Annotated in this window: 46 protein-coding genes (1 of these 46 running past the window's edge); 27 read left to right on the forward strand and 19 right to left on the reverse strand. The window is 72.8% G+C overall.

Annotated elements, in window-relative coordinates; translation table 11 throughout:
- The first annotated feature begins 198 nt into the window (after positions 1 to 198).
- From ACZ4QV_RS37565 to ACZ4QV_RS37575, 3 genes are all read left to right on the forward strand, one after another.
- Entirely contained in the window at positions 199 to 1,044 is an 846-nt protein-coding gene (locus tag ACZ4QV_RS37565) for a class II aldolase/adducin family protein (protein WP_361582673.1), read from the forward strand.
- A 327-nt stretch (positions 1,045 to 1,371) separates the two neighbouring features.
- Entirely contained in the window at positions 1,372 to 2,628 is a 1,257-nt protein-coding gene (locus ACZ4QV_RS37570; RefSeq protein WP_361156819.1) for a hypothetical protein, read from the forward strand.
- Positions 2,629 to 2,874: 246 nt separating this feature from the next.
- Positions 2,875 to 3,420 (forward strand): DoxX family protein, encoded by a 546-nt coding sequence (locus ACZ4QV_RS37575; protein ID WP_467764067.1) that lies wholly within the window; start codon positions 2,875 to 2,877, stop codon positions 3,418 to 3,420.
- 74 nt (positions 3,421 to 3,494) lie between these two features.
- Here ACZ4QV_RS37575 and ACZ4QV_RS37580 read toward each other — a convergent pair whose 3' ends face one another.
- From ACZ4QV_RS37580 to ACZ4QV_RS37590, 3 genes are all read right to left on the reverse strand, one after another.
- Positions 3,495 to 3,716, reverse strand: coding sequence for a hypothetical protein (locus ACZ4QV_RS37580; RefSeq protein ID WP_361156786.1), 222 nt, complete (start codon positions 3,714 to 3,716; stop codon positions 3,495 to 3,497).
- On the reverse strand, positions 3,713 to 5,233 hold the full coding sequence (locus ACZ4QV_RS37585) for a PspC domain-containing protein (RefSeq protein WP_361582676.1): 1,521 nt from the start codon (positions 5,231 to 5,233) through the stop codon (positions 3,713 to 3,715). Before ACZ4QV_RS37585 ends, ACZ4QV_RS37580 begins: the two co-directional genes overlap by 4 nt.
- A 100-nt stretch (positions 5,234 to 5,333) precedes the next feature.
- A complete protein-coding gene (locus tag ACZ4QV_RS37590; protein ID WP_361582679.1) occupies positions 5,334 to 6,359 on the reverse strand; it encodes a helix-turn-helix transcriptional regulator in 1,026 nt (341 codons plus the stop codon).
- A gap of 199 nt (positions 6,360 to 6,558) precedes the next feature.
- On the opposite strand from ACZ4QV_RS37590, the gene ACZ4QV_RS37595 reads away from it, so the two are divergent.
- From ACZ4QV_RS37595 to ACZ4QV_RS37610, 4 genes are all read left to right on the forward strand, one after another.
- Positions 6,559 to 7,698, forward strand: coding sequence for a winged helix DNA-binding domain-containing protein (locus ACZ4QV_RS37595; protein ID WP_361582682.1), 1,140 nt, complete (start codon positions 6,559 to 6,561; stop codon positions 7,696 to 7,698).
- 248 nt (positions 7,699 to 7,946) lie between these two features.
- Positions 7,947 to 9,908 carry a serine/threonine-protein kinase gene (locus ACZ4QV_RS37600; RefSeq protein ID WP_467764068.1) on the forward strand — a complete coding sequence of 654 codons (1,962 nt, stop codon included), beginning with the start codon at positions 7,947 to 7,949 and terminating at the stop codon, positions 9,906 to 9,908.
- 269 nt (positions 9,909 to 10,177) lie between these two features.
- Positions 10,178 to 11,500 carry a PspC domain-containing protein gene (locus ACZ4QV_RS37605; protein WP_361582688.1) on the forward strand — a complete coding sequence of 441 codons (1,323 nt, stop codon included), beginning with the start codon at positions 10,178 to 10,180 and terminating at the stop codon, positions 11,498 to 11,500.
- A gap of 55 nt (positions 11,501 to 11,555) precedes the next feature.
- Positions 11,556 to 12,260, forward strand: coding sequence for a response regulator transcription factor (locus ACZ4QV_RS37610; RefSeq protein WP_361156771.1), 705 nt, complete (start codon positions 11,556 to 11,558; stop codon positions 12,258 to 12,260).
- A gap of 32 nt (positions 12,261 to 12,292) precedes the next feature.
- Here the strand turns inward: ACZ4QV_RS37610 and ACZ4QV_RS37615 are convergent, their stop codons facing one another.
- The 3 genes from ACZ4QV_RS37615 to ACZ4QV_RS37625 all read right to left on the reverse strand — a co-directional run bounded on the left by ACZ4QV_RS37615 (position 12,293) and on the right by ACZ4QV_RS37625 (position 15,749).
- Positions 12,293 to 13,813: a tryptophan 7-halogenase gene (locus ACZ4QV_RS37615; protein WP_361582691.1), complete on the reverse strand. Its 1,521-nt coding sequence runs from the start codon at positions 13,811 to 13,813 to the stop codon at positions 12,293 to 12,295.
- Between the two features lie 50 nt (positions 13,814 to 13,863).
- Complete coding sequence (locus tag ACZ4QV_RS37620; protein ID WP_361582694.1) at positions 13,864 to 15,090, reverse strand: cytochrome P450; 1,227 nt, start codon at positions 15,088 to 15,090, stop codon at positions 13,864 to 13,866.
- Positions 15,091 to 15,293: 203 nt separating this feature from the next.
- On the reverse strand, positions 15,294 to 15,749 hold the full coding sequence (locus ACZ4QV_RS37625; protein WP_361156764.1) for an ATP-binding protein: 456 nt from the start codon (positions 15,747 to 15,749) through the stop codon (positions 15,294 to 15,296).
- A 93-nt stretch (positions 15,750 to 15,842) separates the two neighbouring features.
- Between ACZ4QV_RS37625 and ACZ4QV_RS37630 the strand changes: the two genes are divergently transcribed.
- The 3 genes from ACZ4QV_RS37630 (at position 15,843) to ACZ4QV_RS37640 (ending at position 18,108) form a co-directional block, all read left to right on the forward strand.
- Positions 15,843 to 16,658, forward strand: a complete 816-nt coding sequence (locus tag ACZ4QV_RS37630; RefSeq protein WP_467764069.1) for a helix-turn-helix domain-containing protein — start codon at positions 15,843 to 15,845, stop codon at positions 16,656 to 16,658.
- A gap of 5 nt (positions 16,659 to 16,663) precedes the next feature.
- Complete coding sequence (locus ACZ4QV_RS37635) at positions 16,664 to 16,843, forward strand: DUF397 domain-containing protein (protein ID WP_361583141.1); 180 nt, start codon at positions 16,664 to 16,666, stop codon at positions 16,841 to 16,843.
- A gap of 254 nt (positions 16,844 to 17,097) precedes the next feature.
- Positions 17,098 to 18,108: a MarR family transcriptional regulator gene (locus ACZ4QV_RS37640; RefSeq protein WP_361582697.1), complete on the forward strand. Its 1,011-nt coding sequence runs from the start codon at positions 17,098 to 17,100 to the stop codon at positions 18,106 to 18,108.
- A gap of 48 nt (positions 18,109 to 18,156) precedes the next feature.
- Here ACZ4QV_RS37640 and ACZ4QV_RS37645 read toward each other — a convergent pair whose 3' ends face one another.
- Positions 18,157 to 19,668 carry an AAA family ATPase gene (locus tag ACZ4QV_RS37645; RefSeq protein WP_361156756.1) on the reverse strand — a complete coding sequence of 504 codons (1,512 nt, stop codon included), beginning with the start codon at positions 19,666 to 19,668 and terminating at the stop codon, positions 18,157 to 18,159.
- Positions 19,669 to 19,853: 185 nt separating this feature from the next.
- Between ACZ4QV_RS37645 and ACZ4QV_RS37650 the strand changes: the two genes are divergently transcribed.
- Positions 19,854 to 20,021: a hypothetical protein gene (locus tag ACZ4QV_RS37650; protein WP_361156754.1), complete on the forward strand. Its 168-nt coding sequence runs from the start codon at positions 19,854 to 19,856 to the stop codon at positions 20,019 to 20,021.
- Between the two features lie 83 nt (positions 20,022 to 20,104).
- Here the strand turns inward: ACZ4QV_RS37650 and ACZ4QV_RS37655 are convergent, their stop codons facing one another.
- Entirely contained in the window at positions 20,105 to 21,049 is a 945-nt protein-coding gene (locus ACZ4QV_RS37655) for an amidohydrolase family protein (RefSeq protein WP_361156751.1), read from the reverse strand.
- 59 nt (positions 21,050 to 21,108) lie between these two features.
- On the opposite strand from ACZ4QV_RS37655, the gene ACZ4QV_RS37660 reads away from it, so the two are divergent.
- A complete protein-coding gene (locus tag ACZ4QV_RS37660; RefSeq protein ID WP_467764070.1) occupies positions 21,109 to 21,696 on the forward strand; it encodes a MarR family winged helix-turn-helix transcriptional regulator in 588 nt (195 codons plus the stop codon).
- Positions 21,697 to 21,779: 83 nt separating this feature from the next.
- On the opposite strand, the gene ACZ4QV_RS37665 is transcribed toward ACZ4QV_RS37660, so the two are convergent.
- Positions 21,780 to 22,922, reverse strand: a complete 1,143-nt coding sequence (locus ACZ4QV_RS37665; RefSeq protein ID WP_361617567.1) for a serine hydrolase domain-containing protein — start codon at positions 22,920 to 22,922, stop codon at positions 21,780 to 21,782.
- Positions 22,923 to 23,420: 498 nt separating this feature from the next.
- Between ACZ4QV_RS37665 and ACZ4QV_RS37670 the strand changes: the two genes are divergently transcribed.
- The gene (locus tag ACZ4QV_RS37670; RefSeq protein WP_361156743.1) at positions 23,421 to 24,545 is read left to right on the forward strand and encodes an alpha/beta hydrolase; all 1,125 of its coding nucleotides are present in this window, start codon (positions 23,421 to 23,423) and stop codon (positions 24,543 to 24,545) included.
- A 12-nt stretch (positions 24,546 to 24,557) separates the two neighbouring features.
- On the opposite strand, the gene ACZ4QV_RS37675 is transcribed toward ACZ4QV_RS37670, so the two are convergent.
- Positions 24,558 to 25,343: a GNAT family N-acetyltransferase gene (locus ACZ4QV_RS37675; RefSeq protein WP_467764071.1), complete on the reverse strand. Its 786-nt coding sequence runs from the start codon at positions 25,341 to 25,343 to the stop codon at positions 24,558 to 24,560.
- Positions 25,344 to 25,764: 421 nt separating this feature from the next.
- On the opposite strand from ACZ4QV_RS37675, the gene ACZ4QV_RS37680 reads away from it, so the two are divergent.
- Positions 25,765 to 26,118: a hypothetical protein gene (locus ACZ4QV_RS37680; protein ID WP_361156738.1), complete on the forward strand. Its 354-nt coding sequence runs from the start codon at positions 25,765 to 25,767 to the stop codon at positions 26,116 to 26,118.
- 58 nt (positions 26,119 to 26,176) lie between these two features.
- Here the strand turns inward: ACZ4QV_RS37680 and ACZ4QV_RS37685 are convergent, their stop codons facing one another.
- Positions 26,177 to 27,361: a C40 family peptidase gene (locus ACZ4QV_RS37685; protein ID WP_467764072.1), complete on the reverse strand. Its 1,185-nt coding sequence runs from the start codon at positions 27,359 to 27,361 to the stop codon at positions 26,177 to 26,179.
- Between the two features lie 594 nt (positions 27,362 to 27,955).
- Here ACZ4QV_RS37685 and pcrA point away from each other — a divergent pair.
- Positions 27,956 to 30,433: a DNA helicase PcrA gene (gene pcrA, locus ACZ4QV_RS37690; protein ID WP_361582714.1), complete on the forward strand. Its 2,478-nt coding sequence runs from the start codon at positions 27,956 to 27,958 to the stop codon at positions 30,431 to 30,433.
- 86 nt (positions 30,434 to 30,519) lie between these two features.
- Here the strand turns inward: pcrA and ACZ4QV_RS37695 are convergent, their stop codons facing one another.
- Both ACZ4QV_RS37695 and ACZ4QV_RS37700 read right to left on the reverse strand, forming a co-directional pair.
- On the reverse strand, positions 30,520 to 32,322 hold the full coding sequence (locus ACZ4QV_RS37695) for a M23 family metallopeptidase (RefSeq protein WP_467764073.1): 1,803 nt from the start codon (positions 32,320 to 32,322) through the stop codon (positions 30,520 to 30,522).
- A gap of 324 nt (positions 32,323 to 32,646) precedes the next feature.
- Positions 32,647 to 33,579 (reverse strand): esterase/lipase family protein, encoded by a 933-nt coding sequence (locus tag ACZ4QV_RS37700; protein WP_361617560.1) that lies wholly within the window; start codon positions 33,577 to 33,579, stop codon positions 32,647 to 32,649.
- A 426-nt stretch (positions 33,580 to 34,005) separates the two neighbouring features.
- Here ACZ4QV_RS37700 and ACZ4QV_RS37705 point away from each other — a divergent pair, with 426 nt between their 5' ends.
- Positions 34,006 to 34,416 (forward strand): cobalamin B12-binding domain-containing protein, encoded by a 411-nt coding sequence (locus ACZ4QV_RS37705; protein ID WP_030024580.1) that lies wholly within the window; start codon positions 34,006 to 34,008, stop codon positions 34,414 to 34,416.
- 134 nt (positions 34,417 to 34,550) lie between these two features.
- Here the strand turns inward: ACZ4QV_RS37705 and ACZ4QV_RS37710 are convergent, their stop codons facing one another.
- Positions 34,551 to 36,356: a DUF5691 domain-containing protein gene (locus ACZ4QV_RS37710; protein ID WP_361617557.1), complete on the reverse strand. Its 1,806-nt coding sequence runs from the start codon at positions 36,354 to 36,356 to the stop codon at positions 34,551 to 34,553.
- Between the two features lie 181 nt (positions 36,357 to 36,537).
- A complete protein-coding gene (locus tag ACZ4QV_RS37715; RefSeq protein WP_361617556.1) occupies positions 36,538 to 37,911 on the reverse strand; it encodes an SWIM zinc finger family protein in 1,374 nt (457 codons plus the stop codon).
- A 247-nt stretch (positions 37,912 to 38,158) separates the two neighbouring features.
- Here ACZ4QV_RS37715 and ACZ4QV_RS37720 point away from each other — a divergent pair, with 247 nt between their 5' ends.
- From ACZ4QV_RS37720 to sucD, 7 genes are all read left to right on the forward strand, one after another.
- Positions 38,159 to 39,292, forward strand: a complete 1,134-nt coding sequence (locus ACZ4QV_RS37720; RefSeq protein ID WP_361636214.1) for an ATP-binding protein — start codon at positions 38,159 to 38,161, stop codon at positions 39,290 to 39,292.
- Positions 39,289 to 41,985, forward strand: a complete 2,697-nt coding sequence (locus tag ACZ4QV_RS37725) for a DUF5682 family protein (protein ID WP_467764074.1) — start codon at positions 39,289 to 39,291, stop codon at positions 41,983 to 41,985. Before ACZ4QV_RS37720 ends, ACZ4QV_RS37725 begins: the two co-directional genes overlap by 4 nt.
- Entirely contained in the window at positions 41,982 to 43,154 is a 1,173-nt protein-coding gene (locus tag ACZ4QV_RS37730; RefSeq protein ID WP_361582733.1) for a VWA domain-containing protein, read from the forward strand. Before ACZ4QV_RS37725 ends, ACZ4QV_RS37730 begins: the two co-directional genes overlap by 4 nt.
- 171 nt (positions 43,155 to 43,325) lie before the next feature.
- A complete protein-coding gene (locus ACZ4QV_RS37735) occupies positions 43,326 to 44,300 on the forward strand; it encodes a hypothetical protein (RefSeq protein ID WP_361582736.1) in 975 nt (324 codons plus the stop codon).
- A gap of 127 nt (positions 44,301 to 44,427) precedes the next feature.
- Positions 44,428 to 45,399, forward strand: coding sequence for a hypothetical protein (locus ACZ4QV_RS37740; protein ID WP_361582739.1), 972 nt, complete (start codon positions 44,428 to 44,430; stop codon positions 45,397 to 45,399).
- 460 nt (positions 45,400 to 45,859) lie between these two features.
- A complete protein-coding gene (gene sucC / locus ACZ4QV_RS37745) occupies positions 45,860 to 47,041 on the forward strand; it encodes an ADP-forming succinate--CoA ligase subunit beta (RefSeq protein ID WP_361156709.1) in 1,182 nt (393 codons plus the stop codon).
- Positions 47,042 to 47,064: 23 nt separating this feature from the next.
- Complete coding sequence (sucD, locus tag ACZ4QV_RS37750) at positions 47,065 to 47,949, forward strand: succinate--CoA ligase subunit alpha (RefSeq protein WP_003986215.1); 885 nt, start codon at positions 47,065 to 47,067, stop codon at positions 47,947 to 47,949.
- A gap of 143 nt (positions 47,950 to 48,092) precedes the next feature.
- Here the strand turns inward: sucD and ACZ4QV_RS37755 are convergent, their stop codons facing one another.
- Positions 48,093 to 49,106 carry a sigma factor-like helix-turn-helix DNA-binding protein gene (locus ACZ4QV_RS37755; protein WP_467764075.1) on the reverse strand — a complete coding sequence of 338 codons (1,014 nt, stop codon included), beginning with the start codon at positions 49,104 to 49,106 and terminating at the stop codon, positions 48,093 to 48,095.
- Positions 49,107 to 49,319: 213 nt separating this feature from the next.
- Between ACZ4QV_RS37755 and ACZ4QV_RS37760 the strand changes: the two genes are divergently transcribed.
- Positions 49,320 to 51,386 (forward strand): cell division protein PerM, encoded by a 2,067-nt coding sequence (locus ACZ4QV_RS37760; RefSeq protein WP_361617549.1) that lies wholly within the window; start codon positions 49,320 to 49,322, stop codon positions 51,384 to 51,386.
- A 29-nt stretch (positions 51,387 to 51,415) separates the two neighbouring features.
- On the opposite strand, the gene ACZ4QV_RS37765 is transcribed toward ACZ4QV_RS37760, so the two are convergent.
- Complete coding sequence (locus ACZ4QV_RS37765) at positions 51,416 to 52,459, reverse strand: hypothetical protein (protein WP_361156704.1); 1,044 nt, start codon at positions 52,457 to 52,459, stop codon at positions 51,416 to 51,418.
- A 277-nt stretch (positions 52,460 to 52,736) separates the two neighbouring features.
- On the opposite strand from ACZ4QV_RS37765, the gene purN reads away from it, so the two are divergent.
- Positions 52,737 to 53,399: a phosphoribosylglycinamide formyltransferase gene (purN, locus tag ACZ4QV_RS37770; RefSeq protein WP_361156701.1), complete on the forward strand. Its 663-nt coding sequence runs from the start codon at positions 52,737 to 52,739 to the stop codon at positions 53,397 to 53,399.
- On the forward strand, positions 53,396 to 54,955 hold the full coding sequence (gene purH / locus ACZ4QV_RS37775) for a bifunctional phosphoribosylaminoimidazolecarboxamide formyltransferase/IMP cyclohydrolase (protein ID WP_361156698.1): 1,560 nt from the start codon (positions 53,396 to 53,398) through the stop codon (positions 54,953 to 54,955). The genes purN and purH overlap by 4 nt, the downstream gene beginning before the upstream one ends.
- Positions 54,956 to 55,022: 67 nt before the next feature.
- Here the strand turns inward: purH and ACZ4QV_RS37780 are convergent, their stop codons facing one another.
- Together ACZ4QV_RS37780 and ACZ4QV_RS37785 are read right to left on the reverse strand one after the other, a co-directional pair.
- Positions 55,023 to 55,619 (reverse strand): hypothetical protein, encoded by a 597-nt coding sequence (locus ACZ4QV_RS37780; RefSeq protein ID WP_361619308.1) that lies wholly within the window; start codon positions 55,617 to 55,619, stop codon positions 55,023 to 55,025.
- 164 nt (positions 55,620 to 55,783) lie between these two features.
- Positions 55,784 to 56,596, reverse strand: coding sequence for an RDD family protein (locus tag ACZ4QV_RS37785; RefSeq protein ID WP_467764076.1), 813 nt, complete (start codon positions 56,594 to 56,596; stop codon positions 55,784 to 55,786).
- Between the two features lie 290 nt (positions 56,597 to 56,886).
- On the opposite strand from ACZ4QV_RS37785, the gene ACZ4QV_RS37790 reads away from it, so the two are divergent.
- Positions 56,887 to 57,671, forward strand: partial view of a bifunctional methylenetetrahydrofolate dehydrogenase/methenyltetrahydrofolate cyclohydrolase gene (locus ACZ4QV_RS37790; RefSeq protein WP_361156691.1) — the 5' portion only. Its footprint extends 70 nt past the window's final position; the window shows 785 of its 855 coding nt (coding positions 1-785); it begins with the start codon at positions 56,887 to 56,889; the stop codon falls past the right edge of the window.

The raw sequence follows: 57,671 nt of genomic DNA on the forward strand, positions 1-57,671 counted from the left end.
GGTTTTCCGTGGTCTCCTCGGTACGTCACCCACTCTGTCCACCGGCCTTGGCGCCGGGCTGCCGCACCGCTAACACCCCGCTAACGCCCACGCGGCCGTGGCGAGCCGGGACGGAAAAGCGGTGCCACCCCCTGTTCACCTCTACTACCGGCAGGTAGCTTCCGCTGCGAGCTGTACGCGCGTCAGGAGGAAGCCGCCATGTCCGAGCCCACGCCGTCCACCCCGACCTCCACGAACACCCCGTCCGCCACCACCCCTGCCTCCGCCCCCACCCCGGTCCCCACCGACCAACTGCACTTCGCCCTGCCGCCGCAGCACGCGACCGTCGAGGAGGAGCGCCGCCACCGCAAGGAACGCCTCGCGGCGGCGCTGCGGCTCTTCGGGCGGTTCGGGTTCGAGGAGGGGGTGGCGGGCCACATCACCGCCCGGGACCCGGAGTTCACCGACTGCTTCTGGGTGAATCCGTTCGGGATGTCGTTCAAGCACATCACGGTCGGCGACCTGATCCTGGTCAACCACGAGGGCAAGGTCGTCGAGGGCCGCCACCACGTCAACCAGGCGGCGTTCGCGATCCACGCGCAGGTCCACCGGGCCCGCCCGGACGTGGTCGCCGCCGCGCACAGCCACTCGGTGTACGGCCGGGCCCTGTCCACCCTCGGCGAGCTGCTGGACCCGATCACCCAGGACGTGTGCGCGTTCTACGAGGACCATGCGCTGTTCGACGACTACACGGGCGTCGTGGTGGACGAGGAGGAGGGCCGGCGGATCGCGGTCGCGCTCGGCCGGCACAAGGCCGTGATCCTGCGCAATCACGGCCTGTTGACGGTGGGCGACTCGGTGGACGCGGCGGCCTGGTGGTTCATCACGATGGAGCGTTCCTGCCAGGTGCAGTTGACCGCGCGGGCCGCCGGCAAGCCCGTACTGATCGACCACGCGAACGCCGTGCACACGCGGGAGCAGTTGGGCAACGACCTGGTGGCGTGGATCAACTACCAGCCGCTGTACCAGCAGATGACGCGCAGCGAACCGGACCTGCTCGGCTGAGCCCGTACGGCCTCCGCGCGGCCTCTGTTCGGCTCCGGCGTGGCGTCCGTACGGCCCCCGCGCGACCCCCGTACGGCCCCACGTCAACCTGCCGGACCGCCCGTCACCGCTCCGCCGGGCCCGTCACCGCCCGTAAAGCCGCCCGCCCGGCTTTTCGCCCTCGTCACGTGCGGCACAATTTCCTCTCAGTACGGTGGAGTTGGCGGCGACTGGTGGCTGGGCGGAGCGGACGTGTCGGTGGAGACGGCGGGTGGGACGACGGGGGCGTCCGGATCGCCCGGAGGGACCGAGGGCTTTTCGGGGCCCGGGACGGCGGCGGGCCCGCCCGTGGCGGCCGGGGCGGACGGTTACGGCGGTGACTGCACCTGCGGGAAGTGCCCGCGCGGCGCACGCGAGGGGCATCGCAGGGCGGTCGCCGCGTTCGTGGCGCTGCGCGAGGAGTACGCCGCGGGCCGCGGTGTGCCGGCCGCGCTGGCCCATTCGGCGGGCGCGGCGCGGCAGTGGGTGTCCGACGAACTGGCGCTGTCGGCCCGCGCGGTCGCCGAGCGCGCCGCCGCCGAGGGCGCGTCCTGGCTGGACGCGGTGTGGCGGCGCACGCTGCTGGTGCTGTGGGCCGGGATCGCCGTGCTGGTGATCATGCAGGCGGTCACCGCGATCGGTACGGGCTGGACGGCGCCGCGTACGGCGGGACTGGCCGCGGCGGTGGTCCTGACGCTGGCCCTGACGGGCGCGGGATGGCGCCACCGGGCGCGCGGCGGTCTGCTGGCGCCGCTGATCGGTGAGGACAACCGGCTCTCGACCTCGCGCACGGTGGCGGCGGGCTGGCTGCTGCTGGTGGCGTACGCCGTCCTCGTGCAGGCCGTCCACCTGACGCTGGTGACGGACGCGGACGCGCGCCAGGCGCTGGTGGACGGCCTCGAACTGCCGCGCGGCGCCGGGCTGCTCACGGTCCTGGCGGTGACCTGCGCGGTGGCGGTGCTGGTGCGCCGGGTCGTCGCCGTACGCATCCAGGGGCGGCGCCTCCAGAAGGTGCGCGCGGAACGGCCGCGCGCCGCCGACCTGCTCACGGACGACGCGGGGCGCGGCAGCCTCACCGACACCCAGTTCCTGCTGCTGAACGTGGCCGCCGTGTCCTTCGCCGTGGTCCGGCTGGCCCGCGACCCGTCCCGGCTGCCGGACCTGCCGTGGGCGTTCGCCGTCGTCGTGGTGGTGGGCGCGGTGACGTACGTGGCGGGCAAGTACGCGGAGGGCGGCCGTCCGGTCGTGCTGTCGGTCGTCCGGGCCCGGGAGCCGGGCGACCTGGCCGCGCCCATCCGTATCGGCGACGACATCGAGATCCGCGGTACCGGCTTCGTGCCGCCGGGTGCGCAGGGCGCGGACCTGCTGGCGCGCACCGTCGTACGGATCGGCGCGGTCCATGTGCACGTACCGCTGGTGCCGGTCGCCGGCGGGTTCGGCAATCCGACGGACGGCGTGCTCACCGTGCCCGTACCGGCGGACGTCGAACCGGGCCGGGTGGAGATCAGGGTCGTCACGGCGGCGGGCGCGGAGACGAACGCCTACACGATCGACGTACAGGACTGAGGACCGCTCGACGGGCGTACGAGGCCGAAGCCGCTCGACCGGCGTACGGGACCGCAGCCCGCTCGACCGGTGTACGAGGCCGAAGCCCGCCGCACCGGTGTACGGCATCGACCCCCGCCCGGCCGGCGTACCGCACCGGCGCGCCGCGCTGAACGCCGGATGAGCCGCCGTCCGTACCCTTCGTGGAACACCTGGCCGCGGGCACCCCATCGTCCGCGTCCGGCGACGACGGAGAGGCGGGACGCCATGTCTCATGCGGATCGTGCGGTCGGCGGCAGCGGCCTGGGCGGGGCCGGGGCGGGCAGGGGAGGCGGCCCGCGGCAGGCGATGGCGCGGTACGCGCTGCTGCCGCTGCGCGTCTTCCTCGGCGTGACCTTCGTCTACGCGGGCCTGGACAAGCTGACCGACCCGGCCTTCTTCGCCTCCACCGGTGCCGGTTCGGTCGGCGAGCTGATGCGGCAGGTACGGGACACCTCGGCCGCTCCCGCCCTGGTGGACCTGGCCCTGAAGAACCCGGCGGGCTTCGGTTACGCCATCGCCGCCGGGGAGTTGGCCGTCGGCATCGGCACCCTCGCCGGGCTGTTCACCCGGGTCGCCGCGCTCGGCGGCGCACTGATCTCGCTGAGCCTGTGGCTCACCGTGAGCTGGTCGGCCGAGCCGTACTACTACGGCAACGACCTGGCGTACTTGATGGCGTGGCTGCCGCTGGTGCTGGCCGGGGCACCGATGCTGTCCCTGGACGCGGCCCTGGCGGCGCGGCGCGGCAGGCAGGGGCGGCAGTTGTTCGGGTGAGTGGCTGCCGTAGCCCGCCTCCTCGGTTCACCGGCCTTCGGGGCAACGGGCCCTGAACACGCTGATCCCGGCCGCTACTCCCGGCCGTCTCCCGCCGGAGCCGCCCGGTGACGGCGTACGGCCGCCCAGACGGCCGCCGTGATGCCCGACAGGCACAGGCCCGCCGGTACGGCCAGCACCGGCAACGCGCCGGGCAGGTCCCAGGCTCCGGCCGCCTCGCCCACGTAGGCGCCGCCCACGCCCAGCGCGGTCAGGCCGGTGAGGAGCCGGGCGGGCTCGAAGCGGTGGCGTTTCACGACTGCTCTCCCGTCTGCTGTTCTCCCGTGTCCTGCTCTTCCGCCTGCTGCTCCGCTGCTCGGCGCTCTCCCGCCGACTGTTTCTCCGACTGCTCCCCCGACTGCGGAGCGGCCCGCTCCACGTTGACCTGTCCAGCGCCCACCTCAAGGTCGAGGTCGAGCGTGCCGTGCGGCTTCTCGCCCTTCTTCAGGCCCGTCGCGGGCAGCGTGACGGTCTGGTCCTGGTCGGCCTGGAGGTTGAAGTCCTCCGGCGTCTCGCCCGGCAGCCGGACGTCGCCGAGCTTCACGTCGATGTGCAGCCGCGCGGTGACGCCGTCGGGCACGGTCACGCTGAGCTGCCCGGCGCCGACGGTGGCCTTGGTCCGTACGGTCTGTCCGTTCTTGAACGGTACGTGGCTCAGGTCCAGCTCTCCGCGCCCTGCGCCGAGTTCGTAGCTCGGCCTCACGGAGGCGGTGTCCATCGGGAGCCAGACGCGGTTGCGCCAGTCGGCGGTGATGTTGTCCGGCATGACCGAGGCGCCCGCCAGCAGCAGGGACGTCAGGACGACCATGAAGACCGTGCCGCCGCCGGTCCGTCCGCACCAGGCGCTGAGCACCAGGCCGAGGCCGAAGACGACGAGTGCGGCGGAGAGCCCGGCGACGAGGGCGGTGTTCAGCGGGTGGGCGTCCGCGGCGGCCCCGCCCGTCGCCAGGCCCGCGACGAGTGCCAGCAGGAACGTCCAGCCGCCGATCGGCCGGCCCGCCCGGCGGCGCCGGACCGGTGGGCCGGCCGACGGCCCTTCGCGCCCGGCCCACGCGGTCGCGCCGGAGGGCCGGCCCACCGCCCCGGCCGTCCCGTGTGCGGCGTGCGCCTGCTCGTGTCCGTACGGAGTGTCGCTAGGTCCCCAGAGGTAGCCCACGCCGGCCGTCCCTTCCTTGGAGAGCGGGTCCCGCCACCAGGACGGGGTGTTCCGGGTGGGCGGCGCCGTCGTCTCGGGCGGCGCGTCCACGACGGCCTGCGCGGTGGCCGGGGCGGTGGTTCCCGGGCCGTCCGTGCCTTCCGCGCGGCGCTGCCGCGACCAGTAGGCCGAACCGCCCACGGCCAGCGCGAGCATGACGGTGAAGGTCAGCACGCCGCGGTTGGCGAGAGAGGTCAGGAAGTAGCCGCAGCCGACCAGCGCGAAGAGCAGCGCGGTCAGTGCCGTGCCCTCGACGCGGCCGGAGAGCAGCTTGCGGCCCTCGTTCTCGTCGTCGCCGTCCTGCGGGACGAGCAGCCAGGCGAAGCCGTACGCGATCAGGCCGATGCCCCCGGAGGCCGCCAGTACGGCCAGGACGATCCGGAAGATCACCGGGTCCAGGCCCCAGTGCCGGCCGAGCCCGGCGCACACACCGGCGACCACCTTGTGCCGTCGGCTGCGGCGCAGGGGGACCTGCGGAGCCTGGCGGCCCGGTGCGTCGGCGGGCGGCGGGATGCCTGCGGAGTCGGACGTGGCCCCGGCGGGGCCCGTCGTCTCCTCGGCGGGCGCGGCATCGTTCATGGGCCCATGGTGGCAAGCGGGTCGGGCGGACGGCATCCGTGGGAACCCTGGTTGGTCCCTGAGATCGCCCTGGTGGGGCGGGCGGCGGACGGCCTTCAGGTCAGGGGACCGGACGCGTACGCGGACGGCCACCGGGTGTACCGCCCGCGGCGGCGGTGTAACGGCGGGCCAGGCGTGCGCAGGCTTCCCGGAGCCGCTCCGGCCCGACGATCTCCATGTCGGCGTCGAACCTGCCGAGAGCGGCGGCCAGCGCGGTCCACGACCAGGACCCCAGTACGAGCCGGCAGCGGTCCGGGCCCAGCTCCTCGACGATGCCGTCCCGGGTGTACCGGGACACGGCGTCCGCGGGCAGGGCGAGGATCACCTCGCCACGGCAGGGCCAGCCGCCCGAACCGCCGTCGGCGCCCTGGAACCTGTTCAGGACGAAGGCGCCGACGTCGCCTCCGGGCAGCTCACGCGGGGTGAAGCGGGGGCCGGTCGGGGTGCGCGGGGCGATCCGGTCGGCGCGGAACGTGCGCCAGTCCGCGCGGTTGAGGTCCCAGGCGACGAGGTACCAGCGGCCCGCCCAGGTGACGAGGTGGTGCGGCTCCACCCGGCGCGGCGGGCCCTCGTCGCCCCGGCCGTTCTCCGGTGGCGACACCGGTACGTAGTCGAAGCGCAGCACTTCGCGGGCGTGCACCGCCGCGCCGAGCGCCATGAGGACGCCGCTGTCGACCTGCGGGTTCGGCCGCGCGTTCGGCGGTTCGACGGCGGTGACCTGGAGGGAGTCGATCCGGCGGCGCAGCCGTGCGGGCATCACCTGCCGGACGGTGTGCAGGGCGCGCGCCGCGGCGTCCTCGACACCGGCGCCGTTGGTGGTGGCGATCCGGAGCGCGACGGCGAGGGCGACGGCCTGCTCGTCGTCGAAGAGGAGCGGGGGGAGGTCCGATCCGGCGTCGAGCCGGTATCCGCCGTCGGGGCCCTTGGCCGACGCGATGGGGTAGCCGAGTTCGCGCAGGCGGTCGACGTCGCGGCGTACGGTGCGCGGGCTGACGCCCAGCCGCTCGGCGAGCAGCGCTCCCGGCCAGTCCCGGCGTGCCTGGAGGAGCGAGAGCAAGGACAGCAGGCGCGCCGATGTCTTCTGCATGGCGCCCATCCTGCCTCGGGTGGAGGACACAACCTGTCCTCCACCTACGCCAGGGTGGGGGCCGCTGGGCCAAGAATCCGCGCAGACCTGGCAGCTCCCGAAGCCGCTCCGAGACCGCTCCCGAAGCCGCTCCCGAGGGCACCTCCGAAGCCGCTCCGAGACCACTCCCAGAGCCCGCACGCACAAGGCGAGGAAGCAGATGACCGTTCTCGACACCCGCGCGCTCAACCGGGCCACGCTCGCCCGGCAGTTGCTCCTCGACCGCGCGGACCTGCCCGCCCTCGACGCGGTGGCGCACCTGTGCGGCCTCCAGGCGCAGGAGCCGCAGGAACCGTTCGTCGGCCTCTGGTCGCGGCTGTCCGCGTTCGCCCCGGCGCAGCTCGGCGACCTGCTGACCGGACGCCACGTCGTCCGCACCCACCTCATGCGCCGCACCGTCCACCTCCTCACCGCCGACGACGTCCTGGCCTGGCGCGGCCGCCATGACGCGATGCTGCGGCAGCGGGTCCTCGGGACCTACCGCCGCGAGCTGGAAGGGGTGGACCTCGAAGAACTCGCCGCGGCGGGCCGCGCGGTCATGGCCGACGGCGAGCCCCGCTCGATGCCCGAGCTGGCCCGGGCCGTCGCCGGCCGCTGGCCCGGTCCGGGGCCGCGGCCGCTGGGGGAGATGCTGGTCGCGGCGCTCATCCCGATGGTGCAACTGCCGCCGCGCGGCCTGTGGCGTACGAAGGCAGGCGTACGGAATGTGCCGCTCGCCTCGTGGCTGGGCCGCGAACCCGCCCCGCCGGCACCGGACGGCGCGGGTACGGGAAGGCCGGTCCCCGGTGCGCCCGCCGCCTCCGACCCCGTGGGCGAAGCCCTCGTACGCCGCTACCTGGCCGCTTTCGGCCCCGCCGCCTCCGCCGACCTGCGCGCGTGGTGCGGTCTGGCCGGGCTGCCGCACGCGGTCGCCGCCGTACGCGAGGAACTGGTCGGTTTCCGCGACGAGCGCGGCCGGGAACTGCTGGACCTCCCCGACGCGCCGCGCCCGGACCCCGGAACGCCCGCTCCGGTGCGGTTCCTGCCCGCCTTCGACAACGCGATCCTCGGCTACCAGGACCGCGGCCGGATCATCGACGACGCCCACCGCGGCCTGTCCGTCGCCGGTGAGCGGGTCGTCCTGGTGGACGGCCGGGTCGCCGCGACCTGGACGGCCCGGGAGGGCACCGTGACGGTTTCCCCGCTGCGCCGCTTCTCCCGGGCCGAGCGCGCGGCCGTGGGGGAGGAGGGGGAGGCGCTGGCGGCGTTCCTCTCCGACGGCGGGAGCCGGAGCGTGCGGATCGGCTCGGAGCGCGACTGACCCCTCCCCGAAGCCGAGATCACCGCTGGAATCCCCGCCGGAATCCCCGCTGGGTTCACGGCCGGGTTCCGGCTCGGCCTCCGCTCGACACCGGCCGGGTTCCGGCCCGGTTCCGGTGGGGTTCCGGTTGGGGGACGGATGTCCCGGTACGTGTCCGATGATCGCGCCCCGCCCCTCTGCGGACGGCCGGCGGACGACTATCGTTGCGCCGGACACGTGTACGGGGGGAACCGAAGGGGCGCGGCGCGGTGACGGAGGCGGCGGTGGACGACGGGCGACTGGTCGCCGGGCGGTACCGCCTGGTGGAGGAGATAGGCCGAGGCGGTATGGGCACCGTCTGGCGGGCCCACGACGAACTGCTCGTCCGCCAGGTGGCGGTCAAGCGGCTGCACGTCTCCCCGGAACTGGACGCCGACGAGCTGGCCCGCCGCAACGAGCGCACCCGCCGCGAGGCGCAGGCCGCCGCCCGTATCAACCACCCCAATGTGGTCAGCGTCCACGATGTCGTCGACGACGCCGGTCTGCCCTGCATCGTCATGGAGTACGTGCCGTCGGTGACGCTCGGCGACGTCATCAAGGAGGCCACGCTCGCGAACAGCTCGGTACCGCCGGGTGAGGCGGCCCGGATCGGCCGCGGCATGATCACCGCGCTGCGGGCCGCGCACTCCGCCGGTGTCCTGCACCGTGACGTGAAGCCCGGCAACGTCCTGCTCGGTGAGGACGGCCGGGTCGTCCTCACGGACTTCGGCATCGCGGTCGCCACCGGTACCTCCACCCTCACCAAGACCGGCGAACTGGTCGGCTCCATCGACTACCTCGCCCCCGAGCGGGTCCGCGGCCATACGCCGGGTCCGGCGGCCGACCTGTGGGCGCTGGGCGCCACGCTCTACCAGGCGATGGAGGGGCGGCCCCCGTTCCGCAAGCTCACCGCGGTCGAGACGGCGTACTCGATCGCCGTCGACCCGCTGGACCCGCCGCGCAACGCCGGTCCGCTGACCGCGCTGATCGAGGCGCTGCTGGCGAAGGAGCCCGCGGACCGCCCGTCGGCCGAGGCCGTGGAACAGGCGCTGCGCACACCGACCGCGTACACGGACACCGCGTGGCTGGGCATGTCGGGAGCGTCCGGCACGCCCGGTGCCACCGGCGCCCCTGGCATATCGGGTACATCGGGCAGCAATCCGGGTGTGCCGGGCGTGGCGGGCGAAGGGGACACCGCCGGGGGCAGCGGCACCGCGGCGACGGGCGGCATGACGTCACCGGTCCAGGACCCCCGTACGGCCACGGGCCCCTCGGCCGCGCACCCGAACCCGGACACGACCCCGCGCCCGGCCCCCGGCAACCCGTACGCGGCACCGGCACCGGTCCCGGCCCAGTCGCCGCCCTCGCTTCCCGGCGCGTACCACCCGGCGGCCCCGGCCGCGGACGGTACGGCCGTCACCGGCAGCATGGCCACCACGGGCGGCGCGGCCGCCGCGTTCCCCGTGGAGGGCCCGACCTCCCCGGTCCACCGCACGACGACCGACCCGGCCGTCCCCGACTCCGGCAAGAAGCGCAAGCGCGGCCGCACGCTGCTGCTGAGCGCGGTCGCCGTCGTCGCCGTACTGGCGGTCACGGGCGGCACCCTGTACGCCCTCGGCTTCAGACCGGGCGGCGGGGACGCGCAGGCGTCCGACGGCGGCACCCCGCAGACCGAGGTGCCGACGCCCGCCCCCTCCAAGCCCAGCGCCAAGCCCACCCCGCGGCCCTTGCCGGACGGGTACCACTGGGTCAAGGACCCGGCGGCCGACGTCACCGTCCCGGTGCCCGACGGCTGGACCCGCCAGCGGCAGGCGAACGGCAACGGCTCCACCTACCTCAACCCGAACCAACTGGTCGGCCTGCGCATCGAGGTCCTCGACTTCGCGAGCGCGAACCCGCTCCAGCACTGGAAGGACAACGAGCGCAACGCCCTCAGCGAGGGCAAGTTCCCCGGATACCAGCAGTTGCGGATGCAGGACACGGTCTTCCGCGGGCGGCCCGCCGCGCTGTGGGAGTGGCGGTGGGCGGGCAGCAAGCGCGACTTCCGGGCCATCGACCTGGGGTTCGGCCGGCCCGGCGAGAAGGAGTACGCGGTCTACCTCTCCGCGCCGGACGCCGAATGGGGCCGGTACAAGAAGGTCTTCGACAACGTCCTGGCCGGGCTGGAGCTGCCCGAGGACCGCAAGCAGTAGCGGGACGGCGAGGGACCGCCCGGGGACGCCCCGGGTACGGGGCGCCCTGTCACCGGCTCCGGCCGTGGCCCACCCCGTATCCGAACCCGGCACCCGCCCCGGTGTCCGAGCCCGGCCCCCGCCCCGGTACCTGAACCCGGCACCCGTCCCACCTCCGCCCCCGTATCGAAAGCCCCACCCCACCCACACCCACAGTCACCGACGCTTAGGGGTGCCGTCAGGGTCGACCCTGATGCCCCGCAGCCGCCCCACGTGTGACGATCGGTGTCATGACCACCGCGCCGACCCGGCCCGAGGCGAGCTACGCCCCGGTGCCCGACCCCGACGACCCGCCCCTGCGCAAGCTGTACCGCAGCGCCGACGGGCGGATGCTCGGCGGTGTCGCGCGCGGGCTGGCCGGGCATCTGGGGCTGCCGGTGTCCTGGGTCAGGGTCGTGTTCGTCGCGCTGTTCATGGCCGAGGGCATGGGCGCGCTGCTGTACGCGGCCTTCTGGTTCATCGTGCCGCTGGGTGTCGGCGGCGTGGACGCGGCGCGCGCGAAGGCGTCCGTCTCCGCTCCCGGGTGCCTGGCGTGGGGCCGTAAGGGCCGGGTGGCGGGCGGCCGGAAGGCCGACAAGGGGCAGATATTCGCGCTGCTCACCCTGCTCGCCGGTGCGGCCCTCGTCGCGTCCCGCTTCCAGTTGGGCCGGGCGAATGCCTACGTGTGGCCGATCCTGCTGATCGGCGCGGGCGTCGCGCTGGTCTGGCGGCAGGCGGACAACGCGCGGCGCGCGCAGTGGCTGGAGATGGGCCGCCGCAAGGGGGTGCTGCCGGTCGTGCGTGGTGCGGCCGGTGTGGTCCTGGTCGGTGTCGGGGTGACCGGCATCGTCGTCCTTCAGGGCTCGGTCCGGCACCTCGGTTCGGTGCTCCAGGCCGCCCTCGCCGTCCTGGTCGGTATCGCGCTGCTCGCGGGCCCGTATCTGGTGCGCATGACGCAGGACCTGTCCGAGGAACGCCTGATGCGCATCCGCGCGCAGGAACGGGCCGAAGTCGCCGCGCACGTCCACGACTCGGTCCTGCACACCCTCACCCTGATCCAGCGCAACGCGGAGGAACCGCGCGAGGTGGCCCGCCTCGCCCGCGCCCAGGAACGCGAACTGCGCGCCTGGCTCTACAAGCCGGAGGGCCGCGGGAAGGACGAGGAGCAGGAGCCGGACACCCTCGCCGAGGCGGTGCGCAAGACCGCGGCCGAGGTCGAGGACCACCACGGGGTGCCGATCGAGGTCGTGGTGGTCGGTGACTGCCCGCTGGACGAGCGGCTGGGCGCCCAGATGCAGGCCGCGCGCGAGGCGATGGTCAATGCGGCCAAGTACGGCGGCGAGGGCGGCGCCGTGCAGGTGTACGCCGAGGTGGAGGGCCGCGCGGTCTTCGTCTCCGTACGGGACCGGGGCCCCGGCTTCGACCTGGACGCGGTGCCCGGCGACCGCATGGGCGTACGGGAGTCCATCATCGGCCGGATGCAGCGCAACGGTGGCACGGCCCGGCTGCGCTCCGCGCCGGACGGCGGCACCGTGGTCGAGCTGGAGGCGGAGCGCCTGCCGGAGGAAGGATGACGGATGATGAGGTGGCACCGCCGCAGCCAACGCCGACAAGGGACGGACGGACGAGATGAACAGTGACGCCGCACAGGACGACCAGACCGGCGGCCCCGCCCGCACGGTGCGCGTCGTCCTCGTCGACGACCACCGGATGTTCCGTACGGGCGTCCAGGCCGAGATCGGCCGTACCGAAGAGACCGGTGTGGAGGTCGTCGGCGAGGCCGCCGACGTCGACCAGGCCGTCACGGTCATCACCGCCACCCGCCCCGAGGTCGTCCTGCTGGACGTGCACCTGCCGGGCGGCGGCGGCGTCGAGGTGCTGCGCCGCTCCGCCTCGATGATGGCCGACCCCGAGCGCCCGGTGCGCTTCCTCGCGCTGTCCGTGTCCGACGCCGCCGAGGACGTCATCGGCGTCATCCGCGGCGGCGCCCGTGGCTACGTCACCAAGACCATCACCGGTACGGACCTGGTCGACGCGGTCTTCCGGGTCTCCGACGGCGACGCGGTCTTCTCCCCGCGGCTGGCCGGCTTCGTGCTGGACGCGTTCGCCTCCACGGACGCCCCGCCGGTGGACGAGGACCTGGACCGGCTCACCCAGCGTGAGCGCGAGGTGCTGCGCCTGATCGCCCGGGGTTACGCGTACAAGGAGATCGCCAAGCAACTGTTCATCTCGGTCAAGACGGTCGAGTCGCACGTCTCGGCGGTGCTGCGCAAGCTCCAGCTCTCCAACCGGCACGAGCTGACCCGGTGGGCCACGGCCCGGCGGCTGGTCTGACGGAGGCGGCTTCGCGGTAGACGGCCGCTCGTTCACGTACCGGCGGGGCGGGGACCGGCGAGCGGGCCGGGCTCCGTCCAGTGGAGGCCGTCCGCGGTGGCGACCAGGCCGCCCGGGAGCTGCGGGGCCGTCTCCGCGAAGCTGCCGCCGGTGGCTCCCTGCTCGGCGAGCAGGTCGCTCTGTGCGAAGGTCTCGCCGAGCATGGGGCTCTCGTCCCACGGGTCGCCGTCCGTGGACGCCTGGTAGCAGTGGGCGGATGCGTCCAGCACCCGTGCGGCGGTCCCGAGACGGTCGGTGACCTGCTCGGCGTCGGTGAGTGCCCGGTCGCCGGAGGCCAGTCCGCCCACCAGGTTGATGAAGGAGGCCATCGCGCCCGCCTGCCCGCCGGTCAGCTCGCGGGCCTGCCGGAAGTAGGCGTCTCGCGGGGCCTGCATGGTGTAGAAGGCGGCGAGGAAGTCGTGAAAGACGGTGTATTCGCGGCGGTAGCGGGCTTCGAACTCGTCGAAGGCCCGGCGTTCGTCCATCCCGGTGCCCAGGACGGTGTTGATCGAGCGGGCGGTCAGCATGGCGGCGTACGTCGCCAGGTGCACGCCGGAGGAGAAGACGGGATCGATGAAGCACGCGGCGTCGCCGACCAGCGCGACGCCCGGCGCCCAGAACCGCGTGTCGCAGTAGGAGTAGTCCTTGCGGACCCGCACGGTGCCGTACGTCCCCTCGGTGACGCGCCGGGCGTCGGCCAGGTGGTCCCGTACGAGAGGACACCGGCCCACCAGCTTGGACAGCGCCTGCTCGGGGTCCCCCTGTACCTGGTCGGCGTGTTCGCGGTGGACGACGGCGCCGACACTGGTGAGGCGGTCGCTGAGCGGGATGTACCAGAACCAGCCGCTGTCGAAGGCGGCGCACAGGATGTTGCCCTGGTTCGGCGGGGGCAGCCGGCGTCCGTTCTCGAAGTAGCCGAAGACCGCGATGTTGCGGAAGAACGGGGAGTACACCCGCTCGCCCCCGGCCGCGTGGTGGAGGCGGCCGGTGTTGCCGGAGGCGTCCACCACGTAGCGGGCGCGGACCTCGGCCGCCGAGCCGTCCGGTGTGCGGTAGGCCAGGCCGTGGACGCGGCCGTCCGCGCGGAGGATGTGCCGCACGGTGCAGCCTTCGCGTACGTCGGCCCCGACCTGCCGGGCGTGATTCAGCAGCAGCGCGTCGAACCGTGTCCGCTCCACCTGGTACGCGTAGCCCATGGACGGGCCGAGGCCGGGGGAGTCGGCGAAGGAGAACGTCCATGGGTCGGGGGACGTGCCCCAGCGGAAGGTGCCGCCGCCCTTGCGCATGAATCCGGCCTCGCGCAGGACGCCGTCCACGCCCAGGAGGCGCCCGATGCCGTGGACGGTCGAGGGCAGGAGGGATTCCCCGATCTGATAGCGCGGGAAGTGTTCTCGTTCCAGCAGCAGGACGCGGTGTCCGGCCATGACGACCAGGGCGGCGGTGGTGGAACCGCCGGGCCCGCCACCGACCACGACGACATCGAACTCTTCGGGGCGCGCGGTATCCGACGACATGAGGTGTCTTCCTTCCTGTGCTTGCGTTGGCGTCCGGGGCCCGCGGTACGTCACCAGGTCACCGGCAGGGTGAGCGGTGACCGTACGGGCGAGTGGTCCTCCCAGGTGGGGGGCTGACCTGTGAGGCGGAGCCGGGGGAAGTGGTCGAGCAGGGCTTCCAGGCCGACGCTCAACTGGGCACGTGCCAGGTGGGCGCCGATGCAGTTGTGCGGGCCCCGCCCGAAGGCCAGGTGGGGGTTGGCCTGCCGGTCCAGCACCAGCCGGTCCGCCTCCGGGAACGTCCCCTCGTCGCGGTTGGCGGCGGCCAGTACGGGCAGTACCGCCTCGCCGGCGCGGATGGTGTGCCCGTGCACCGCGACGTCCTCCCGGGCCTGGAGGACGATGACGCCGTTCTGTACGGGGAGGAAGCGCAGGAGTTCGTCGACCGCGGTGGGCAGCAACGCGCGGTCGTCCAGCAGCCGTTCGTACTGGTCCGGCTCGGCCAGCAGGGCCAGTACGGCGTTGGCCAGGAACATGGTGGTGGTGCGGTAACCGGCCACGAGCATCGACAGTCCGAAGGACAGCACGCTCTCCTCGTCCACCGCGCCGCGCTCACCGGCCTCGACGAGGGAGCTGAGAATGTCCCCGCCGGGCGCGCGACGGTGACGTTCCAGCAGCGAGGACATGTAGGAACGTAGCTGGTGGGTGGCCTCACGGCCTTCCGCCAGGGTGACCAGCGCGCCGAGCGCGGCGTCCGCCGCGGCGAGGAAGGTCGCGCGTTCGGCATAGGGAATGCCCACCAGTTCGCACACCACCAGCAGCGGGAAGGGCTCACAGAAGCCGCTCACGAGGTCGCCGGGCGGCCCGTCGGCGGTGATCGGCCCCAACAGGCGGTCGGCGGTGGCGCGGAGGGACGGCCGCCGTTGCCGGGTCGCGCGGACACTGAACGGTTCCGCCAGCGCCTGGCGCAGGGCCGCGTGCCGTGGCCCGTCGAGTTCCATCATGGTGACCAGGCCGGGCCCACGCGCGGTGACGTCCGCGTCGAGCGGCCAGTCGTCGATGGTCGGCCGGACGAACCGGTCGTCGGCGAGCAGCTTCCGCACGTCGTCGTAGCGGGTGACGCACCACGCCGGAGCACCGAACGGAGTGGCGACGCGCGCGAGCGGGCAACTGCGGCGCAGCACCGCGTACTCCGGCGGCGGGCCCACACTGCCCGGTGCGGGCATCGGGAACGGGGACGGGCACGGTTGGTTTCCCGGTCCGGGCTCGGGGGCGGCCATGTCAGGTGGACGCGACATGAGTTCACCACCTTGAGCAGGGACCCGTCGCTTCGTCGGCTCTGGAACCATGCCCGGGCACTGACGGCGGAAGCGGCGGCACACGGGAAACCACCGGCGACAGTGATCGTGGCGTGCGCGGGCGGAAAGCATCCCCCGGCCCCCGCCCCGGCACACGCCACGGCGCAGAAGTCCCAGCGATGGGCGAGGCGTTCCGCACCCCGCTACTGGACTTCATCCGCCGTCTCCCGGAGCAGTGGCGCCGAGCCGAGGCAGTCTCCCAGCTCGAACCACACGACCTTTCCGATCCCGTACGGACGCGGATACGCCCCCCACTCGTCCGCCAGCGCTGCCACCAGCGCCAGCCCGCGTCCGTCCTCGTCGTAGAAGCCCGCCGCCCGGGGCTCGGGCATCGCGGAACCGGCGTCGGACACCTCGATACGGAGCCGTCCCGCGTGGAGCAGGCACCGCACCCGTACGTAACGGCCGCGCGGGGCACGTGAATGCACACAGGCGTTGGCCGTCAGCTCGCTGAGCATGAGCACGGCGGTATCGGTCGCCTCGGCCCGCAACTGCCACACCTCCGCGAGTTCACGCAGGTACTTACGCGCCCGCCGCGCGCTCCGGGGGTGGCGCGGCAGCCACCATTCATTCTGGAGGGGGGAATTTCCGTCGTTCACAACCCCGAGCCTGTCGACGCGGGCGTACCGTCAGCAGCCGCGACAAGGGTACGCACCAGGCTGTACCGGTCGTGCCGGAGAAAGGCGGGCAAGGTGCCCAACGAACTTTCGCAGCCGCCCATGGCATGGCGCTACTGCGGGAACCAAATCAAACTGTGGCGCACTCAGTCGGGACTTTCCCGCGAGGAGCTCGGCGACGAGGCGAATTACGACGCCGAGTACGTCAAGTCCATGGAACAGGGCCGCCGGAGGCCGACGCTGCGCCTGCTCCAGGTTGCGGATCAGATGTGCGGGGCACATGGCCTGTTGGAGGCGGCGCAGGAGTACTTGAAGCCGGAGAAGCATCCGGAGCGCAGCCACGAGTTCATGGCCCTTGAAAAAGACGCCATCGCGCTGCACTCGTACGAAAGCCTCCTCATCCCGGGCTTGCTTCAGACCGAGGAGTACGCACGGGCGTTGATCAGCGGTCGTTGCCCGCCACTGGATGACGAGACGGTCGATACCCGAGTCACGAGCAGGCTGGGACGCGCTGAAATGCTCACGAGCAACCCTACGGTGCTGTTCAACTTCATCGTCTACGAAGCCGTGTTGCGGACCATGGTGGGGGGTGCAACAGTGATGCAGCGCCAGATGTACCACATGCTGGAGGTGGCCGAATTGCGGAATGTTTCCGTGCAGGTGCTGCCTGAGGGGCGCCCGGCGTACCCCGCACTCAGCGGCCCGTTGGTGCTGCTGGAGACTGCTGAGCACAATCTCTACTCGTACACTGAGGCGCAAGGCACAAGCGTCCTGTGCGGCACTGCTGACAAGGTCAGCGACCACACTCAGCGATATGGCGTGATCCGCATGCAAGCCCTGAGTGCGGAGGAATCGATGCAATTCATCAGAGAGGCGGCGGAGAAGCTGTGAGCGCTGTGTGTCTGTGGGTCAAGTCGAGCTACAGCGACGATGAAGGCGCAAATTGCGTCGAGGTAGCCGTCCACCCCCACGGCGTCCGCGTCCGTGACTCCAAGGACGCGACCGGCTCACAGCTCGCCATCCCCGCCCACGCCTGGGAGGCGTTCATAGGGTTCGCCGCTACCTCCGTCGCTTGAAACCCGAGCTCCGGGCGTCGGGCGTCGAGCTCCTTCTCTGAGGAACGGGTGGGTTGGGACAACCCGCCCGCCCTCCCAACCCCCGCGCATACCAGCGCGAATGACTTCTCGTGACCGGCTTGCCACCGAGCGTCGCGAGGCTCTACCGTCGCGACAGCGAGCAGCGGTTGCGCGTTGCGAGCAATAAGCAACCCCGGCTGGTGCTACCAACACCGAACCGGGGTCTGACCTCCAAGATCGGAAAGAGCGATCTCGTGGCTGACGCCAAACCTACTACGGCACTCTGCGCGCCCGTACCCCCACACCCCGAAGCCGCCGCCGGCTACGGCAAGCGAAGCGCTCCTGACCAGGCACGTTCCCGTCGGGGCGACTTCGCCCACCTCCCCGAACGCGAGGCGTATCTCGGGGCCTTCATCGACCGGCTCCCGGACGGCGCCGCGATGGACGTCAAAACCCTCGCCGCCGCACAGCCCCGCTACGGCCAGCAAGCCGTCCGCTCCGCCCTCACCCGCCTCTCGACGGCAGGCCACCTGCGCCGCGTCCAGGAGACCGTCGGCAACGGCCGTTCCCAGTGGGTCTACCGCACGTACTTCACCCGCACCGCCCGCGACGACACCTGGTGGCACCACTTCCTGACCGTCGGCACGCCCGCACAGTCACCCGCCCCGCCACCTTCGCCCCCGGGCCCGTCCCCGGCCCTGACCCCGGCCGCGGAGCCGTCGTCCCCGCCCCTCCCGCAGGTTCAACCGGACGAGCGACCGCCGTCCTCCCGCCGCACGGTGCCCGCCGACCCCCTCCCGGCCCCACCGGCCCCCTCCCCGGCGTACGCGGCCCTCGCCGCCCTCGGCACCGCCGACCCCCGCATGATCCTCTCCGCCGCCGAATGCGCCGCACTCGAAGGCCACGCGGCCGAGTGGCTGGCCCGGGGCGTGTCCAGCGCCCACCTCGTCACCGCGCTCACCGCCGGCCTGCCGCCCGAGGTGTACTCCGCAGGCGCCATCGCCCGCACCCGCCTCACCGCCAAACTTCCCCCGGCCCCGCCCCTCCCCCCACCGGGCGGAACCGCCCCCTCCCAGGCCCCCGCCCGCATCCTGGAATGCACCGAGTGCGGCGTACCGGGCCGCCCCGAAACCCTCCCCGGTGGCCTCTGCCGCCCCTGCCGAGGCGACTCACCGCCACCCGACCCGGCCGCCGAACACCTCCGCGCCGAACGCACCCACCAACTCGCCGCCCTCTGCCGCTCCCGCTCTCACTCCCGCCCCTGACCGAAGGCCCCGCTTCGCGTCACGAAAGCGAATGCCACGCCCGGTGCATCAGAACAGGAGCGGTTTCGGCTGTGCGCGTCCGTAAAGCTCGTCGAGGCCGATCAACAGGACGTCCCCTCGTTCGGCCTCGGCGCGCAGGGCGTCGCTGAACCCGGCGGCGCTGAAACACGCGAGCCCGCATCGGGTCGTATCCATGCCTCGTCCGGCGAGTATCTCCCGGGCCCGGCCGAGCCGTTCCAGGTGGTTCAGCCCCATGACCGTGCCCCACTTGGCCTCCCCGAGCAGAGAGACCGACGGCCTCGTGCCTCCCGACCCGGGCTCGACCACCGCCACGTCGACCTGGATCTGCCGACGCGCCTTCGGGTCGGTCACCACGCCGCTGCCGATCTGTCCCAGCGCCGTACCGAGCAGGGACCGCCCGGACCCGAGGACGTACTCCCGGCACACGGTCTCGAAGTGTGGTCCGGCCACCTGTGCCGCGAACCGCTCGGCCGACTGGGCCCAGACCTCCGCGGCCTGGCCGCTCTCCAACTGCGCCCACGCCGGCCGCATGACCGCCTCGTAGAAATTGATCAATGGTTCGGTGCTGCGGTACTGCGACTTGCCGGGCCGGAAGGCGTCCGCCTCGCGCCTGAGGAGATGGCTGTCCTCCAGGACGTTGAGCGGGTGGGAGATGTCGACGGACTTGCGGCCGATGTATCCGGCGATGCCCCCTCGCGTCGTGTTGCCCTGGGCCACCGCGGCGAGAACCGAGTGGTAGAGCGCCGTGTCGCGGATGTCCGTCTCCTCGGCGAGCAGGTAGCGCGCCTCCCGGAAGAGCGGGCTGAACGGCGAGAGGACCGTACGGCAGATCCAGTCGTCAAAGTCGTCCAGGCCCGCCGGAACGTCGTCCGCCAGGAACTGGCGACGGTACGCGGGCGTTCCCCCGAGAACGGCGTGGAGCCTGGCCGCAAGCGCCGGTTCATCACCGACCCCCCAGAAGTCGGCGGCCGCCCGGTACCCGAAGGGCCGGACCACGAGTTCGAGCTGTGCCCGCCCCCGGAGCGGCGCCGTACTGGCCAGCAGACCGCCCATGACCGACGTGGCCGAGCCGCACAGAAGCATGCGCATACGGCTCTCTTCGACCTGGCAGCGGTCGATCTCGCGCTGGATGAGCGAGGGCAGCTCCGGGGAAACCTTCGCCAGGTACGGAAATTCGTCGATGACCACGAGCAACGGTTCGGCCCGCTTCCCGGGGGCGGCGAGCCCGAAGAGGTAGGACATCGCGTCGTCCCAGGTGGCGAAGGAGAAGGGCACCGGCGAACCCGCGTGCTCGGCCAGGGCGGAGCTGAACTGGCGCAGGGACTCGGTCTCCGTCCCGGCCGTCGCCCCGAAGTAGAACCCACCGCACTGCTCGACGAGGGCCCGCAGCAGATACGTCTTTCCCATCCGCCGTCTGCCGCTGACGATCCCCAGCATGGCGTGCGCCAGAGGCCGGCGCACGAAGGCGGCGAGCCCCTCCCACTCGGCGCCGCGATCGAAGACGAGTGACGGTTTGCGTACTGCTGCGTCACGCGACACGGGGACCTCCTTAGGAGCGCACTCCTAAGGAGTGTATTCCTAACCTCTGCCGAGGGTGGTGTCGGATGCACCCCGAACAGGGGGGTCGGGCCCATCGTCGTCACCGTCACGCTTCGGAAGAGTCATTGCTGCACCCGATCCCACCACCGGGCCCCGGGCCCGCCCCGCAGCAATGGAGGAATCTCATGAAGGCTCTGCTCTGGCTCGTACTCGCTGTCTGTCTGCTGGCCAACGTGTACGTCAACGCGATGGTCCAGGACGGTGTGCAGCAGATCCTGCTGAGTGTGGCGTGCGGCGTCGGCGCGCTCATCGCGGGCACCGGCCTGTGGCTGAGCCGTGAGCGCCGTTCCTGACCCGGCGCTCCGGCTCCCCGGCCGGCGCCCGGTGCCTTGGCGTCGGTGTACTGCTCGGGCTTCGCGGCCTTCCGCGTGAGGGGTCAGCGGGCGAGGCGGGGGAGGAGGCGTTCGGCGTTCTTGCGGTTGACGGCTGCCTCCTGCCCGGGGGTGAAGTCCGGGTACGACTCCAGGAAGTGGTTGTAGTAAGTCCCGGCCTCCTGAGGGGCGAAAGGCCAGTCGCTGCCGTACAGGACGTGTCCCGGTTCTGCGAAGGCGAGCAGCGAGGGCAGGGCGCTGGGACTGGCGGACAGGGCGGTGTCGAAGTAGAAGCGCTTCAGGTCGCGCAGGATGTCCTCGGACTTGCGGTCGGGGGCGACGACGGTGGAGGTCAGGCCGCAGAAGCGGTAGGCGGCGTAGGGGAGGAAGCCGCCGCCGTGGGAGAGGATCACCCGGACGTCGGGGTAGCGGTTCATGACGCCGTTCAGTACGAGGTCGAGGGCGCTGCGGGTGGTGTCGAAGACGTAGTCGGCGAGCGGGGCGGGGGTGCCGGGGAGCAGGGGCATCGGAGGCTGGGCGGGGTGGACGAAGACGTTCGCGGCGCGGCGGTCGAGTTCGGCCCACAGCGGCTCGAAGCCGGGGTCTCCCAGGTATCGCCCACGGGCATTGGACAGCAGCACGACGCCGTCGGCGTGCAGGACGTCCAGCGCGTACACGGCCTCGGCCACGGCGGCGTCGATGTCGGGCAGCGGGACGCTGGCGAAGTGGCCGAAGCGGGCGGGGTTGTCCTTGACGACCTCGGCGCCGTACTCGTTCACGGCGCGGGCGAGATCCCGGGCCTGCGCGTCGGCGCCGAGGTGCACGCCGGGAGCGGTGACGGACAGGACGCCGGTGGCGATGCCCTGCTGGTCCATCATCGCGATGGCGCTCCTCGGGCTCCAGTCCGGGATGGCCCAGCCGCCGGAGTCGAGGCCCTGAGCGGCGAGGGTCCGGGCCCAGACGGGCGGGACGATGTGCTGGTGGACATCGATGCGAGCGGGAGAAGACATGGTGCTTCGCCTCCTAATGGTTAGCTTGCTAGCGATTTTCCTTTAGTAAGCTAACAGTTATGAGCGAGACGACCGAAGCCCGGCCCGGCAGTGCCGCTGCCCCGCGTGTGGAGCCCGACATCGAGGAGCTGGCCCAGGCCGCCGATCGGCTCTTCTACGCGATGCGCCGCTCACGGGCGGCCACGGTCGGCCGGTCGGAGGCGGCCGGCCTGTCCATGTCGCAGATGTCCTTGCTCGCCGCGCTGGCCGATGACGGCCGGCGCGAGGGCCTGCCGGTCAGCCGCCTGGCCGCCAACGCCGAGATCAGCGTCCCCACTGCCACCCGCATGCTGCAGCAGTTGGAGAGCAAGAACGTGGTCGACCGGCGCCGCGCACCGCACGACGAGCGCCAGGTCCTCGTCCGCCTCACCGAGGAAGGCGCCGAACGCCTGGCCGCCATGCAGGCCGGGCTGCGCGCACGCCAGTACGCCGCGCTGTCGCAGTTCGCGCCCGAGGAGCGGCGCCAACTCGCCGCACAGATGCATCGCCTCGCCGGCATCATCGGCGAGATGATCTCCGGGGCAGGTGGGGCAGGTGGGGCAGGTGGGGCAGGTGGGGCAGGTGGGGCAGGTGGGATGGCCGGGGCGGCGGCGGAGCAGGAGGGCTGAGCTGACCCTGCCTGCCGGGCAGGGAGCGGGACTCCGATCCGTCCAGCCCCGCCCCCTCCCCTTTTCCTGCCCCCTCTTTCTGCCTAACCCCCCGCGCCCTGGGCCGGAGTGCCGCACAGGGCCTGGCCGATGTGCGCGGCCTTGGCGTAGTCGATCGGGCCCACGGTCGGAGTGGTGCCGTCCGCCTCGATTCCGTAGTACCGCACCAGGTTCGTGCCGAGGGAGATCTGCCGCCGGCCGTCCGGGCTGGAGAAGGAATCGGTCGCCGCGCCCATGACCAGGCCGTTGTGGCCCCAGAACCGGCCGCAGTCCGAATCCAGCGAGAACATGCCGAGCCCGTACCGGAGCCGGGGAGCCTCCGTCGGCACCGTGGTCTGCATCTCGCGCAGCTCGGCCGGGCCGAGCAGCTTGCCGGTCAGCAGGGCCCGGAAGAAGCGGTTGAGGTCGTCCATCGTCGAGACCAGCGAACCGGCCGTACCGGCCCAGGACATGTCGTAGACGCTGAAGTCACGCGGCGGGACGAACTCGCCGTGCAGGCCCTCGTACATCTTGGAGTGCGGCCCGGCCATCCGGGGCGAGGCCGGGAAGTAGGTGTGCCGGAGTCCGGCCCGGCGGATGACGTGGTCGGTGATGAACTTCTCCGGCGCCTGGCCGGTGACCTTGCGGAGCAGCAACCCGGCTATCACGTAGTTGGTGTTGGCGTAGCGGTGGACCTCGCCGGGCTTGCCGGTCGGGGGCGCTGCCAGGCCCAGCCCGGCCAGCTCGCGCGGGTCCCACCGGTGGAAGCGCCGCGCCCCCAGATCCTCCGGCTTCTGCCAGATGGCGTAGGCGTAATCGGCGATCCCGCTGGTGTGGTTGAGCAGCATCCGTACCGTGATCGCCCGGCCGCGCGCGCCGGGGACGAGGTCGGGCAGATAGCGGCCGATCGGCGCGTCCAGATCGATGCGGCCCTTCCCGGCCAGTTGGAGCACGGCGGTGGCGGTGAACGTCTTGGTGATGCTGCCTATGCGGTGCCGGAGCTGCGGCGTCGCGGGGCGGCCGGTCCGTACGTCGGCGACGCCGGAGGCGCCCTGCCAGGACGCGTCGCCGTCCCGGACGGCGGAGTAGGCGCCGTACATGCCTACGTCGTGCAGCTTCCGCAACGTCTGGTTCAGCGCCTTGCGGTCCAGGCCGGTGGAGTCCGGGCTGGTGGGGCCCGGGTCGGTGGCGTGCGGCGGGGCCGTCACCGCGGGAGGAGCGGGCGCGGTGGAGAGAGCGGACAAGGCGGGCGCGGGGCGCGGGGCGTCCGGCCCGGCGGCCGAGGCGGGGAGGGCCGGTGCCAGCAGGGCCAGTGTGGCGGCCGTGGTGGTGGCCGCCAGTCTTAACCGGCGGCGGCTCGGGCGGCTCGGAGAGTGCAGGGGCATGGTGATCTCCGTCAGGTCGTGACCGGGGGCTCGGGGAGCCCTGCCGGTCTTCGGACCGCCGGGTTTCCGGCTTGTCCGCGATTTTTCCGGCCGCAACGCCTCTGCACATCTGTCTTCAGTACTGCATCGCTCACACGTTCGTATGACGATTGTCAGGTTTATCCCGCGCGGACACCCGTCGGCCGAGGTGCGCAAAGAAGGTTCCCAGGGGGGCAACCGAGGGCTGTCGGATGACCATCTAATCTTGCGGAGAGGCTCGCTGCCGACGGCAGGGCCAGAACCATGCCCACGCCGCACCATCCCCTGGAAGCGAGATCCCCGATGAGTCTGACGGGCACGCCCTTCTTCCTCACTGCGATCGCGCTGCTGGTCGTCGCCGTCGTGCTGCCGTTCGCGTTGTGGAGCCGCGTCCGCGGCCCCCAGTTCGTACGGGGGCTGGCGCGCCTGGGCATGCTGCTGTTCGCCCAGGCCACCGCGATCACGCTGGTGTTCGTGGCCGTCAACAACGCCAACAGCCTCTACGACAACTGGGACGACCTGCTCGGTACGTCCGACCACGTCGAAGCCGCCAAGGACCTCGGTCCGGACGGCCTGGGCGGGCTGAAGCTGAAGGACGAACCCAAGCAACTGGTGAAGTTCGGGCCGCCGAAGGACTCGGTGGTCGGGCCGGGTGTCCAGGAAGGCGAGTTCAAGGGGCGGATCTCGGGTGTGAGCGGCGAGGTGTACGTCTGGCTGCCGCCGCAGTACGACGACCCGGCGTACCGGGACAAGAAGTTCCCCGTCGTGCAGATGCTGCCCGGCTTCCCCGGCTCCGCCAAGTCCTGGATGGGCACGCTCAAGGCGCCCCAGCAGCTCAAGTCGCTGATGGAACGGGGCAAGATCAAGCCCTTCATCCTCGTCGCGCCGCGCACCACCCTGCTGGGCAGCGTGGACACCGGCTGCGTGAACATCCCGGGCAAGGCGAACGCCGACAGCTGGCTGAGCGTCGACGTACGCCAGATGGTGATCGACAACTTCCGGGCCGAGGAGAAGGCCGAGTCCTGGGCGCTGGCGGGCTACTCGGCGGGTGCGCACTGCGCCACCAAGCTCGCGCTGGCCCACCCCGACCGCTACCGCGCCGCCGTCAGCCTCTCCGGCTTCAACGACCCGAAGCTGGAGCCCGCCTCGCTCGCCGGCAAGGACCCCAAGCTCCGTATCGAGAGCAACCCGGTCACCATCCTCAAGTCCGCCAACAAGGCGGGCAAGCCGCCGCGTACCGCGCTCTACGTCTCCGGCGCGTCCGGGGACGGCTACGAGGCCGGGCTCGCCCTCAAGCAGCTCGCCCGGAACCCGACCACGGTCAAGGTGAAGCTGATCCCGCCGGGCGCGGGCGGCCACGGCACGGCCGTGTGGAAGAACCAGATCCCGGAGGTCTTCCGGTGGCTCAGCGGTGTGGTCACGCCCTGACGGAGGGTGTGCTCACGTCCTGACGGGCGGCGGCGTGGCGCCGGGCCCGGTGCCCGGTGGCGGCGGGATGCGGGCGGCCGTGACCGGGGCGTGCAGCCGCCAGCCCAGTGAGCGGTAGAGGGCCCGGCCTTCCGGGCTGGCCACCAGAATGCCGTGGACGGCGCCCAGTTCGGCGGCGTGCGCGGAGAGCGCGTTCATGACGAGGCCGCCCAGACCGCGGCGGCGGTGCTCCGCACTGGTGTGGATCATGTCGTATATCGCGGCCGCGGGCGTGCAGACGTCGGTGACCGCGGCCCGGCCCCGGGCGGCGAGATCGCCGGTCGCGGTGTGCAGGACACGGCAGTCGATGATGCCGTCGCCGTCCTTGTCCACCGTTTCGACCGAGTAGCCGGACGGGGCCTGGGGGCGGCGGGCCGGGGGCCCGCCCGGGGTGACCAGCGTGGCGGACATCAGGAACTGCGGTTCGTCGAACTCCCAGCCGGACGGCAGTACGGGAGCGATCACCGCGCGCGGCGCACAGACCTTGACCCACAGGTTGGGGGCGGTGATCGAGGCGGTGAGGCTCCGCAGGACGTCGGGGTCGGCGGCGGGGAAGACGTAGCGGCCCGGCTGGCCCGGACGGTCGATCTCGACGTGGAAGCCGCCTCGGGTGGCGACGGGGGCGGCGGTGCCGCGGCAGCGCGTCCAGCCGTGCACCCAGATCCGGACGAGGTCCTGGAGGTGGGACGGGAGGGGCGCGGGGGAAGCGTGGGGTGAACCGGTCGTATCTATAGGGGGGTTGTCTATAGGGAGGTTCATGCGGCCGATCTTAGAACGGGGCGCCTCGCGACGCCCGTCCGTATCCGCACCGGCCGGCTCGGCCCCGTACGCGTCCGGGCCGCCCGGCTCGGCCCGTACGTATCCGGGGCGGCTGGGTCGGGCGGCGGCCCGTAACAGGGGGAGCGGGCCGCCGCCCTTCCTCTCGGCGGGGACGGCCGACGACCGCCGGGGCGGAATCCGGCGGCGGTGGGGAGTCGGCCGCCTGATGAAGGACGCTAAACCTCGGGAGCCCGGAAAGGCGGCCGGATGCCGGGTATTGCTCGTTTCCGGTCCGGTGATGGGCGCGGGTGTCCGGGTCCGTATGCCTCGGGAGCGGGCTGAGCACGAGCTGCGACCGGAACGCCAGGAGAGGTAAACCTAAGTTAGAAGCGGTGTCGTGCGGGGGCTACGCTCCACCACTATGGACGTAGTAACCAAGGTCTTCGTGGGTCTGCACATCATCGGCATCGCCTCGCTGCTCGGCGGCTTCCTCACCCAGATGAAGCCGATGAGCGCGGGCACCGCCCGCTTCACGCCGGCCATGCTGCACGGCGCGCTGACGATGCTGGTGACCGGCATCGCCCTGGTCGGCCTCAACCAGGCCCAGGACCACTCGCTCGACAACGTCAAGCTCGGCGTCAAGCTCGGCGTACTGGTGGTGATCCTGGGCCTGGTCTACGTGAAGCGCGACGAGGAGAAGGTGGAGAAGCCCCTGTTCCTGGCCGTGGGGCTGCTGACGATGGTGAACATCTTCATCGCCCTGCTGTGGACGTGAGCGGCGACTGACGAGGGCCTGCCGGGGGCCGTGGGGTGCGCGCCCCACGGCCCTCTTCTCATGCCGGCCGGACGCTCCCGTAGATCGGCATGTAGTAGATCGACTCGACCCGCACGCTCGCGCCGGGCTTCGGCGCGTGGATCATCTTGCCGTCGCCGATGTACATCCCGACGTGGCTGATGTCGTTGTAGAAGAACACCAGGTCACCCGGCTTCAGATCCTTCGTTGCCACCCGGTCGCCGGCCTTCACCTGGTCCCAGGTGGTACGCGGCAGGGACACCCCCGCCGCCTTCCAGGCCGTCTGCGTCAGACCGGAGCAGTCGTACGAGTTCGGGCCGGTCGCGCCCCAGACGTACGGCTTGCCGGTCTGGGCGCGGGCGAACGCGAGTGCCTTGGCGGCCTTGGTCGCGTACGTACCGTCGTCCACCGGGCCGCCGCCGGACCCCTCGCCGGATCCGCTGCCCGGCGACCCGGAACCGGTGCCCTGGCCCGGACCGTCGTGCCGCTCGCGGTCCGCCCGCTCCTTGCGCTCCTTCTCGGCCTGCTTGCGCGCCAGCTCCTCGGCCTTGCGCTTGGCCTCGGCCTCCTTCTTGCGCTCCAGCTCCGCCAGCCGCGCCTTCTCCTGGGCGGTCAGCCGCGACAGCAGTTGCCGGGCCTCGGCCAGCTTGTCCTGGACGTCCTTCTTGGCCTCCTTCAGAGAGGCCTGCGTCTCGGTCAGCCGCTCCAGGTTCCGCGACGCCTCGGCGCGCTGCCGTACGGCCTTGGCCTGCTGCTCCTGGTAGTCGGTGACGGCCTGCTGCTGCCGGCCGGTCAGCCGGTCCATGAGGTGGCTGCGGTCGGCGAACTGCTGCGGATTCTGCGCGAGGAGCAACTGAGCGGTCGGGCCCAGGCCACCGGTGCGGTACTGGGCCGAGGCGTAGACGCCCAGCGCACGCCGGGCGTCGTTCATCTTCTGGGTGCGCCGGGCGGACTCGTCCAGCAGCCGGTCGACGGTGCCGCGCTGCTGGTCGGCCTGCTCCTTGGCGCCGTTGTACTTCTGGGTCGCCACCTCGGCCTGGCGGTAGAGGTCGTCGACCTTCTGCTTGACCTCTTCGACGGACTGCCGGGGCTGACGCGGCGCGGCCTCGGCGGTCTGCGAGAGCAGGGTGACGGAGGCGAGGGCGGCGGTGGTGAGCCCGGCGGCCGTACGGCGGCTGCCGGGGGAGGTGAGTATGCGGGTGCGCGGCTTGCGGTGCGACGCCAAGGCCGGCGACTCCTTCCGTGGACCGCCTACCGGGTTAGCTGTCAGGTTCGGGCGTACGGAAGGGTGCCCTACGGCCCGTACGGCTGCGGGAGAGGGCTTGGGGCGACGCCCTGAGCGGGTGCTCCGGGCGGAAGCTCCGGGCGGGTGCTCCGGGCGGTGCGCCGAGGCGCCTCTCGTCGTGTGCCGTACCGGCCGATTCACCTCGGTGGTACGTGTGGGTCCCCGGCTCCGGGTGCCTGGCGGCAGGGCCGGACTCGGCGGGGGCGGCCCGTGCGGACGCTGTCGGCCGCGGGGACGCGGGCTGCCCGAGCGAGCACGGTAGCCAACCCGTGTGGCTTCTGGGAAGGCTGATGTTCGATATGCCCGAAACCTTTTCGTTATCTGGTCGAGTCCAGGGCGTGTCCTGGGTCACTTGTGACCGTACGGAGTCGGTGGCTGTCGTGCCGGTCCGCTGCGGGGGCGGTGGCCGGCCGTAACCGTCCGGTGCGGTGCGGTGAGGCGCGGTCCGGTCCGGGGCGGGGCGTGCTAGCTCACACGGCCGGTTTTCCCGGTACGGGCCGGGCTGTCAGTGCGGCGGCCTAGACTCGGTGGGCGATGAGCAGCCTCTTTGACGACAGCTTCCTGGCGGACCTCGACCCCACGGGTGAAGGGCCCCCGCCGCCTCCCGAGGACGAGGACGGTCCGGCACCGGAGGAGATCCCGGCCGACCTGTTCGGCGGGCGCTTCGACGTGCCCGGCGGCATCCCGCACGCCGTCGGCCCGGGCCGCGACCCGTACTACCGCGACGGCGCCCCCCGCCCCGCGGTGGATCCGGCCGCCCTCCTGGAGGGGCTCAACGACCAGCAGAAGGCCGCCGTGGTGCACACCGGCGGCCCGCTGCTCATCGTCGCCGGCGCCGGCTCCGGCAAGACCCGCGTCCTGACGCACCGCATCGCGCATCTGCTCGGCGCGCGCGGTGTGCACCCGGGTGAGGTCCTCGCGATCACCTTCACCAACAAGGCCGCCGGCGAGATGAAGGAGCGCGTCGAGGAGCTGGTCGGCCCGCGGGCGAACGCCATGTGGGTCTCCACCTTCCACAGCGCGTGCGTGCGCATCCTGCGCCGCGAGTCCAAGAAGCTGGGCTTCACGTCGTCCTTCTCGATCTACGACGCGGCCGACTCCAAGCGGCTGATGGCCCTGGTCTGCCGGGACCTGGACCTCGACCCCAAGCGGTTCCCGCCCAAGTCCTTCAGCGCCAAGGTCTCCAACCTCAAGAACGAGCTCATCGACGAGGAGACCTTCGCCCAGCAGGCCGCCGACGGCTTCGAGAAGTCCGTGGCCGAGGCCTACACGATGTACCAGGCCCGGCTGCGCGAGGCCAACGCGCTGGACTTCGACGACATCATCATGACCACGGTCAACCTCCTCCAGGCGTTCCCGGATGTCGCCGACCACTACCGCCGCCGCTTCCGGCACGTCCTCGTGGACGAGTACCAGGACACCAACCACGCCCAGTACACCCTCGTACGGGAGCTGGTCGGACCGGCCGAGACCGCCGGTGAGCTGTGTGTCGTCGGTGACGCCGACCAGTCGATCTACGCCTTCCGCGGCGCCACGATCCGTAACATCCTCCAGTTCGAGGAGGACTATCCGGACGCCACGACGATCATGCTGGAGCAGAACTACCGCTCCTCCCAGACGATCCTCAGTGCCGCCAACGCCGTCATCGAGCGCAACGAGAACCGCCGCCCCAAGAACCTGTGGACGGACGCCGGCGAAGGCCCCCGCATCACCGGTTACGTCGCCGACACCGAGCACGACGAGGCCCAGTTCGTCGCCGACGAGATCGACCGGCTGACGGACGCGGGCGACGCCAAGGCGGGCGACGTCGCGGTGTTCTACCGCACCAACGCCCAGTCCCGCGTCTTCGAAGAGATCTTCATCCGGGTCGGCCTGCCCTACAAGGTCGTCGGCGGCGTGCGCTTCTACGAGCGCAAGGAGGTCCGCGACGTCCTGGCGTACCTGCGCGTCCTCGCCAACCCGGAGGACACCGTCCCGCTGCGCCGCATCCTGAACGTGCCCAAGCGCGGCATCGGCGACCGCGCCGAAGCCATGATCGACGCGCTCTCCGCCCGCGAGAAGATCACCTTCCCGCAGGCGCTGCGCCGGGTCGACGAGGCGTACGGCATGGCCGCGCGCTCCGCAAACGCCGTCAAGCGCTTCAACACGCTGATGGAGGAGCTGCGCACCATCGTCGAGTCCGGCGCGGGCCCCGCCACCGTCCTGGAAGCGGTCCTGGAGCGTACGGGCTACCTCGCCGAGCTGCAGGCGTCCACCGACCCGCAGGACGAGACCCGCATCGAGAACCTCCAGGAACTGGCCGCCGTCGCCCTGGAATTCGAGCAGGACCGCGGCGAAGAGAACCCGGGCACCCTCTCCGACTTCCTGGAGCAGGTCGCGCTGGTCGCCGACTCCGACCAGATCCCCGACGAGGACGAGGAAGGCTCCGGCGTCATCACCCTGATGACGCTGCACACCGCCAAGGGCCTGGAATTCCCCACCGTCTTCCTGACCGGCATGGAGGACGGCGTCTTCCCGCACATGCGCGCGCTGGGCCAGACCAAGGAGCTGGAGGAGGAGCGGCGCCTGGCGTACGTCGGCATCACGCGCGCCCGCGAACGGCTCTACGTCACCCGCTCGACGATGCGCAGCGCCTGGGGCCAGCCGTCGTACAACCCGCCGTCCCGCTTCCTGGAGGAGGTCCCGGAGCAGTACGTCGACTGGCGGCGCACCGGCCCCGCGACGCCCTCCGCCTCGATGGGCGCGCTCTCGGGTACGGGCGGCGGGGGCTTCGGCTCCGGGCTGTCCTCGTCGCGCGCGAAGGCCGGCCCGAGCGGCTTCGCGACCCGGCGCGCCAAGGACCGCGAGGTGGTCTCGCTGGCGGTCGGCGACCGCGTCACGCACGACAGCTTCGGGCTGGGCTCGGTGGTCGCGGTCAAGGGCAGCGGGGACAACGCGGAGGCGACGATCGACTTCGGCGGCGAGAAGCCGAAGCGGCTGCTGCTGCGGTACGCGCCGGTGGAGAAGCTCTGACCGGCTGGTGCTGAAACGAGACCGTCCGGCGCCTCGGGGCGCCGGACGGCGGGGTGGGCCGGCCCGGCCGGTGTGCCGCGGGCCGGTCAGTTCGGGTTGAGGCCGTGGCTGCGGAGCCACGGCAGCGGGTCGACGGCCGAGCCGCCGCCGGGGCGCACCTCGAAGTGCAGGTGCGGTCCGGTGGAGTTGCCGGAGTCGCCCGAGTAGGCGATCTGGTCCCCGGCCTTGACCTTGCCCGACCGGATCTTCGTGGTGCTCAGGTGGCAGTACCAGGTCTCGGTGCCGTCCGGGGCGGTCACGATCGCCATGTTGCCGTAAGCGGTGTTGAACTGGGTGCGTACGGTGCCGTCCGTGGCGGCCATGACGGGTGTGCCGTAGTCGACCGGGAAGTCGATACCGGTGTGCACGGACATCCAGTTCAGGCCCGCCTGCCCGTACAGCGCGCTCAGCCCGTGCTGCGCGACCGGCAGCATGAACTTGGGGCGCAGGGCCTCCTTGCGCGCCGCCTCCTGGATCTTGCGCTTCTTCTCGGCGGCCTGCCGGGCCTTGAGGTCGATGCGCTCCTGCGTACGGCTGGCGCGGTTGGCGAAGTCGTCGGCGCCCGCGCTCAGGCTGGCGAGCTGGGTGTCGAGCTTGTTGTTGGCCGCGGCCGGCTGCACGGCCGCGGGGCCCCCCGCGGCCTGTGTCGTCGTGCTGTCCTTGGCGCCGTTCTCCGCACCGCTGGTGACGGAGGCGGCGGCCACGGCGCACACGCCCATCGCGGCGACCGAGGGCACCGCGACGGTGAGCAGCGCGGAACGCTTCGCGGTACGGCGGCGGCCGCGGCCGGACGCACCGCCGCCCGGCGCGGCCCGGCGTGAGCGGGAGGCGCGTGCGCCGGGTACGGAACCGGCGGCGGGGGAGGTGGAGGCGGCGGGGCTGTCGCCGGGAGTGATGTCGGCGGCTTCCGCGTACATGTCGTCGGCGCCGTGGGTGCCGTCCATGCCGTGGATGTGGTCCAGGCCGGGGGCGTCGTCCGGGCCGTGGCTGTCGTCCACGCCGTCGACGGGCTCGCGGCCGTCGGTGCGCTCGGGACCGGCGAAGTCCGGGCCGATGGCCGGGGTGGTCTGGGTGAGGGCCTCGGCGAATCGGTTGTCCGCCGAATCGGCGGCGGAAAACGTCTCGTACCCGGCCTCGTAACCGCCGTAAGCGGACTCGAACTGACCGTTTGTGTTCGCGTAGGGATCGGAACCGTAAGGCTGCTCGGGCTCGTACGGGTCGTTCCCGTACTGCCCCAGGCCCGGAATGCCCGGACCGGCCCAAGTCATGGTCTCCCACTGGGAGCTGGCGTCGGCGCCGTACGGAACGCCCGGCTCCGGAGGTCCCGCCTGGGCGGGGATGCCGGGGATCAGGCCCTCCCCGACGACGCCCCAGACCGCGGTGGCCTCGTAGCCGTCGGGCCCGGCCGGGGCCTCGGCTCCGTAGCCACCGGTGTCGTACGCGGTGGCGTATGCAGAGTCGTACGTGGTGTCGTGCGCGGTGTGGGAGTACGGGTCGTAGGCCGCGTCCGGCTGGGTGCCGGGGGCCTGGGCGCCGGAGTTGAACGTTCCGGTGTCATAGGCGCTCGCGGGGTGGGTACCCGGGTCGTAGCCGCCGTCGTGGGCATCGGTGGCGTACGCGGCGTACCCGTCGGTCCCGTACGCGGCGGTGCCGTACGGCGCGGCGTCGTGCGCACCGGTGGCCTGGTGGCCGGGGAGCGCGCCGAAGTACGGGTCGCCGCCGCCGTATGCGGCATGGCCGACCTGGGTGTCCTGGTGTCCGTAGGACCCGTAGGCCGGGTAGTGCGCATACGAGGCGTCGGGAGAGGGGACAGCCGGAGCGGGGGACTCCGGCGAGTGACGGTCGTTCACCACCACTTCTCTTTCGCCTCGGCAGCAGGAGAATTAGCGGCGACTGTACCCGGCAGTACGTGACGGCGACAATCTTCGGCAGGTTTCGGGCTTCTCGGCAACGGGCATTTGGCCGCCTTTCGGCGGACACTATGCGCGTTCTTGGCGCCGCGTTCGAAGCGCGTTCGAGGCGGCGCGGGGTGCGGAAGTGCGCGCCGGAAGATCGAATGGGCGGGCACGACCTTGGAAAGTGCCCGCGGCGCAGATCCGCCGGGCGGTGGGTGGCGGCGGGCAGGGCGGGATGCGGCCGGGACGCGGCCGGGCTCTGCGGAGGTCAGGCGGAGGTCAGGCCACCGACGTGGCGTCCGCGCTCGCCGCCGAGACCTCCTCGGCGCTCAGTGCCTCCCGTATTCCGGCCGCCACCGCACCGTTGACCGGGAGTGCGAGATGCCCGACACCGGATACCCGCACGCTGCGGCTGATCAAATCCTGATGATCGATACGCGCGGTCTCGGCCGGGACCATCAGCTGGTCCAAGTCGCTCCAGAAGCAGACGAAATGCGTACGGCAATTCGGGGCGGGCCGCGCCAACTCCTCGATCACGTCGGAATGCGGGCGCATCTGCCGTACGAGGGGATGGGCCGACATCAGCGGTGCGACCCGGGTGCCGCCGTGCGGGGTACCGAGAGTGACCAGGGTGCGCACGCGGAGGTCGCCGCCGAGGCGCTGGGCGTAGAAGCGCGCGATCAGGCCGCCGAGACTGTGCCCCACCAGATCGACCCTGCTGTGGCCGGTGCGCTCGCAGACCTGCTCGATGTGCCGGCCCAGCAACTCGGCCGCCTTGCGCAGGTCGCAGGTGAGCGGGGAGTAGTTGAGCGCTTCCACATGGCGCCAGCCGTGCCGCAGCAGCGAGCGGCGGAGCAGCACGAAGACGGAGCGGTTGTCGATGAAGCCGTGCAGGAGGAGCACCGGCGGGTGGGTGCGGCCCTCCGTGGGCAGCAGGGTGGCGCGGGGTGAGGGTGCGGGTGCGGGGGAGAGGGCGGGGGCGATCTCTGGGCCGTCCAGGCCGGGAGCGCGGCCGTCGGCGGTGTCCGGGTCGCCGGTGTCCGATCCGGTTCCGGGGCCGGCGGGCGCGCCGGGCAGGGCTCTGTGCTGTTCCTGCTGGATGCCGGTCGGGTACAGCAGAAGATGCCCGACGAGGATCGCCAGCTCCATCACCGTCGCACGCAGCAGCGCGGTGGGGCGGGCCAGACAGCAGAGAAAGGGCAGGGCCTTCATGGCCGACCTCCCGAATGGCACACGGGAGACGACTCTGTCCCCCGTGGCCCGTCGTGGGCAGCCGTTTCCGGCAACGTACAAGTACGTGAACGAGCTGCTGCCCGGACGTACGGATACGGCGACGGAAGCGTTCAACGGCCGGACCCCCGTGCCGCGCGGCTGACGGCGCGGAGGCGCGGCGACCTCACTGCGGCTCCCCGTGCGTCCGTCCCGCCGGTGAAGCACCGCGGAACGCAACGCGTAGCGAACGTGTCCCAATGTGTGATTTCCCCCTCCCTCAGTGTTACGAAACGGCCGGGTACGGGATGCTGGCGATAACGTTCGTTCACGCTTGGGGCGGCCGACGCGGCCGCCATTCGGATGTCGGTCCGGCAGCCCTGCCCCGTGCAGGAGCCGTGTCGTGCCGTGCAGGGCTGGGAGGCAGTGATGGGTGTGCAGGGTCCGATCCGCGTGGTGGTGGCCAAGCCGGGGCTCGACGGTCATGACCGGGGAGCCAAGGTCATCGCGCGGGCGCTGCGCGACGCCGGCATGGAGGTCATCTACACAGGGCTGCACCAGACCCCGGAGCAGGTCGTGGACACCGCGATCCAGGAGGACGCCGACGCGATCGGCCTGTCCATCCTGTCCGGTGCGCACAACACCCTGTTCGCCAAGGTCATTGAACTCCTCAAGGAGCGGGACGCGGCGGACATCAAGGTGTTCGGCGGCGGGATCATCCCGGAGGCGGACATCGCGCCCCTCAAGGAGCTGGGTGTCGCGGAGATCTTCACGCCCGGGGCGACGACCACGTCGATCGTGGAGTGGGTCCGCGCCAACGTCCGGCAGTTGGCAGCCTGACGCCGCACCGGCCGGTCGGGCTGGCGCCAGGTGACCGGCGCGGCCCGCCGGCGGGCCGCGCCACGGGGCCTCCTCCGTCCGCGTCACGAGGCCGGCTCCGCCCGCGTCACGGGCCGGCTCCACCCGCACCCGCGTCATGGGGCCAGCTCCGCCCGCATCGTGGCGCGCAGCCGCAGCGTGCCCACCAGACGCTGGAACGCCTCGGACCAGTAGCCGACCGCACCGGGGGAGCCGTCCGCCGGCTCGTCCGGCACCGTCGTGAGCATGGCGAGCCGGTCCGCGGCGTCCGGGTCCAGACACCGCTCGGCCAGGCCCATCACGCCGCTGAAACTCCACGGATAACTGCCCGCATCCCGGGCGATGTCCAGCGCGTCCACCACCGCCCGCCCCAGCGGCTCGGTCCACGGCACCGCGCACACCCCGAGCATCCGGAACGCGTCGGACAAGCCGTGGGCCGCTATGTATTCCGCGACCCATCGGGCCCGTTCCTCCTCGGGCAGCACCGTCAGCAGCCGTGCCAGGTCACGTGACGAACCGGCCGGGCTGTCGGGGGACGCGCTGCCGGACATCGCGGCGGCGGTGGTGACGGAGGCGGCAGGGGCCGTGGAGGCGGTGGCGGCGGGGCCGATGACGTACGTGCCGGAGCTTTGCGCGGCGGCGGCCGGGGCGCCGAGCAGGGCGCGCGTCCAGGCCACGTCCCGCTGGCGTACGGCGGCCCGGCACCAGGCGTCGTGCAGCTCGGTACGCCAGCCGTCGGCCACCGGCAGGGCGACGATCTCGGCCGGTTCCCGGCCGCCCAGCCACCCGCTCCAGCACTTCAGCGGCGCGGCCTCCAGCAGTTGGCTCAGCCACCAGGCCCGTTCGCCCCGGCCGGTCGGCGGCCTGGGCACCACGCCGTCGCGCTGCATCGCAGCGTCGCACGCACGCGGAGCCTGGACGACGAGCGCCCAGGCGTCGTCGCTCCCCACGGCCTGCGTACCGGAAGGGTCCGTCAGGTGGGCCGCCGTGCCGGACGGGTCCGTGCCGTCCTCCGTACGGACGAGGGAGACGCAGGCACGGGCCCGGCCCGCCATGCGTGCGGCGAGCGCGGTGCCGGGCAGGGCCGACAGCAACTCGGCGGCCGTCCCGCGGACATTGCGGCTGCGGTCGGACAACGCCTGCTCCAGGAACGGCTCGTCGGCCATCGACAGGCCCTCCCGCAGCGAGTCGAGGAACATCAGCCGGTCCTCGGCGCGCTCGCTCGACCAGGTGGCGGCCAGGAGGGCCAGCCCGGCCGCCGGGTCACGGCGGCGCAGCGCCGCCAGCAGGGAGACCCGCTCCGCGAACAGCCCCTCCTCCCACAGTGTGCGTACGGCCTTGGGCTCGTCGGCGCCGGGCAGCGCGGCCGTGTTCCCGACGCCGCGCAGCGCGAACTTCCACTCGTCGTTGAGCCGGGCCAGCCACAGCGCCCGCGGCCCGGCGAAATCCAGTGCGGCCGCGCGCAGATCCGTCCGCGCGCGGGCCGCGTCGAGCAGCGCGGGCAGCAGCGCCTCGGGAGCGCGGTATCCGTGCTGGGCGGCAGCTGCCAGCCACTGCGGCAGCAGCTCGGTCAGATCGGGTGCCGTACCCCGGCGGTGACCGCCGCCGGCGCCGTTCCGGTCGTCGAGCAGCAGCGCGAGCCGGCGCCGCGCGGCCGGTGGCAGCGGCGGCCGCGGGTCGGCCGGAGCCGGTACGGGGCGCTCGCGGGCGGGCGCCGGGCGCAGCGCCGCCCGGCGCCGGACCGTGCTCACCGCGGCCGCGTCCAGGAGCGCGGCCGCGGTGCTCCGGCCCTCGCGGGCGGCGACCGGCGGGGTGCGGCGCTCCGTACCGAGCAGCGCCGAGCTCACCAGCTCGTCCCAGGAGGGTTCGGGCGTGGCGGCGGGCCCGAGGCGGGTGCCGTGGGCGCCGGGTGCTTCGATCATGGTCTTCCCCCGGACGGTGATCGGACAACGGACATCGGGCGAGTGGGCGGGTGATGGGGCGGGCGATGGGGTGGGAGATCGGGCGGAGGGCTGGACGGTTGGCTGGACGGGCGGTCGGGAGGGTGGCCGGACGGGCGACCGGTCGGAGGAGGGGGTGGTGACGGGGCGCGGAGTGGCCGGGTCACAGAGCGACCGGGTCCGGGTCCCAGGTGGTCAGGGGCACGAAGCCGCGGTGCCCGCACTCGCCGAACACCGTGACCGGTTCACCGCCGGATATGGCGGCCAGGCGCCACAGCCCCGACCGCTCCGCGCAGCGCGGGTCCACCGGCAGCGCCGACTCCCCGTCCGCGTCAGCCAGTTGCCACGGCTCGCCGCCCTGGCCCGGTACGGGGACGATGTCGGCCAGGACCACCGGCCAGGCGTCCAGCCAAGGGTCGTCGCGCAGCGCGTCGCCGTACGCGGCCAGCGCGGCGTCGGTGCCGCCGCCCGGTGGCGGTCCCGTGACCGGGACCGGATCGGCGTGCCGTGTGCCCAGGACGACGCGCAGCGGGCGGGCGCCCGGGTAGTAGGCGAGGTCGGCGTCCAGGACGAGCCCGCTGGGCAGCGAGAGGTCCAGGGCCCGGTCGGGTCCGCCGAAGGAGAGATGCAGGGCCATACGGCCGGTCCGCTCACCGCGCAGCCATACCCGACGGCTGGTCAGCACGCCCTCTGACGCGTCCTGTTGGGCGAGCACCAGCCAGCGGTCACGCACGGTGGCGGTGTCCGGGCCGGCGAGCACGTCCGCCGTGTCGGTGGTCAGCCCGACCCGGGTGCGGACCGTCGCGGCCAGCGCGGGCGGCAGCCGGTCGATGCCCAGGAACGCCTGGTCGAGGAGGTGGATCAAGGCGCATTCCGCGAGGAGCCGGGACGGCCAGTCCGCCCTGGACGCCACGGTCGGGCCCAACTCCCGTACCCGAGCCGCCAGGCCGGGCGCCTGCGCGTCGACCATGCGGGCCGCGATCTCGTCCCAGGTGCCGGGTCCCGCACGGTCGGCGGTGGCCAGCCCGGAGCGCAGCAGATCCTCCAGCCGTTGCTCCAGCTCGGTGGCGCCGGCGGCGATCCGACGGGCGCGCGACGCAGCCCGCCGCCGCGCGGCCTCGGGCGCCGCGAGAGACGGTGAACCAGGGGGTGCCGTAACGGCGTTGGCGCCCGCCGACGCCTTCTGCTGCTCACGTTGCCGACGGGAGGTGATCCACTCCTCCGCCCACGCGGGAGGCTCGCCGCCGGTCACGGCCCCTTCCCCGCCCGCCCACATGAGCAGCAGGCCCAGTGCGTGCTTGCACGGGAACTTGCGGCTCGGACAGCTGCACTTGAAGGCCGGTCCGGCCGTGTCGACGACGGTGCGGTACGGCTTGCTGCCGCTGCCCTCGCACAGGCCCCACACCGCCCCGTCCCGTGTGCCGGTCTCCGGCCACGAGTCCGGTGTCGCGAGCCTGCTGCCCGCCTTGCGTGACGGTGCGTCGGGCGCGAGCGCGAGCACGTGATCCGACGTCCAGCGTTCCCCCTGCGGATTCATGCCCCAAACGCTACGAGCCCCCACTGACAATCGCCCTGACCAGCGAAGATCCGCCTTGTCACGACCTCCGTCGCCGCCGAGGGCGGGGCGAGGTGGCCTGCTCCGTCACGTATCAGCATGTCGCCGCTGAAATAGCAGGTCAGAGCCAGGTTTCCGGTGATTGTCAGTGGTGTGGTGCAGGGTTGTTCACGCAAGCGGCCGGCGGAGGCGGGGTATCGGCCGCAGACCGTGCGACGAGGGGGAGACCATGCCCGAGAACACCACCGAAGAGGCCGCCGGAGGCCCCGGCGCCGACGGCTCCGCGCAGGTGCTGCGGCCCCACGCGGAGGACGCGTTCGCGGACGAACTCAAGGCGCTGGCGGCGGCCGACGACCGGCCGCGCCCCGAGCGCTGGCGGCTGTCACCGTGGGCGGTGGCGACGTATCTGCTCGGCGGCACCCTGCCGGACGGCACGGTCGTCACACCGAAGTACGTGGGCCCGCGCCGGATCGTCGAGGTCGCGGTGACGACCCTCGCGACCGACCGCGCGCTGCTGCTGCTCGGCGTCCCCGGCACCGCCAAGACCTGGGTGTCCGAGCACCTGGCGGCAGCCGTCAGCGGCGACTCGACCCTGCTCGTGCAGGGCACGGCCGGCACACCGGAAGAAGCCATCCGCTACGGCTGGAACTACGCGCAACTGCTCGCCCACGGCCCGAGCCGGGACGCGCTGGTGCCGAGCCCGGTCATGCGGGCGATGGCCCGGGGCATGACCGCCCGCGTGGAGGAACTGACCCGCATCCCGGCCGACGTCCAGGACACCCTCATCACCGTCCTGTCGGAGAAGACCCTGCCGATCCCGGAGCTGGGCCAAGAGGTCCAGGCGGTGCGCGGCTTCAACCTCATCGCCACGGCCAACGACCGCGACCGCGGGGTGAACGAGCTGTCCAGCGCCCTGCGCCGCCGCTTCAACACGGTCGTACTGCCGTTGCCCGCGACGCCCGAGGAGGAGGTCGGCATCGTCTCCCGGCGCGTCGACCAGATCGGCCGCTCGCTGGACCTGCCGCCCGCCCCCGAAGGGACGGACGAGATCCGCCGCGTCGTCACGGTCTTCCGGGAGCTGCGCGACGGCGTCACCACCGACGGGCGCACCAAGCTCAAGTCCCCTTCGGGCACCCTCTCCACGGCCGAGGCCATCTCCGTGGTGACCGGTGGCCTGGCACTGGCCGCCCACTTCGGGGACGGCGTGCTGCGGTCCGGCGACGTGGCGGCGGGCCTCCTCGGCGCGGTGATCCGCGACCCGGCGGCCGACCGCGTCGTATGGCAGGAATACCTGGAAACCGTGGTGCGCGAGCGCGACGGCTGGAAGGACTTCTACCGAGCCTGCCGCGAGGCCGGCGCATGAACGCCCGGGCGGACCGGCCGCTGCTGCTGGGGGCGCGGCACCACGGACCGGGCTCGGCGCGGGCGGTCCGGGCGGTCCTGGAGCACCACGAACCCCGCGCCCTGCTGATCGAAGGGCCGCCGGAGGCGGACGCGTTGGTGGCGCTGGCCGCCGACGAGGCGATGCGGCCACCGGTCGCGTTGCTGGCCCATGTGCCCACCGACCCGGGGCGGGCGGCGTTCTGGCCGCTGGCGGAGTTCTCCCCGGAGTGGGTGGCGATCCGGTGGGCCCTGGCCCATGACGTACCGGTGCGCTTCATCGACCTGCCCGCGGCGCACTCCCTGGCGTTCGAGGCGGACGGGGAGGACGCGGGCGGGGAGGACGGCGGGGACGGTGCCGGGGAAAGCCGCCCCGACGGAGGGACGGGGGCCGACCGGGCGGCGGCGCGCATCGACCCGGTGGCGGTGCTCGCCGAGGCCGCCGGGTACGACGATCCGGAGCGCTGGTGGGAGGACGTGATCGAACACCGGGCCCACGCGAGCGCGTACGGGCACGGGAACGGGGCCGAGAGCGGCGGCGAGCGCGAGGAAAGGGCCGGGGACGGAGTCGGGCTCGGGCTCGGCAGCGGGGGTGCCGCGGTCGCCGATCCGCTCGCGCCGTTCGAGGCGCTGGCCGAGGCGATGGGGGCACTGCGCGAGGCGTACGGCGCCGGCGGGCACGACCGCGACCTGGTGCGCGAAGCCCATATGCGGCTCCGGTTGCGGGAGGCGCGCCGGGAGTTCGGGGACGGCGTCGCCGTGGTGTGCGGGGCGTGGCACGTCCCGGCGCTGGCCCGGCGTACGGCCGTGACCGCCGACCGGCGACTGCTCAAGGGCCTGGCGAAGGTGAAGCCCGAGGTGACGTGGGTGCCGTGGACCCACCGCAGGCTCTCCCGCCGCAGCGGGTACGGCGCGGGCATCTCCTCGCCCGGGTGGTACGGCCACCTCTTCAGCGCGCCCGACCGCCCCGTCGAACGCTGGATGACCAAGGTCGCCGGACTGCTGCGCGAGGAGGACTACGCCGTCTCCTCCGCCCACGTCATCGAGGCCGTACGGCTCGCCGAGGCCCTGGCCGCGATGCGCGGCCGACCGCTGGCGGGACTGGCCGAGGCCGGTGACGCGGTGCGCGCGGTGCTCGGCGAGGGCTCCGACGCACCGTCCGCCCTCGTCCACGACCGCCTGGTCGTGGGGGACGTACTGGGACAGGTGCCGGACAGCGCTCCGGCCGTACCGCTCCAGCGGGACATCGCGCGCAGCCAGCGCTCGCTGCGCCTCAAACCGGAGGCGGCCGACCGGGAGCTGGACCTCGACCTGCGCAAGGAGACGGACGCCGGGCGCAGCCGGCTGCTGCACCGGCTGCGGCTGCTCGGCGTGCCGTGGGGCGAGCCGGTACGGACCCGCGCGAGCACCGGCACGTTCCGGGAGAGCTGGCGGCTCCGGTGGGAGCCCGAACTGTCCGTCCGGGCCGCCGAGGCCGGCATCTGGGGCACGACGGTGGCGGCGGCCGCGACCGCCAAGGCGGAGTCCGACGCCCTGGCCACCACCGCCCTCGCCGGCGTCACGGCACTGGCCGAGCGCTGTCTGCTCGCAGCCCTCCCGGACGCGCTGCCCGTGGTCATGCGGGTGCTCACGGACCGGGCCGCGTTGGACGCGGACGTGGGGCACCTGGCCCAGGCGCTGCCCGCGCTGGTCCGCTCGGTCCGCTACGGCGACGTACGCGGCACGGACGCCGCCGCACTCGCCGAGGTGGCCGCCGGGCTGGCCGAACGGGTCTTCGTCGGCCTGCCACCCGCCTGCACGGGCCTGGACACGGACGGCGCCGCCGACATGCGCCGGCACCTGGACGCCACGCACCACGCGGTGGGGCTGATGGACGAAGGGCCGGCGAGCGTTCCGGCAGCCGGGACCGGCGCCGTGGCCCCGGGTGCGGCAGGGGCCCGGGGTGAGGCAGCGGTCCGGGGCGGGACAACGGTGCGGGGCGAGGTGCCGGCGCGGGGCGAGGCAGGGGCCCGGGGCGGCGGACTGCGGAAGCGCTGGGCGGCGGTGCTGCGGAAGCTGGCCGAACGGGAGCCGGTGCCGGGCCTGCTGCGCGGGCGTGCGGTCCGGCTGCTGCTCGACGACGGGCGGCTGACCTCCGAAGACGCGGGACGGCTGATGGGGCTGGCCCTGTCACCCGGCACCCCGCCGGCCGAGGCGGCAGGCTGGATCGAAGGGTTCGCGGGCGGTGACGCCGGCGGGCTGCTGCTGGTGCACGACGAACGGCTGCTCGCCCTGGTGGACCGTTGGCTGGCCCGCGTACCGGCGGACTCCTTCACGGACGTTTTGCCGCTGCTGCGCCGTACGTTCGCCGAGTACGAAGCCGGAGTGCGGCGCACACTGGGCGAGTTGATACGCCGCGGCCCGGCCGGGCCCGACGGCCCCGACGGGCCTGGTACCGGACAGGGCGCGGGACAGGCCGGCCACGAAGCAGCGATACCGGGCTTCGGCCCCGGGCTGGACCGCGACCGGGCAGCAGCAGTGCTGCCGACCCTGCGCATGCTGCTGGGCCTCACAGAGGGCTTCGGGGAGGGCTTCGAGGAGAGCCGCGGGGAGAGCGTCGAGGACAAGGGCCTCGGGGAGAAAGGCTCCGGGGAGGTCCCCGCGGAGGGGCGGACGACAACGGGGGTGCGGGGATGAGCGGGACGGGCGAGGCGCAGGAGCGGCTGCGGCGGTGGCGGCTGGTGCTGGGCGGGGACGGCGCCGACGGGACCGGCTGCGAGCTGCGGGGGCAGGACGCCGCCATGGACGGGGCGCTCAGCGCCCTCTACGGAAGCCGCCGCCCGGACGGTCAGGGCGGCGGGGGCGCGCGCACGGCGGGCCTGGGCGCCTCGGCGCCGAGTGTGGCCCGCTGGCTGGGGGACATCCGTACCTACTTCCCCACCTCCGTCGTCCAGGTCATGCAGCGCGACGCGATCGAACGGCTCGGGCTGTCCGCGCTGCTGCTGGAACCGGAGATGCTGGAAGCCGTCGAGGCCGACGTGCACCTGGTGGGGACGCTGCTCTCGCTCAACAAGGTCATGCCGGATACGACGAAGGAGACCGCGCGGGCCGTGGTGCGCAAGGTCGTCCAGCAACTGGAGAAACAGCTCTCCACCCGTACCCGCGCCACGCTCGGCGGCGCCCTGGACCGGTCGGCGCGCGTCAGCCGCCCCCGGCACCGGGACATCGACTGGGACCGTACGATCCGCGCGAACCTCAAGAACTACCTGCCCGAACACCGCACGCTCGTCCCCGAACGGCTGGTCGGCCACGGGCGGGCCGCGCAGTCCGTGAAGAAGGACGTGGTGCTCTGCGTCGACCAGTCCGGGTCGATGGCGGCCTCCGTCGTCTACGCCTCCGTGTTCGGCGCGGTGCTGGCGTCCATGCGGGCCGTCGCGACCCGGCTGGTCGTCTTCGACACCACGGTGGTCGACCTGACGGACGAGCTGGACGACCCGGTGGACGTGCTCTTCGGCACCCAGCTCGGCGGCGGCACCGACATCAACCGCGCCCTGGCCTACTGCCAGTCGCGGATCACCCGGCCCGCCGACACCGTCGTCGTACTCATCAGCGACCTCTACGAAGGCGGCATACGCGACGAGATGCTCAAACGCGTCGCGGCGATGAAGGCGTCCGGCGTGCAGTTCGTGACGCTGCTCGCGCTGTCGGACGAGGGAGCGCCCTCGTACGACCGGGACCACGCGGCAGCCTTGGCCGCCCTCGGAGCCCCCGCGTTCGCCTGTACGCCCGACCTCTTCCCGGAGGTGATGGCGGCCGCGATCGAGAAGCGTCCGCTGCCGATACCGGACATGACGGAGCAACGGTAACGAGAGCCTCAGGGGGCTTGCGGGGCCCCTGGCCTGTCGTGCAAGGATCGGGGCCCGCCGGCGGGTTGGCCGTAGCGCCCGCACCGGCCGCGTGTCCGCGGCCGGTCATGCCCCGGCTTTCCGTACGCCCTGGCTCCCCGCGTTTTCCGGCCCGCCGAAAAGGATCTCCGCGTGTCTGCTGCGTCCGCCCTTCCCGCCGCCGCGCGCCTGCCGCGCAGCGCGGCGGTGCGGCGTGTGCTGCTGGCGGGGCTGTTCCTGGCCGGGTTCGTGGCGCTGGGGTGCGCGTTCGGCGGCGGTGCGCAGGCGGCGGACGGTTCGGCGAGCGCGAAGCCGCCTGCCGGGGCGGTGACTCCGGCCGTGCCGCAGGCGGCGGTCAAGGCTTCGGCGGTCGAGGCCGGGCGGGAACTGCGGCGCGGCGGCAAGACGGCCGCGGGCGCGGTGGCGGAAACGCCGGTCGGCAAGGCCGTGCGGCCCGTTGCCGAGCGCACCGCACCGGCTGCCGGGCAGGCAGCCGATCCCGTCACCGAACCCGGCCCCGACCCCGTCACCGAGCCGGTCGCCGGGCGGGTCACCGAGCCGGTACGGGACGTGGTGCGCGAGGTGCGCCAGGTGGCCGACGCGGGCTCGCTCCCCGTAGAGCTGCCGGACCGGATTCCCGGTGTCGGCGGTGACGGTGACACCGGGCGTGGTGACGGGCCCGGCGAGCAGCCGGGCCAGGGCTCCGGGCCGCAGCGCGGCACCGGCCCGCAGCATCCCGGAGCCGGTGATCAGCAAGGGGCCGATGGCTCCAACTCGGCGCATTGTGCGGCTGGTTGGGCGGAAGCGGGTGAGCTGCGGGGCGCTTCGTCACACCCTGTGCAGCACGCCGACTCGGCGTCGGAGCGGCGGCCCGGACAGGGCCACGGCAGCCTCCCCGGGCTCCCAGGATTCCCCGGGCTCCCTGGCCTCCCCGGCCAGCTTCCGCAGGTACCCGCCTCGTCGGCCTCGCACATCGTCGGCGACGGCCACGGTCCCCGCGGCGGGGAGCAGTTCGCCGCCGTACCGGCACATTCCGCGTACTTCGGGCTGGTGCCCGGAGGCGTCCTCGCGGCCGCCGAGCCGCCCACGCGGCAGCGCGCCGCCGACATCCTCGAATTCCCGGGCTAGGGCAGACCTCCGGACCTTCAGCGTCCGGGGCCCGTCCGCAGACGACGCGTCTGCACAGGACCTGCCGCGCGGGGGCGGGACAGGTCTGCCCGTCGAAACCCCTGAATTCGAAGGACATTTCAGCATCATGCGTCAGCACATCCGTCGTTCCATCGTCGTAGCCGCCGCCGCTTCCGGCCTGTGGGCCCTCGGTTCCGTCGCCGCCAACGCGGCCGGCCTGCCCGGCACCACCGACCTGCCCGCCGCCGGTGCGGTCACGGACGCGGTCACCGACACCGTCAGCGGCACGGTGCGGGACAAGCTGCCGGCCGGTGACGTGGCCGGTACCGCCGAGAAGACGGTCAAGAAGACCGTGGACGGTGTGGCCGGTCAGGTCGCCGGAGTCACCGGCGGGGACGTCCACACCCAGGACCTGCCCGCCACCCCGAAGGTGCCCAGCACCTCGAAGCTGCCCGCCACCCCGGAACTGCCTGCGGCCGGTGACCTGGCCAAGGCCACCGACCTCGGCAAGGCCACCGACCTCGGCAAGGCTGCCGACCTCGGCAAGACCCCCGACCTCGGCAAGGCTGCCGACCTGGGCAAGGCTGCCGACCTCGGCAAGGCCGCTGATCTGGGCAAGGTCGCCGACCTCGACAACACCGCCGCCGACGTCCTGCCGCCCGTCGCCCAGCGCGTCGTCGGCAAGGTCGTGCCGGTCGCCCAGGGTGCCGTCGGCGGTGTCGGTCGGCTGGCCGATGACGTGAAGGGCCGGGCGACCCCGTTCGTGCAGGACGTGGCCGCGGACGCCACCCCGTTCGCGCAGGGTCTGGTCGGCACCGTCAAGGACGACGCCTCGGGCATCGCCGGGGGCGCCACCGCCGGGCTGCACGGTGTGCTCCCGGGCCGGACCGTGCCCGCCGTACCCGCAGTTCCTGCGGTGCCCGCCGCGCCTGCGGTGCCCGCCGCGCCTGCGGTGCCCGCCGCGCCTGCGGTGCCCGCCGTACCCACCGACCTGACCAACCCCGCCAACGTCCCGGCGCTCCCGACCCTGCCGGGCACCACGACCCTCCCGACCACTCTGCCGACCCTGCCGACCGCCCTCCCGGTCCAGGGCGCCTGACCACCCCCGCCAGGCGGCCGGGCGTAAGCACAGGGTGGTGTGCCGTACGCCCGTACCGCCGCCCATGGCGGCAGTGAGCGAGCAGCCGGGCGGTTCCCCTTGGGAAGGGAGCCGCCCGGCTCCGCGCTGTGCGCGGGACCGAACGGGCAGACGGGCAGACAGACGGACGGGCAGACAGGCGTACGGGCGGAGCGGGCCGTCCACCTGGCGACCACCCGCCCGTACCCCTGTGTGATCTGTGACCACCGTCTCTGTGACTGTTATCACCGCCGCAGTGTGATCTGCGATTTAGGGCGGCCGGTCCTGCGGGGATAACCTGCGAGACGGACATGCCGCGTACCGGTCACCGTGTACGCCTCCCTCAGTGACAGCGCAGTCACGTTGCCCTTCGCGGCACGCCCATGCAGACAACGAACCGCGATCACTACGGCGATTCTGAGTAGACAAGGGACGGACGCGCGTGGACCTGTTCGAGTACCAGGCGAGGGACCTCTTCGCCAAGCACGGTGTACCGGTGCTGGCCGGTGAAGTCATCGACACGCCTGAGGCGGCACGCGCGGCGACCGAGCGCCTCGGCGGCAAGTCCGTCGTCAAGGCGCAGGTGAAGGTCGGCGGCCGCGGCAAGGCCGGCGGCGTGAAGCTGGCGGCGGACCCGGACGAGGCCGTCGCCCGCGCGACGGACATCCTCGGCATGGACATCAAGGGCCACACGGTCCACAAGGTGATGATCGCCGAGCTGTCCCCGGAGATCGAGGCGGAGTACTACGTCTCGTACCTCCTCGACCGCACCAACCGCACCTTCCTGGCCATGGCCTCGGTGCAGGGCGGCATGGACATCGAGGAGGTCGCGGCGAAGACCCCCGAGGCGCTCGCCAAGGTCGCGGTCGACTCCAACGAGGGCGTCTCGATCGAGAAGGCCCGCGAGATCGTCGCGCAGGCGAAGTTCCCGGCCGAGGTGGCCGAGGGCGTCGCCGAGGCCATGGTGACCCTGTGGGAGACCTTCGTCGCCGAGGACGCGCTCCTCGTCGAGGTCAACCCGCTGGTGAAGACCAAGGACGGCCGCATCCTGGCGCTGGACGGCAAGGTCTCGCTCGACGAGAACGCCGACTTCCGCCAGCCCGAGCACGAGGCCCTGGAGGACAAGGCAGCGGCCAACCCGCTCGAAGCCGCTGCCAAGGCCAAGGGCCTGAACTACGTCAAGCTCGACGGTCAGGTCGGCATCATCGGCAACGGCGCGGGTCTCGTCATGAGCACCCTGGACGTCGTCGCGTACGCCGGTGAGAAGCACGACAACGTCAAGCCCGCCAACTTCCTCGACATCGGCGGCGGCGCCTCCGCCGAGGTCATGGCGAACGGCCTGGAGATCATCCTCGGCGACCCGGACGTCAAGTCCGTGTTCGTCAACGTCTTCGGTGGCATCACCGCCTGCGACGAGGTCGCCAACGGCATCGTCCAGGCCCTGGAGCTGCTGAAGTCCAAGGGTGAGGACGTCACCAAGCCGCTGGTCGTCCGCCTGGACGGCAACAACGCGGAGCTCGGTCGCAAGATCCTGAGCGACGCCAACCACCCGCTGGTCCAGCGTGTGGACACCATGGACGGCGCGGCCGACAAGGCCGCCGAGCTCGCCGCGGCCGCGAAGTAAGGGACAGAGGGAACCAGACCACCATGGCTATCTTCCTCACCAAGGACAGCAAGGTCATCGTCCAGGGCATGACCGGTGCCACGGGCATGAAGCACACCAAGCTCATGCTGGGCGACGGCACCAACATCGTCGGTGGCGTGAACCCGCGCAAGGCGGGCACCGAGGTCGACTTCGACGGGACGTCCGTGCCCGTCTTCGGCTCGGTCGCCGAGGCGATGGAGAAGACCGGCGCCGACGTGTCCGTCATCTTCGTGCCGCCGAAGTTCGCCAAGGCCGCCGTCGTCGAGGCGATCGACGCCGAGATCGGCCTGGCCGTCGTGATCACCGAGGGCATCGCCGTGCACGACTCGGCCGCCTTCTGGGCGTACGCGTCGAGCAAGGGCAACAAGACCCGCATCATCGGCCCGAACTGCCCCGGCCTGATCACCCCCGGCCAGTCCAACGCCGGCATCATCCCGGGCGACATCACCAAGCCCGGCAAGATCGGTCTGGTGTCGAAGTCCGGCACGCTGACCTACCAGATGATGTACGAGCTGCGCGACATCGGCTTCACCTCGGCCGTCGGCATCGGTGGCGACCCGGTCATCGGCACCACCCACATCGACGCCCTGGAGGCCTTCGAGGCCGACCCGGAGACCGAGCTGATCGTCATGATCGGTGAGATCGGCGGCGACGCCGAGGAGCGTGCGGCCGACTTCATCAAGGCCAACGTCACCAAGCCGGTCGTCGGCTACGTCGCGGGTTTCACCGCGCCCGAGGGCAAGACCATGGGCCACGCCGGCGCCATCGTCTCCGGTTCCTCCGGCACCGCCCAGGCGAAGAAGGAGGCCCTGGAGGCCGCCGGCGTCAAGGTCGGCAAGACCCCGTCGGAGACCGCGCGCCTGGCGCGCGAGATCCTCGTCGGCTGATCGCGCCACGCGTCGGACGCGGGCCCGTACCCCTGGTGGGGGTGCGGGCCCGCGCCTTTTGTGCGGACCCTGACCCTGGACTCTGTCCCTGCACGTGCCCTTCCCCGCCTTCCTTCCCGCTGCCCCGCTTCCCCGGGCCCCGGCTACCGCGCCTCCGGAGCGAGGAGGCCGGACCGGACCACGTTCCGCCGGACCGGGCCGCCGGCCGCGGCCTGCTGCCGGGTGCGGGCGTGCTTCGCCTGCTCCGTACGGGGGCCCCGGGCCTTCGCGCCGGGCGTGGGGGACGCGGACAGGGCCGGGGGCCCGGCCTCGGGGCGGCCGGGCAGCGGGTCCGTCGCCTCGTTGACGAGGGTGAAGGCCGTCGCCGCCGCGATGACGGCCGTCAGCCCGAACGCGCCCTGTGTCATCCGGCTGACCGTCCGCTCGCCGCCCGTGCGTACGGCTGCGGCGGCGGGCGGCGCCACCGGATACAGGGCGGCCAGCCCGGCCAGCCGTTCGCGCAGGATCTCCCGCTGGCGTACGGGCGTCTCGGCGGCCAGGCCGAACGCGGGCACCCGTTCGGCCACGGCCCGGCGCGCGTGCAGCAGCCGTCCGGCCGTCGCGGGCGTACTGGCCTCCACCTCGGCCGCCGTCTCGCTCAGGTCCAGGCCGAGACCGTCGTGCAGGAGCAGCGCCCGCCGGTAGGCCGCAGGCAGGCTGAGCAGGGCGTCCCGCAGCGCGCGCTGCGGGGGAGTGGCGGGCGGCGCGGCGGGCACCCTGGGTGAGGGCCGCTGCCCGGCCCGCAGACCCGGGCGCATACGGTGCCAGGGCGACAGCGCGTACTCGTGCACCATGGCGCGTACCCTGCCCGCCGGGTCGGGGTCGACCGCGACCTCGGGCCAGCGCTGCCAGGCCGCCTGGAACGACCGTTCGACGGCTTCCTGGGAGAGGTGGGGCAGGCCGGTGAGCACGATCGCCTGGCGGGTCAGGTCGTGCGCGTGCCGGGTGTAGAGGGCGTCGAAGGCGGCTGCGGGGGTGAGGGAGGCGGTCCCGGCGCTGACTGATACCCCATCAGGAACCGTTTCCCGTTCCGTTGCTGACGGGGCGTCGGGTGTTGTCGGCGTGGTCTCGGCGGTCTTCCTCGGGCGTCCGGGGCGCCCGGGACGGTCCGGACGCACGAGGCGTCCCAGGCGGCCCGTACTTCCCAGGCGACTTGTGCTTCCCGGGCGGCCCGTGCGCACGAGGCGGCCCGTGCGCCCCGGGCGACCCAGGCGACCGGGGCGTCCAACGCGTCGCGGCGACGTGAAAAGGTACATAAGCATATATTGAGCGACACGTCCGGCAATTGCCTGCTCCATGGCGGAAACGTGTGTTGTTGGCAGCATGGCCGGGTGAGCCAATTGACCGACCGCGGACCGACGTTGTCCTCGCGCGGCCGGGCCTCCACCCAGCGGTCCTCCGCGCTCGGCACCGCCTTCCTCGGCGGAGTGCTGGCGGCGGGGCTCGGGCTCGGGGCCCTCGCCGTCGCGGTACTGCTGCTCTGGGTGGCCTCCCCCTACCCGGACACCGACCCGTCGCGCGCCCTGCACCTCGCCGCCGACCTGTGGTTCCTCGCCCACGGCGGCGACCTCGTACGGACCGTGGCCGCCTCCGGCGGCGCGTCGCCCGTCGCCGTGACGCCGTTGCTCCTGATGGCCCTGCCTCTGTGGCTGCTGTACCGGTCCGCGCGGCACGTCCTCGAAGTCCCGTCGCAGCCCGCCCACCCCCCGAAATCCGCCGGCCCCGGCCTCCTCCACCCCGAGGACATCGACCCGGAACCCACGCCCCGCCAACTGCTCGGCTGGCTGCTGACGGGATATCTGCTGGTCGCGGCCGCCGCCCTGCTGTACGCCTCGACGGGCCCGCTGCGTGTCGAGCCGCTCAGCGCCCTGCTGTACGTACCGCTGGTCGCCGTGGCAACCCTGACCGTGGCGGCCTGGCACTCTCTCGGGCCCACCGCCTTCGCGCCGCTGCCCGACCCGGTCCAGCGGGCCCACGACCGGCTGCCGGCCGGGCTGCGGGCCGCACTGCGGGGCCGTCGGCTGGCCGCCGCGGCGCGCGCGGGCGCCGCGGCCCTCCTGGTGCTGCTGCTGTGCGGCGCGCTGCTGGTGCTCCTCGCGCTCGGCTGGCACGCGCCCGCGGTCCGGTCCGAGTTCCTCGCGCTCACCCACGACTGGGCGGGCCGGTGCACCGTGCTGCTGCTCAGCCTCGTACTGCTGCCGAACACCGTCGTGTGGGGACTGGCGTACGGGCTCGGCCCCGGCTTCACGCTCGGCGCGGGCAGCACGGTCGGCCCGCTCGCGGCCGTCGGACATCCGGCCCTGCCGCACTTCCCGCTGCTGGGCATGGTCCCGGACGCGGGCGGCACCGGCCCGCTGCACTGGCTGACCGCCGCGGTGCCGCTCGCCGTCGGCGTCGCACTGGCCCGGTACGCCGCGTTGCCCGCGAAGGCCTACGCGGCCGCCTCACGCGCGGCCGCCCGGCCCGGAACGGACGAGGGGGCCGGGGCCGGATCGGACGAGGGGGCCGGGGCCGGAACGAAGGAGGGGGCCGGGGCCGACGCCACGCCTGCCGCGCCGACGACGGCGGACGTCGAGTGGACCGGCTGGCGCGGGACGGCCGCGGCCGCCGGGCTCGCCGCACTCGGCTGTGCGGTGGCGTCGGCGCTGCTCGCCGGACTGGCGGGCGGCGCGCTGGGCACCGCGGCGCTGGCCCGCTTCGGACCCGGCTGGTGGCAGACGGGGCTGGCGGCGCTGGCCTGGACGGTGCTCATCGGCGTTCCGGGCGCTCTCGTCGCGCGGGCCTGGTGGCTGCGCGGCGTGCCGCGCCCGCCGAAGCCCGTACGGGAGCCGCGCGAGAAGCTCCGCAAGCGGCTGTGGCGCGGGGGAAAGCGGCTCGGTCCGGTGGTTCTCCGTGCCGCCGGACGGTGGACGTGGGCCGCCTGCCGCTTCTGCTGGGCCGCGCTGCGGCGTACGGTCCGGCGGATCCGGCGGCGGGCTGTACGGCACGCTGTCGCCCGGCCGCCCCGTCGCCGGGCACGGCACCGCCGTACGGCTGGCGGCGACGCTCCGTACGGCCGCGACCACCCGGGCCCCGGCCCCCGCACACCGTCGCCGCCCACGGACCCCGGATCTCTCACGCCCCCGGCACGCCCGTCACCCCTGTCACCTCCATCCCCACTGCCGCCTCCGCCACCCCAATCGCCTCCGTCGTCCCCGTCGCCTCCGCCCGCCCCCTGGCACGACGCCAGTACCCGCCGGGCCCGCTGGTCGGCACTCCGGGCCTCCTCCGGCGGCCTGATGACCGACTTCGAGCCCGCCGTACCGCCCCATGAGGAAGCCCCGGGGCACACCTCGCCCCCCTCACTCCCCTCACTCCCCGGAAACACCTCAGCCGCCGACCCCATGGGCGGCGGCTGAGAGAGACGCGGGGTCCGGCTCCGGCCGGGCTACTCCTTGTCGGCCCCGAGCAGCGGGCGCAACTGCTCGGGGAGCTGCTTCTCGCAGGAGTGCTGGGCGGACCGGGTCAGGGCGTCGTTCACGCAGGTGAAGTAGTCGCGGTAGACGAGCTGGACCGTGTAGGTGGCCGCCACCATGGCCAGCGCCAGCGAGGCGGTGACCAGGCCGGCGACCGCGGCCGTCGTCTGCGGGCGGGTGGAGACCGCCGGGGTGCGGTCCGCGGCGGACGCGCCGGAGTCCGTACGGGGCGCGGCCTGGCCCGAGACGTCGGCGGCCGTGGCGCGCGCGCTGCCGGACCGCGCGCCGTTGCCCGTACGCGCCGCTTTGGCCCGCAGGGAGCTGATGCCCCAGTACAGGGCGAGCGTCGCCAGCAGCAGCGCGATCTCCGGCAGGTTGAACAGCACGAAGAAGAAGCCCCACATACCGGCGAGCAGTGCGTAGCGCGCGCGGCGCTGGGCGGGGTCGGTCGGGTCCCAGCGCAGTCCGCCCGAGTTCCCGGGGCCGCCCTGGCCCCCGGGCTGCTGGTTGTTGCGGCCGCTCTGGCGCGTACCGAAACCGCCGCCCTGGCGGCCCGGCTGCCGGCTGCTCCACTGGTTGCCCCAGGAGGGCTGCTGCCGGTCGCCCGGCCCGTCCTGGTCACCGTCCTGGTCCTGGCCGTGGCCGCGGGGCTGCCACGGCTGCTCGGGAGCGTCGGCGGGCGGCGGCGCGAACGGATTGCCGCGGTCCCGCCCGTCCTGACCGCTTCCGCCCCGATCGCTTCCGCTTCGATCGTTTCCGCCCTGTCCGTCCCCGTCCTGCCCTCCCGCGTCCTGACCGGAGGGGTGGGAATGGGCCCGCTCCCTGGCCGGTCCTCCGGACGGGCCCGACGAACCCGACGGACCCGACGAGCCCGGAGCACCCGCCCCCGCGGAATCGGAGGACGGCTTGCGCTCGCGCAGCAGCACCGCCCCGGGCGCGACGGCGGGCTGGGGGCACCCCCCGGCGGTGGCCGGGAGAGGGAGGAGGAGGGCCGCGCGGCGGCGTCGGTCCGGCATCTGGAGTGTGTCTTCCCCTTGTCTCGTCCGTACGTCCGACGGGTGGCCGGGCGGGCGGATACCACGAACAGCGTGCGTTCTCACGCCCGACGCTACCTCTCGCGTGCGCCCCCGTCCCGTGGGGGCCGCGCGGTGTGCCGGTATCGTTGCTGACGGTCGGCGCCTTCGTAGGGTTCCCCGGTTTTCGGTCACCCCTGTTTTTGTACGACCGCACAACCTGCACACCGCCGTACAGCAGCACCGCCGTACAGCAGACCGCGCGAGAAAGAGTCCCGCCGTGGCCTCCGCTTCTTCTTCATCCGCTTCCGCCGCCGTGCCCGCCGCTTCCCCGGCCCGCATCGTCGTGCTCGTCTCCGGTTCGGGTACGAACCTTCAGGCACTGCTCGACGCCGTCGCCGCCGAGGGGGCCCTCGCGTACGGGGCCGAGGTGGTCGCGGTCGGCGCCGACCGCGACGGCATCGTCGGCCTGGAGCGCGCCGAGCGGGCCGGGCTGCCGGTCTTCGTGTGCCGGGTCAAGGACCACGCCGACCGGGCCGCCTGGGACCGCGCGCTGGCCGAGGCCGTCGCCGCGTACGAGCCGGACCTCGTGGTCTCGGCCGGTTTCATGAAGATCCTGGGCGCGGAGTTCCTCGCCCGGTACGGCGGCCGGATCATCAACACGCATCCGGCCCTGCTGCCGAGTTTTCCCGGTGCCCACGGTGTGCGCGAGGCTCTCGCGTACGGCGCCAAGGTCACCGGGTGCACCGTCCACTTCGTCGACGACGGCGTCGACACCGGCCCGGTCATCGCCCAGGGTGTGGTCGAGATCCGGGACGAGGACGACGAATCCGCGCTGCACGAGCGCATCAAGGAAGTCGAGCGCAAGCTGCTCGTCGAGGTCGTGGGGCTGCTGGCCCGGCACGGCTACCGCATTGAGGGACGAAAGGTACTGATCCCGTGACCGCCGAAGCAAGGAAGCGGCCCGTACGCCGGGCGCTGGTCAGCGTCTACGACAAGACGGGCCTCGAAGAACTGGCCCAGGGGCTGCACGCGGCGGGCGTCCAGCTCGTCTCGACGGGCTCGACGGCCGCGAAGATCGCGGCGGCCGGCGTCCCGGTGACCAAGGTCGAGGAGCTGACCGGCTTCCCCGAGTGCCTGGACGGCCGGGTCAAGACGCTGCACCCGAAGGTGCACGCGGGCATCCTCGCCGACCTGCGGCTGGAGGACCACCGGCGGCAGCTCGACGAGCTGGGCGTGGAGCCGTTCGACCTGGTGGTCGTCAACCTCTACCCGTTCACCGAGACCGTGGCCTCCGGCGCCGAGCCGGACGCCTGCGTGGAGCAGATCGACATCGGCGGGCCCTCGATGGTGCGCGCCGCCGCCAAGAACCACCCCTCGGTCGCCGTCGTCGTCAACCCGGACCGCTATGCGGACGTGCTCAAGGGCGTCGCGGACGGCGGCTTCGACCTTCAGGAGCGCAGGCGGCTGGCGGCCGAGGCGTTCCGGCACACCGCCGAGTACGACGTCGCCGTGGCCTCCTGGTTCGCGGGGGACTACGCGGGTGACGGCGGCGAGTTCCCCGGCTTCCTCGGCGTGACGTACGCGCGCAAGAACGTGCTGCGCTACGGCGAGAACCCGCACCAGGCGGCCGCCCTCTACACAGGCGGCTGCGGCGGCCTGGCCGAGGCCGAGCAGTTGCACGGCAAGGAGATGTCGTACAACAACTACACGGACACCGACGCCGCGCGCCGGGCCGCGTACGACCACAGCGAGCCCTGCGTCGCGATCATCAAGCACGCCAACCCGTGCGGCATCGCGATCGGCGCGGACGTCGCCGAGGCGCACCGCAAGGCGCACGCCTGCGACTCGCTGTCCGCCTTCGGCGGCGTCATCGCCGTCAACCGCCCGGTGTCCGTGGCGATGGCCGAGCAGGTCGCGGAGATCTTCACCGAGGTCATCGTCGCCCCGGACTACGAGGACGGCGCCGTCGAGGTGTTGTCCCGCAAGAAGAACATCCGGGTGCTGCGCTGCCCGGAGGGCCCGCAGCCGCCGGCCGAGTTCAAGCCGATCGACGGCGGTGGCCTGGCCCAGGTCAAGGACGTGCTCCAGGCCGAGGGCGACGACCCGGCCCACTGGACGCTGGCGGCCGGCGAGCCGCTGGGCGACACCGAGCTGGCCGAACTGGCCTTCGCCTGGCGGGCGTCGCGCGCCGTGAAGTCCAACGCGATCCTGCTCGCCAAGGACGGCGCCACGGTCGGCGTCGGCATGGGCCAGGTCAACCGCGTGGACTCGGCGAAGCTGGCCGTGCAGCGGGCCGGTGAGGAGCGGGCGCGCGGCTCCTACGCCGCCTCCGACGCGTTCTTCCCGTTCCCGGACGGCCTGGAGGTGCTGCTGGAGGCGGGCGTCAAGGCCGTCGCACAGCCCGGCGGTTCGGTCCGTGACGAGCAGGTGATCGAGGCGGCGAAGGCCGCGGGCGTGACGATGTACCTGACCGGCACCCGGCACTTCTTCCACTGAGCCGCAGTCAGCAGAAAGGCCCGTCTTCCGCGTGCCGCGGGGGACGGGCCTTTCGCGTGCGGCGGCCTCAGTAGCGAGGGCGCATGAACCACGCCTGGCTTTCCTGCTTGGCCGCGAAGACGATGACGAGGATGGACAGCACGAAGCTGGGGATGCCGTAGAGCGCGATGGCGAAGGGAATGCTGCACAGGACCGACACGGACCCGAAGATGATCGTGCCGATACGGACGCCGTTGGCACCCTTGGAGAACTGGAGCGCGAGCACCAGCGCGACCGCCGCGTAGGCCGCCTGGAGGATCATGACGAAGACCATGGCGCCCTTGCCGATGGCGAACATGCTGTCGGCGTCCCCGCTGAACCCGTTGTACTGGGCGGAAGCGCTGCTGATCTGGTTCAGTGCGACGGTCACCCCGATGATGCCGAGCACGGTGATCCCGGCGAGGACGAACAGCATGACCCGGGCCGCCTTGGTGCTGCCGGGCATCTGCTGCGGCGCGGGTATGCCGGGCATCCCGCCGGGGCCCGCGGGGAACGGCGCGTACGGCTGCTGCTGCATGGGCTGCGGCTGCATCGGCTGCTGCTGCGGGTAGCCGTACTGGGGCTGCGGCGGGCCCTGGGGCTGGCCCTGCGGCGGGCCGTAGGGGTTCTGGTTCGGATAGCTCACGAGCGTGTCCTTCGAGCGGTGTGACCTGGTGTCAGCCGGTGCTGCGCGGTTCCGGCGGTCCCGGGTGAGGTAAAAGATCGGTAAGAGCCTACGGGGCGGCGAAGGCCCCCTCGCGCCATTTTGTGCGAGGGGGCCCAGGGCTGGACGAGCTGCCGTACGGAGCCCTACTGAGTACGGACGACCACGGTGCTGACGATCTTGTCCGCGAACGTCTGGGACTTCTCGTCCCACAGCGGCCACCAGTAGCCGAGACCGCACAGCGGACCGTCCACCGCGTGGCAGAGCTTGCGCCCGAGGGCCAGGCCGAAGCCGAGCGGCTGTCCCGTCGCCTCGCGCACGACGCGGATGTTCAGGGCCTTCTTGCCCGGGGTCTGACCGGTGGAGCCTTCCTTGGCGATCAGGAAGAGGCCGCCGGCGAGCGTGATCAGTGCGGCGATCGAGATGAGGATGAGCGCCAGGACGGGCGTGCTGCCGGCGGAGCTGTTGGCGGCGGTGTAGGCGTCCGAGATGCACTGGTAGTCGGTGCCGCAGTAGGACGTGTCCGGCCGCGTCACGTGGGTGACCGTGTTGGCGGTCACGACGGCCGCGATGATGTACAGGATCGTCGGGAGGACACCGACGATCAGACCGTCCAGCAGTGCCGCGCCGACCCGCGCACCCCAGCTCGCGTAAGGCTGCTGCCCGCCCATTCCCGGCATACCGGGCTGCTGGCCGTACGGGGAGCCCTGCTGGGGGTAGCCGTACGCCTGCTGCTGGGGCACCTGCGGCGGCTGACCGTACGGGGCCTGCGGCTGCGGCGGGGCCTGCTGCGGGTAGCCGTACCCCGGCTGGGGCTGTGCCTGCTGCGGGTAGCCGTACCCCGGCTGGGCCTGCGGCGCCTGGGGCGGCTGGCCGTACGGGGCCTGCGGCTGCTGGCCGTACGGGTTGGGCTGCCCCTGCGGCTGGCCGTAGGGATTGTTCGGGTCGCCAAAGCTCATTGGCTGGTTTCCTCCGTTGGTGTCCAGTGGGGGACGGCAGGGCGTGCTCGGAGGAAAACCTGGGATGAAGTGCCCCGCCCCCCGATGATGCCTGCGGCACTGAACGCCAATCCTTCTAGTTGCGCAATATTCTTGTCCAGTCAAGAGGGCAGGTGTTGTGCAAGTGCAATGATCGATTGCGGAAATGCATTTCGGTCATCTCCGGTCATCGCTCTTGTCAGCGGCCATAGTGCGCCCCGGAAGCGCGCCCTGATTGGAACGGGGGAGGCCTCATCCGGGAAGATGGGGGTATGAGCGCCCAGATTCTCGATGGCAAGGCCACCGCCGCCGCGATCAAGTCCGAACTCGCCGTCCGCGTGGAGGCACTGAAGGCCCGGGGCGTGACACCCGGACTCGGCACCCTGCTGGTCGGCGACGACCCGGGGAGCCGCTGGTACGTCAACGGCAAGCACCGTGACTGCGCCCAGGTCGGCATCGCCTCCATCCAGAAGGAACTGCCGGACACCGCCACGCAGGAGGAGATCGAGGCCGTCGTACGGGAGCTGAACGAGGACCCGGCCTGCACCGGCTACATCGTCCAACTGCCGCTCCCCAAGGGCATCGACACCAACCGGGTCCTGGAGCTGATGGACCCGGCCAAGGACGCCGACGGCCTGCACCCGGTGAGCCTGGGCCGCCTGGTGCTCGGCATCGAAGGGCCGCTGCCCTGCACCCCGTACGGCATCATCCAGCTGCTCCGCCACCACGGCGTGACGATCAACGGGGCGCACGTGGTCGTGGTCGGCCGCGGCATCACCGTCGGGCGCTCCATCCCGCTGCTGCTGACCCGCAAGTCGGAGAACGCCACCGTCACCCAGTGCCACACCGGCACCCGTGACCTGGCCGCGCAGCTCAAGCAGGCCGACATCGTCGTGGCGGCCGCCGGTGTGCCGCACATCATCAAGCCGGAGGACGTCAAGCCGGGCGCGGCCGTGCTGGACGTCGGCGTCAGCCGCGACGAGCACGGCAAGATCGTCGGCGATGTGCACCCCGGCGTCGCCGAGGTGGCCGGCTGGATCTCCCCGAACCCGGGCGG

It is taken from the genome of Streptomyces sp. NPDC026394, assembly GCF_055567735.1.

Coding starts and splice junctions, on each gene's coding strand:
- ACZ4QV_RS37785 (WP_467764076.1), bottom strand. CDS start 56,596: ATGAGCTTTGGCGACCCGAACAATCCCTACGGCCAGCCGCAGGGGCAG.
- ACZ4QV_RS37660 (WP_467764070.1), top strand. CDS start 21,109: ATGAGCGAGACGACCGAAGCCCGGCCCGGCAGTGCCGCTGCCCCGCGT.
- pcrA (WP_361582714.1), top strand. CDS start 27,956: ATGAGCAGCCTCTTTGACGACAGCTTCCTGGCGGACCTCGACCCCACG.
- ACZ4QV_RS37610 (WP_361156771.1), top strand. CDS start 11,556: ATGAACAGTGACGCCGCACAGGACGACCAGACCGGCGGCCCCGCCCGC.
- ACZ4QV_RS37565 (WP_361582673.1), top strand. CDS start 199: ATGTCCGAGCCCACGCCGTCCACCCCGACCTCCACGAACACCCCGTCC.
- ACZ4QV_RS37595 (WP_361582682.1), top strand. CDS start 6,559: ATGACCGTTCTCGACACCCGCGCGCTCAACCGGGCCACGCTCGCCCGG.
- ACZ4QV_RS37680 (WP_361156738.1), top strand. CDS start 25,765: ATGGACGTAGTAACCAAGGTCTTCGTGGGTCTGCACATCATCGGCATC.
- ACZ4QV_RS37620 (WP_361582694.1), bottom strand. CDS start 15,090: ATGTCGCGTCCACCTGACATGGCCGCCCCCGAGCCCGGACCGGGAAAC.
- ACZ4QV_RS37710 (WP_361617557.1), bottom strand. CDS start 36,356: ATGATCGAAGCACCCGGCGCCCACGGCACCCGCCTCGGGCCCGCCGCC.
- sucD (WP_003986215.1), top strand. CDS start 47,065: ATGGCTATCTTCCTCACCAAGGACAGCAAGGTCATCGTCCAGGGCATG.
- ACZ4QV_RS37725 (WP_467764074.1), top strand. CDS start 39,289: ATGAACGCCCGGGCGGACCGGCCGCTGCTGCTGGGGGCGCGGCACCAC.
- ACZ4QV_RS37730 (WP_361582733.1), top strand. CDS start 41,982: ATGAGCGGGACGGGCGAGGCGCAGGAGCGGCTGCGGCGGTGGCGGCTG.
- ACZ4QV_RS37590 (WP_361582679.1), bottom strand. CDS start 6,359: ATGCAGAAGACATCGGCGCGCCTGCTGTCCTTGCTCTCGCTCCTCCAG.
- ACZ4QV_RS37675 (WP_467764071.1), bottom strand. CDS start 25,343: ATGAACCTCCCTATAGACAACCCCCCTATAGATACGACCGGTTCACCC.
- ACZ4QV_RS37670 (WP_361156743.1), top strand. CDS start 23,421: ATGAGTCTGACGGGCACGCCCTTCTTCCTCACTGCGATCGCGCTGCTG.
- ACZ4QV_RS37585 (WP_361582676.1), bottom strand. CDS start 5,233: ATGAACGATGCCGCGCCCGCCGAGGAGACGACGGGCCCCGCCGGGGCC.
- ACZ4QV_RS37650 (WP_361156754.1), top strand. CDS start 19,854: ATGAAGGCTCTGCTCTGGCTCGTACTCGCTGTCTGTCTGCTGGCCAAC.
- ACZ4QV_RS37740 (WP_361582739.1), top strand. CDS start 44,428: ATGCGTCAGCACATCCGTCGTTCCATCGTCGTAGCCGCCGCCGCTTCC.
- ACZ4QV_RS37605 (WP_361582688.1), top strand. CDS start 10,178: ATGACCACCGCGCCGACCCGGCCCGAGGCGAGCTACGCCCCGGTGCCC.
- ACZ4QV_RS37615 (WP_361582691.1), bottom strand. CDS start 13,813: ATGTCGTCGGATACCGCGCGCCCCGAAGAGTTCGATGTCGTCGTGGTC.
- ACZ4QV_RS37655 (WP_361156751.1), bottom strand. CDS start 21,049: ATGTCTTCTCCCGCTCGCATCGATGTCCACCAGCACATCGTCCCGCCC.
- ACZ4QV_RS37720 (WP_361636214.1), top strand. CDS start 38,159: ATGCCCGAGAACACCACCGAAGAGGCCGCCGGAGGCCCCGGCGCCGAC.
- ACZ4QV_RS37705 (WP_030024580.1), top strand. CDS start 34,006: ATGGGTGTGCAGGGTCCGATCCGCGTGGTGGTGGCCAAGCCGGGGCTC.
- ACZ4QV_RS37715 (WP_361617556.1), bottom strand. CDS start 37,911: ATGAATCCGCAGGGGGAACGCTGGACGTCGGATCACGTGCTCGCGCTC.
- ACZ4QV_RS37575 (WP_467764067.1), top strand. CDS start 2,875: ATGTCTCATGCGGATCGTGCGGTCGGCGGCAGCGGCCTGGGCGGGGCC.
- ACZ4QV_RS37765 (WP_361156704.1), bottom strand. CDS start 52,459: ATGCCGGACCGACGCCGCCGCGCGGCCCTCCTCCTCCCTCTCCCGGCC.
- ACZ4QV_RS37700 (WP_361617560.1), bottom strand. CDS start 33,579: ATGAAGGCCCTGCCCTTTCTCTGCTGTCTGGCCCGCCCCACCGCGCTG.